The sequence below is a fragment of the Pseudopedobacter beijingensis genome (genome assembly GCF_042678145.1).
GTDB classification, from domain to species: domain Bacteria; phylum Bacteroidota; class Bacteroidia; order Sphingobacteriales; family Sphingobacteriaceae; genus Pseudopedobacter; species Pseudopedobacter beijingensis.
Window position 1 is genome coordinate 171517 of record NZ_JBHUDG010000012.1, and the last position, 57671, is coordinate 229187.

At 36.5% G+C, this 57671-nt stretch carries 52 protein-coding genes (2 of these 52 only partly in view); 37 read left to right on the plus strand and 15 right to left on the minus strand.

Annotated features, from left to right (window positions below; genetic code table 11):
- Nucleotides 1–71, plus strand: partial view of a calcineurin-like phosphoesterase C-terminal domain-containing protein gene (locus tag ACFSAH_RS08520; protein WP_379662297.1) — the 3' end only. 1342 nt of this gene lie to the left of the window's left edge; the window shows 71 of its 1413 coding nt (coding positions 1343–1413); its start codon lies off the left edge, out of view; the stop codon is at nt 69–71.
- A 98-nt stretch (nt 72–169) separates the two neighbouring features.
- Here the strand turns inward: ACFSAH_RS08520 and glpT are convergent, their stop codons facing one another.
- From glpT to mqnB, 4 genes are all read right to left on the minus strand, one after another.
- Nucleotides 170–1513, minus strand: coding sequence for a glycerol-3-phosphate transporter (glpT, locus tag ACFSAH_RS08525; protein WP_379662298.1), 1344 nt, complete (start codon nt 1511–1513; stop codon nt 170–172).
- Nucleotides 1514–1545: 32 nt separating this feature from the next.
- Nucleotides 1546–2415 carry a glycerophosphodiester phosphodiesterase gene (locus tag ACFSAH_RS08530; RefSeq protein ID WP_379662299.1) on the minus strand — a complete coding sequence of 290 codons (870 nt, stop codon included), beginning with the start codon at nt 2413–2415 and terminating at the stop codon, nt 1546–1548.
- 370 nt (nt 2416–2785) lie between these two features.
- Nucleotides 2786–3637, minus strand: coding sequence for a menaquinone biosynthesis family protein (locus ACFSAH_RS08535; RefSeq protein WP_379662300.1), 852 nt, complete (start codon nt 3635–3637; stop codon nt 2786–2788).
- A 46-nt stretch (nt 3638–3683) separates the two neighbouring features.
- Nucleotides 3684–4325 (minus strand): futalosine hydrolase, encoded by a 642-nt coding sequence (gene mqnB / locus ACFSAH_RS08540; RefSeq protein ID WP_379662301.1) that lies wholly within the window; start codon nt 4323–4325, stop codon nt 3684–3686.
- A gap of 81 nt (nt 4326–4406) precedes the next feature.
- On the opposite strand from mqnB, the gene ACFSAH_RS08545 reads away from it, so the two are divergent.
- The 5 genes from ACFSAH_RS08545 (at nt 4407) to ACFSAH_RS08565 (ending at nt 13917) form a co-directional block, all read left to right on the plus strand.
- Nucleotides 4407–4820, plus strand: a complete 414-nt coding sequence (locus ACFSAH_RS08545) for a 6-pyruvoyl trahydropterin synthase family protein (RefSeq protein WP_379662302.1) — start codon at nt 4407–4409, stop codon at nt 4818–4820.
- 11 nt (nt 4821–4831) lie between these two features.
- The gene (gene folE / locus ACFSAH_RS08550) at nt 4832–5467 is read left to right on the plus strand and encodes a GTP cyclohydrolase I FolE (protein WP_379662364.1); all 636 of its coding nucleotides are present in this window, start codon (nt 4832–4834) and stop codon (nt 5465–5467) included.
- Between the two features lie 150 nt (nt 5468–5617).
- On the plus strand, nt 5618–6502 hold the full coding sequence (fabD, locus tag ACFSAH_RS08555; protein ID WP_379662303.1) for an ACP S-malonyltransferase: 885 nt from the start codon (nt 5618–5620) through the stop codon (nt 6500–6502).
- 245 nt (nt 6503–6747) lie between these two features.
- A complete protein-coding gene (locus ACFSAH_RS08560; protein WP_379662304.1) occupies nt 6748–10452 on the plus strand; it encodes an ATP-binding protein in 3705 nt (1234 codons plus the stop codon).
- Nucleotides 10453–13917, plus strand: coding sequence for a hypothetical protein (locus tag ACFSAH_RS08565; protein ID WP_379662305.1), 3465 nt, complete (start codon nt 10453–10455; stop codon nt 13915–13917).
- A gap of 361 nt (nt 13918–14278) precedes the next feature.
- Here ACFSAH_RS08565 and ACFSAH_RS08570 read toward each other — a convergent pair whose 3' ends face one another.
- The 7 genes from ACFSAH_RS08570 to ACFSAH_RS08600 all read right to left on the minus strand — a co-directional run bounded on the left by ACFSAH_RS08570 (nt 14279) and on the right by ACFSAH_RS08600 (nt 20783).
- Complete coding sequence (locus ACFSAH_RS08570) at nt 14279–14848, minus strand: 5-formyltetrahydrofolate cyclo-ligase (RefSeq protein ID WP_379662306.1); 570 nt, start codon at nt 14846–14848, stop codon at nt 14279–14281.
- Between the two features lie 115 nt (nt 14849–14963).
- Entirely contained in the window at nt 14964–15527 is a 564-nt protein-coding gene (gene efp, locus ACFSAH_RS08575; RefSeq protein WP_379662307.1) for an elongation factor P, read from the minus strand.
- 98 nt (nt 15528–15625) lie between these two features.
- Nucleotides 15626–16249 (minus strand): ABC transporter ATP-binding protein, encoded by a 624-nt coding sequence (locus tag ACFSAH_RS08580; RefSeq protein ID WP_379662308.1) that lies wholly within the window; start codon nt 16247–16249, stop codon nt 15626–15628.
- A gap of 3 nt (nt 16250–16252) precedes the next feature.
- Nucleotides 16253–17035, minus strand: coding sequence for an acyl-ACP--UDP-N-acetylglucosamine O-acyltransferase (gene lpxA / locus ACFSAH_RS08585; protein ID WP_379662309.1), 783 nt, complete (start codon nt 17033–17035; stop codon nt 16253–16255).
- 7 nt (nt 17036–17042) lie between these two features.
- Nucleotides 17043–18446: a bifunctional UDP-3-O-[3-hydroxymyristoyl] N-acetylglucosamine deacetylase/3-hydroxyacyl-ACP dehydratase gene (locus tag ACFSAH_RS08590; protein ID WP_379662310.1), complete on the minus strand. Its 1404-nt coding sequence runs from the start codon at nt 18444–18446 to the stop codon at nt 17043–17045.
- Nucleotides 18447–18459: 13 nt separating this feature from the next.
- Nucleotides 18460–19500 (minus strand): UDP-3-O-(3-hydroxymyristoyl)glucosamine N-acyltransferase, encoded by a 1041-nt coding sequence (lpxD, locus tag ACFSAH_RS08595; RefSeq protein WP_379662311.1) that lies wholly within the window; start codon nt 19498–19500, stop codon nt 18460–18462.
- Nucleotides 19501–19562: 62 nt separating this feature from the next.
- Nucleotides 19563–20783, minus strand: coding sequence for an HD domain-containing protein (locus ACFSAH_RS08600; protein WP_379662312.1), 1221 nt, complete (start codon nt 20781–20783; stop codon nt 19563–19565).
- A gap of 94 nt (nt 20784–20877) precedes the next feature.
- Here ACFSAH_RS08600 and porX point away from each other — a divergent pair, with 94 nt between their 5' ends.
- The 5 genes from porX to ACFSAH_RS08625 all read left to right on the plus strand — a co-directional run bounded on the left by porX (nt 20878) and on the right by ACFSAH_RS08625 (nt 26008).
- A complete protein-coding gene (porX, locus tag ACFSAH_RS08605; protein WP_379662313.1) occupies nt 20878–22437 on the plus strand; it encodes a T9SS response regulator signal transducer PorX in 1560 nt (519 codons plus the stop codon).
- A gap of 23 nt (nt 22438–22460) precedes the next feature.
- Nucleotides 22461–22880: a tRNA (adenosine(37)-N6)-threonylcarbamoyltransferase complex ATPase subunit type 1 TsaE gene (gene tsaE / locus ACFSAH_RS08610; protein ID WP_379662314.1), complete on the plus strand. Its 420-nt coding sequence runs from the start codon at nt 22461–22463 to the stop codon at nt 22878–22880.
- Nucleotides 22881–23004: 124 nt separating this feature from the next.
- Nucleotides 23005–24231, plus strand: a complete 1227-nt coding sequence (locus tag ACFSAH_RS08615) for an alanine dehydrogenase (RefSeq protein WP_379662315.1) — start codon at nt 23005–23007, stop codon at nt 24229–24231.
- Nucleotides 24232–24235: 4 nt separating this feature from the next.
- The gene (locus ACFSAH_RS08620) at nt 24236–25159 is read left to right on the plus strand and encodes a YihY/virulence factor BrkB family protein (RefSeq protein ID WP_379662316.1); all 924 of its coding nucleotides are present in this window, start codon (nt 24236–24238) and stop codon (nt 25157–25159) included.
- Nucleotides 25160–25630: 471 nt separating this feature from the next.
- Nucleotides 25631–26008 (plus strand): DoxX family protein, encoded by a 378-nt coding sequence (locus tag ACFSAH_RS08625; protein ID WP_379662317.1) that lies wholly within the window; start codon nt 25631–25633, stop codon nt 26006–26008.
- On the opposite strand, the gene ACFSAH_RS08630 is transcribed toward ACFSAH_RS08625, so the two are convergent.
- Nucleotides 25992–27266: a D-alanyl-D-alanine carboxypeptidase gene (locus ACFSAH_RS08630; RefSeq protein ID WP_379662318.1), complete on the minus strand. Its 1275-nt coding sequence runs from the start codon at nt 27264–27266 to the stop codon at nt 25992–25994. The two genes, ACFSAH_RS08625 and ACFSAH_RS08630, sit on opposite strands and share 17 nt — an antisense overlap.
- A 166-nt stretch (nt 27267–27432) precedes the next feature.
- Here ACFSAH_RS08630 and ACFSAH_RS08635 point away from each other — a divergent pair, with 166 nt between their 5' ends.
- The 5 genes from ACFSAH_RS08635 to ACFSAH_RS08655 all read left to right on the plus strand — a co-directional run bounded on the left by ACFSAH_RS08635 (nt 27433) and on the right by ACFSAH_RS08655 (nt 35370).
- Nucleotides 27433–29913, plus strand: coding sequence for a zinc-dependent metalloprotease (locus ACFSAH_RS08635; RefSeq protein WP_379662319.1), 2481 nt, complete (start codon nt 27433–27435; stop codon nt 29911–29913).
- 1355 nt (nt 29914–31268) lie between these two features.
- Complete coding sequence (locus ACFSAH_RS08640; protein ID WP_379662320.1) at nt 31269–32822, plus strand: tetratricopeptide repeat protein; 1554 nt, start codon at nt 31269–31271, stop codon at nt 32820–32822.
- A gap of 2 nt (nt 32823–32824) precedes the next feature.
- On the plus strand, nt 32825–33511 hold the full coding sequence (locus ACFSAH_RS08645; RefSeq protein ID WP_379662321.1) for a TlpA disulfide reductase family protein: 687 nt from the start codon (nt 32825–32827) through the stop codon (nt 33509–33511).
- 96 nt (nt 33512–33607) lie between these two features.
- Nucleotides 33608–34447, plus strand: coding sequence for a hypothetical protein (locus ACFSAH_RS08650; RefSeq protein WP_379662322.1), 840 nt, complete (start codon nt 33608–33610; stop codon nt 34445–34447).
- Nucleotides 34448–34815: 368 nt separating this feature from the next.
- Nucleotides 34816–35370 carry a hypothetical protein gene (locus ACFSAH_RS08655; protein WP_379662323.1) on the plus strand — a complete coding sequence of 185 codons (555 nt, stop codon included), beginning with the start codon at nt 34816–34818 and terminating at the stop codon, nt 35368–35370.
- A gap of 389 nt (nt 35371–35759) precedes the next feature.
- Here ACFSAH_RS08655 and gltS read toward each other — a convergent pair whose 3' ends face one another.
- On the minus strand, nt 35760–36965 hold the full coding sequence (gene gltS, locus ACFSAH_RS08660) for a sodium/glutamate symporter (RefSeq protein ID WP_379662324.1): 1206 nt from the start codon (nt 36963–36965) through the stop codon (nt 35760–35762).
- Between the two features lie 238 nt (nt 36966–37203).
- On the opposite strand from gltS, the gene ACFSAH_RS08665 reads away from it, so the two are divergent.
- Nucleotides 37204–37635, plus strand: coding sequence for a nuclear transport factor 2 family protein (locus tag ACFSAH_RS08665; protein ID WP_379662325.1), 432 nt, complete (start codon nt 37204–37206; stop codon nt 37633–37635).
- A 109-nt stretch (nt 37636–37744) separates the two neighbouring features.
- On the opposite strand, the gene ACFSAH_RS08670 is transcribed toward ACFSAH_RS08665, so the two are convergent.
- On the minus strand, nt 37745–38296 hold the full coding sequence (locus tag ACFSAH_RS08670; RefSeq protein WP_379662326.1) for an NUDIX domain-containing protein: 552 nt from the start codon (nt 38294–38296) through the stop codon (nt 37745–37747).
- A gap of 113 nt (nt 38297–38409) precedes the next feature.
- Here ACFSAH_RS08670 and ACFSAH_RS08675 point away from each other — a divergent pair, with 113 nt between their 5' ends.
- From ACFSAH_RS08675 to trmD, 15 genes are all read left to right on the plus strand, one after another.
- Nucleotides 38410–38829 carry a cytochrome B gene (locus ACFSAH_RS08675; RefSeq protein ID WP_379662327.1) on the plus strand — a complete coding sequence of 140 codons (420 nt, stop codon included), beginning with the start codon at nt 38410–38412 and terminating at the stop codon, nt 38827–38829.
- Between the two features lie 247 nt (nt 38830–39076).
- On the plus strand, nt 39077–40489 hold the full coding sequence (locus ACFSAH_RS08680; RefSeq protein WP_379662328.1) for an anthranilate synthase component I family protein: 1413 nt from the start codon (nt 39077–39079) through the stop codon (nt 40487–40489).
- Nucleotides 40489–40782 (plus strand): chorismate mutase, encoded by a 294-nt coding sequence (locus ACFSAH_RS08685; protein ID WP_379662329.1) that lies wholly within the window; start codon nt 40489–40491, stop codon nt 40780–40782. Before ACFSAH_RS08680 ends, ACFSAH_RS08685 begins: the two co-directional genes overlap by 1 nt.
- Nucleotides 40779–41351, plus strand: a complete 573-nt coding sequence (locus tag ACFSAH_RS08690) for an anthranilate synthase component II (protein ID WP_379662330.1) — start codon at nt 40779–40781, stop codon at nt 41349–41351. Before ACFSAH_RS08685 ends, ACFSAH_RS08690 begins: the two co-directional genes overlap by 4 nt.
- Nucleotides 41352–41354: 3 nt before the next feature.
- Nucleotides 41355–42137: an indole-3-glycerol phosphate synthase TrpC gene (gene trpC / locus ACFSAH_RS08695; protein ID WP_379662331.1), complete on the plus strand. Its 783-nt coding sequence runs from the start codon at nt 41355–41357 to the stop codon at nt 42135–42137.
- A gap of 6 nt (nt 42138–42143) precedes the next feature.
- Nucleotides 42144–42830 carry a hypothetical protein gene (locus ACFSAH_RS08700; protein WP_379662332.1) on the plus strand — a complete coding sequence of 229 codons (687 nt, stop codon included), beginning with the start codon at nt 42144–42146 and terminating at the stop codon, nt 42828–42830.
- A gap of 125 nt (nt 42831–42955) precedes the next feature.
- Complete coding sequence (locus ACFSAH_RS08705; RefSeq protein WP_379662333.1) at nt 42956–43699, plus strand: ROK family protein; 744 nt, start codon at nt 42956–42958, stop codon at nt 43697–43699.
- Between the two features lie 33 nt (nt 43700–43732).
- A complete protein-coding gene (gene zwf / locus ACFSAH_RS08710) occupies nt 43733–45262 on the plus strand; it encodes a glucose-6-phosphate dehydrogenase (protein ID WP_379662334.1) in 1530 nt (509 codons plus the stop codon).
- A gap of 150 nt (nt 45263–45412) precedes the next feature.
- Entirely contained in the window at nt 45413–46129 is a 717-nt protein-coding gene (pgl, locus tag ACFSAH_RS08715) for a 6-phosphogluconolactonase (RefSeq protein ID WP_379662335.1), read from the plus strand.
- A 358-nt stretch (nt 46130–46487) separates the two neighbouring features.
- Nucleotides 46488–47783 carry a UDP-N-acetylmuramoyl-tripeptide--D-alanyl-D-alanine ligase gene (locus ACFSAH_RS08720; RefSeq protein ID WP_379662336.1) on the plus strand — a complete coding sequence of 432 codons (1296 nt, stop codon included), beginning with the start codon at nt 46488–46490 and terminating at the stop codon, nt 47781–47783.
- A gap of 49 nt (nt 47784–47832) precedes the next feature.
- Nucleotides 47833–49374, plus strand: a complete 1542-nt coding sequence (locus ACFSAH_RS08725; RefSeq protein WP_379662337.1) for a YifB family Mg chelatase-like AAA ATPase — start codon at nt 47833–47835, stop codon at nt 49372–49374.
- Nucleotides 49375–49432: 58 nt separating this feature from the next.
- Entirely contained in the window at nt 49433–49984 is a 552-nt protein-coding gene (locus tag ACFSAH_RS08730; RefSeq protein ID WP_379662338.1) for an ORF6N domain-containing protein, read from the plus strand.
- 62 nt (nt 49985–50046) lie between these two features.
- Complete coding sequence (gene msrA / locus ACFSAH_RS08735; RefSeq protein ID WP_379662339.1) at nt 50047–50700, plus strand: peptide-methionine (S)-S-oxide reductase MsrA; 654 nt, start codon at nt 50047–50049, stop codon at nt 50698–50700.
- A 19-nt stretch (nt 50701–50719) separates the two neighbouring features.
- Nucleotides 50720–51253: a ribosome maturation factor RimM gene (gene rimM / locus ACFSAH_RS08740; protein WP_379662340.1), complete on the plus strand. Its 534-nt coding sequence runs from the start codon at nt 50720–50722 to the stop codon at nt 51251–51253.
- Between the two features lie 6 nt (nt 51254–51259).
- Nucleotides 51260–51934, plus strand: coding sequence for a tRNA (guanosine(37)-N1)-methyltransferase TrmD (trmD, locus tag ACFSAH_RS08745; protein ID WP_379662341.1), 675 nt, complete (start codon nt 51260–51262; stop codon nt 51932–51934).
- On the opposite strand, the gene ACFSAH_RS08750 is transcribed toward trmD, so the two are convergent.
- Nucleotides 51935–52303, minus strand: coding sequence for a hypothetical protein (locus ACFSAH_RS08750; RefSeq protein WP_379662342.1), 369 nt, complete (start codon nt 52301–52303; stop codon nt 51935–51937).
- Nucleotides 52304–52440: 137 nt separating this feature from the next.
- Here ACFSAH_RS08750 and ACFSAH_RS08755 point away from each other — a divergent pair, with 137 nt between their 5' ends.
- From ACFSAH_RS08755 to ACFSAH_RS08775, 5 genes are all read left to right on the plus strand, one after another.
- Nucleotides 52441–52707: a hypothetical protein gene (locus tag ACFSAH_RS08755; protein ID WP_379662343.1), complete on the plus strand. Its 267-nt coding sequence runs from the start codon at nt 52441–52443 to the stop codon at nt 52705–52707.
- 22 nt (nt 52708–52729) lie between these two features.
- Nucleotides 52730–53377 (plus strand): hypothetical protein, encoded by a 648-nt coding sequence (locus tag ACFSAH_RS08760; RefSeq protein ID WP_379662344.1) that lies wholly within the window; start codon nt 52730–52732, stop codon nt 53375–53377.
- Nucleotides 53378–53548: 171 nt separating this feature from the next.
- The gene (gene rplS / locus ACFSAH_RS08765) at nt 53549–53893 is read left to right on the plus strand and encodes a 50S ribosomal protein L19 (protein WP_379662345.1); all 345 of its coding nucleotides are present in this window, start codon (nt 53549–53551) and stop codon (nt 53891–53893) included.
- 139 nt (nt 53894–54032) lie between these two features.
- Complete coding sequence (locus ACFSAH_RS08770) at nt 54033–54854, plus strand: tRNA threonylcarbamoyladenosine dehydratase (protein WP_379662346.1); 822 nt, start codon at nt 54033–54035, stop codon at nt 54852–54854.
- A gap of 279 nt (nt 54855–55133) precedes the next feature.
- A protein-coding gene (locus tag ACFSAH_RS08775) for a UvrD-helicase domain-containing protein (protein WP_379662347.1) crosses the window boundary here: on the plus strand, nt 55134–57671 show its 5' portion. The gene runs 678 nt beyond the window's last position; 2538 of the gene's 3216 nt are visible here — the first part of the coding sequence; it begins with the start codon at nt 55134–55136; its stop codon lies off the right edge, out of view.

Genomic DNA, 57671 nt, shown 5'->3' on the forward strand with positions numbered 1-57671 from the left:
AGATTTCAACCATAAAGATAAAGGTTACCGATAGGTTTGGTCAAATCTATGAAGGGGTACATACGGTATAAAATCTTATAGAGAATACCAATATTAAAATCTGTTGTTTGGATATGAAAAAGCTGGTTTCAATGCTCATGAAGCCAGCTTTTTTTATTGGTAAACTGTTTTATTTGTCCAGTTGAAGATTTCTGATTTCAGTTTTCCATGTCAATGCAGTGAAGAAAATAGAAAGGAAACACGCGGCTATCATTACAAGAAATCCGCCATCCCAACTAAAATGATCCACAACATATCCCATAGCAATATTAGCAAATAATGCGCCGCCCATATAGCCAAAAAGTCCCGTAAGGCCTGCTGCGGTACCTGCTGCCTTTTTGGGTGCAAGATCCAAAGCCTGAACGCCTATTAACATAACGGGGCCGTAAATTAAGAAACCAATAGCTACTAAAGCAGCGTTATCAATCCAAATGTTTCCAGCAGGGTTTTTCCAGTATACCATTACGGCTACAAGTACTAAAACCATATAAATGATGGTTGCAGGTGCTCTTCGGCCTTTAAATACTTTATCGCTTATCCAACCACAAACCAACGTTCCGGGAATTCCGGCATACTCGTATAAGAAATAAGCCCATCCGCTTTGTTTTACAGAAAAACCTTTAGCTTCTTCCAGGTAAGTAGGCGACCAATCCAGAATTCCATAACGAACCAGATACACAAAAGCATTTGCAAAAGCAATGTACCACAGCATTTTGTTATTGAATACGTATTTGAAAAAAATCTCTTTGGCGCTAAGCTCTTCCTCTTGCTTTTCGGAATAGTCTTTAGGATAGTCGTTTTTATACTTTTCTATGGGTGGTAATCCGCATGATTGAGGTGTGTCTCTTACCAGAATGTAGGCAATTAAAGCAAAAAATAGAGCCACCATGCCCGGGAAATAAAATTTACTATGCCAGTCGGCGAAAACCTCTACCCCAAAAATAGCAAGAGGACCTATAAGGCCACCCCCAACATTATGAGCTACATTCCATATGGACATTTTTGTTCCCCGCTCTTTTACCGAAAACCAGTGTACTACTACTCTGCCGCAAGGAGGCCATCCCATTCCCTGAAACCATCCATTGATAAATAATAAGATAAACATGGTTAGTATAGACGATGTTGCAAAAGGAACAAGTCCCATGAAAATCATTGTCAATGCAGAAAGAACAAGACCTATGGTTAGAAATTTGCGGGCATCGCTTCTGTCGGACAGGTTGCCCATTAAAAACTTGCTTAAACCATAAGCAATAGAAACACCTGAAAGTGCCCAGCCCAGATCTGCTTTGGAATAACCTTGCTCCAAAAGATCTGGCATAGCCAGAGTAAAGTTTTTACGAACAAGGTAGTAGCCTGCATATCCCAGGAAAATCCCCAGGAAAACCTGAAACCGTAGTTTTTTATAGGTACTATCTATTTTTTGTTCTTCAATCAGAGGTTTGTGCTCTGGTGGGGCTAAAAATTTAAGCGACATTGTAGTTCGTCTTTTTCAGTTTAGTTAAAGTGTTAAAATAAGTTAGGGTAATCAGATATGATTCCATCTACACCCATTTTTTTCAAGTCGTCAATTTCTTGCTTGGTATTTACAGTCCACGGAAGCACTTTAATATTTTGTTTGTGACATTCTTCAACGAGTTGTTTTGTTACTAATTTGTAATTAGGGCTGTAAATATCGGGTTTGAAGCTTAAGTTTTTTAGGTTATCTGCTAGATTACCTTTAGATACCAGATATGCGGTTTTTACATTTTTATGCTTTTTGTTGATGATCTCAAGCGTTCTGGTGTCAAAAGATTGTATGATTACCCTGTCGGCTATTTTCTTGGAATTGATAACCTTCATTAATCTTTTTACAAATTCTTCTGGTCCTGGGTGGTTGATGTTGTCCCCTTTTGCGGATATTTTAGTCTCTATATTATAATGAGGTGCAGGGTAGTTTTTTTGTTTGGCATACAATTCAACAGAATCTATCAGTTCAGATAGCAGTGGAATGTAAGCATGCATTTTTTTCTGGTCAGGAAATGCAGGATAAAGTTTAGATCCTACATCGTATTTTTTTATTTCGCTATACTTATGGTTATATAGTTTGTTGTCTCTTTGATTTTTTGCAGGTAGTGGCTGACCATTTGGGTCTAGTACAAAAGCAGCATTAAGCCAGTTGTCATGAGAAACGATTACTTTTTTGTCCTTACTAAACTGTACATCCATTTCCAGTGTTACACCTAAATCTAAAGCTTTTTTCATTGCGGGAATGGTGTTTTCAGGCATTAAGCCTCTGGCGCCTCTATGTCCTTGTAAATCTATTTTGTCTTGTGCAAAGCTATTGGTGGATAATAATGCCATGGCTGCAGCTACTGCAAATGTGAGTTTTCTTTTCATAAATTAATTTTGATTTAGGAAGTAACAAAACTTTTGTTAACACAATATTAAAAAATAAAAAGAAATAAAAAGAAACAAATGGCAATAATTTGATTGTGTGTTTGGCTTTCGATGAAAATATTGGTCATGAATGACCCTGTTTAAGAGGGAGATAAAAGGAGTTGTCGATTCGTAATAGGAGAAAAGACAATGTTATCGTGTGAAAGTATGGAATATTATTAAATCAGCAGTTAGGGGATACATCCAAGATGTAGGAAATCAAAATAGGTTTCTATTATTCAAAGCGTTGATTGGTTTGAAAATAAGCTCAGAGAGACAACGTCAAGCGGTCTTCCTGAACTTATTTGAGGATTAAAATGTTTTGTAAGCTTTAAGATTTGTTTGTTAAGTATATTTCTTGTTGAATTGGAGGGATAATACCTTTAGATTGAGCTATATCAAATAGCATATTGATTGCGTTTCTACCCTCTACACCTAGTTCTAAAGAATACTTATTCACATATAAATTAATGTGTTTGTACATAACCTCTTCTTCCATAGCTTGTGCATGTTCTTTAATAAAGCTTAAAGCCGATTTTGGGTTTTCAAACGCGTATGCCACAGACTTTGCAATAAGACGGTTGACTTTTTGTTTAATTGCCAAAGGAAGGTCTCTTTGAATAACTATACCGCCTAAAGGTATGGCACAGGTAGTTGTTTTCTCCCAGAAATCTCCCAAATCAATAACTTTAACTAAGCCTTTATCGCTGTACGTAAATCTGTTTTCGTGAATAATAAGTCCCAGATCTATTTGTTTGTTTAATAAGCCCTGCTCAATTTCAGAAAAAAGCATTTCCTGTTTATTGGTCAAATCCGGATAGGCGATACCTAATAAAAAATTAGCCGTGGTGTATTTTCCGGGTATACCTACTATAAGGTTTTCGGGATCTTTTTTTATACGCTCAATATCAAAATCTTTATGGGTAATCAGCAATGGGCCTACACCAAAACCTAAGGCACTGCCGGCATCCAGTAATTCGTATTTGTCCAGCGCATAGGCAAATGCATGGTAGCTTAACTTTGTGATATCAAGCTCGCCGTTAAAAGCTTTCTGGTTCAGGGTCTCAACATCATCAAAAAAAACTTCAAATTCCAGACCTTCCGTATCTATTTTATGATGGATAAGAGCGTCAAATATAAAAGTATCATTAGGGCAAGGCGAGAATCCAAGAGTAAGTTTCATATTCAATTTCTTTATTTTTTTAATATGGACACAGGTTGTGTTCGTTTTAAACCAATGATTTTAAAAAAACAGGTAACCAATCGTTCAGGTTTTTTACTGCCAAAGGGATGTTCCAGTTGTTCTTATTTCTTTTTTCCACATAATTAGATACAGACCTGATTTGTAAGGCAGACACTTGGGCTTCTTCACAAGCATAAAAGAAAGCTGCGCCTTCCATGCTTTCGAGTTTTGGAGTAAACATTTCAATGGTTTCTTCTATAGTTTCCTCGTTACCATGAACTTTGTTTACTGTAATAGCGCGTACCCGGGTAAGTTTGTTCTCTGTTAATTTAAAAGAACTGTTGTATCTGATCTCGCCCAATTGCATTTCTTCAAGAGTTAAGAAATCCTCATCGTCCTCGGCTCCCAGTTCAGAGAAAATGTCCTCATCAATTTCAACCAATTGACCAATCTGTAATTTTCTGGAAAAACTTCCGGCTATGCCTATATTTATCGCCAGGTCGTATTGGTTTTTGGAAAGTTCAGTACCTAACGCATAGGCCGTAGCAACCATTCCTACACCTGTTATCAGAAAACGAAGTTGATGTTTTTCAAAATCAATTGTGTCATCTGGAATTCCTTTTACAGATAATTTATTCAGAAAAGGGGCTATTTCTGAGTATGTAGCCGCCACAATAAGTATTTTCATAGAACAAATTTACATACAATGATTTAAACAGTCTATTCTCTTGTAAATGCTTTGCTTATATTTGCGCTTTATTTCATAAAAATGATTTACATAACCAGAAAAGAGCATTTTAATGCGGCACATAAGCTTTATCGTGAAGACTGGAGTAAAGAGAAAAACGAAGAAGTTTTTGGCATTTGCTCTAATGCAAATTGGCATGGGCATAATTATGACCTTTATGTAACTATTAAGGGCGAAATTAATGAAGAGACGGGATTTGTGATAGACCTAAAAGTACTGAAAGATATTATTATTGAAAATGTGGTGGATAAGTTGGACCATAAAAACATCAATTTAGATGTAGATTTTATGAAAGGGAAAATGGCCTCTACAGAAATACTTGCTGTAGAGATATGGAAACAACTGGAGCCTCATATTGTTGTAAGAGGAGCACAATTACATTGTATTAAATTATATGAAACCGTCAATAATTACGTAGAGTATTTTGGCGAATAAAACGAATAATGATGATATATTCTGATAACGATGAACATTTTGAAGTAAACGGATACGCAAAGATTGACAGGTATAACGATAGTAAAACTTCAGAAATTGCTTCGAACTATAAAGAGATCCTGCGTCAGATAGGAGAAGATCCTGAGAGAGAAGGATTGTTAAAAACTCCTGAGCGTTACGCAAAAGCATTGCAGTTTCTAACACATGGTTATGATTTGGATGCGGCGGAAATATTGAGGTCGGCAATGTTCAAAGAAGAATATAGCCAAATGGTTATCGTTAAAGATATAGAGGTATATTCGTTATGCGAACATCATGTTATACCTTTTTTTGGAAAGGCTCATATAGCTTATATTCCGGATGGACACATTGTTGGTTTGAGTAAAATTCCAAGAATAGTAGATGTATTTGCCAGAAGACTTCAGGTACAGGAACGTTTGACTAACGAGATAAGAGACTGTATACAAGCCACGTTAAAACCAGCTGGTGTTGCTGTGGTAATGGAGTGTAAGCACATGTGTATGAGTATGAGAGGGATACAGAAACAAAACTCGGTAACTACAACTTCTGCTTTTACCGGAGAATTTGTTAATGAACCAACCAGATCGGAATTTTTGAGATTAATTTCTGCCGATTTGTATAAGTAAGATAATAGATTGTAATTATAGTGTATAACCGTAGAAACAATAGGTTATATATTGATAAAACATACCCAATAAAATACTGAATCAATAGCCTGATTGGTATGCATAGGTTAAATCTGGCATATTTTAGGGCAGGCTTAAATCAAACAAGAAATGAAAGCATACATTTTTCCCGGTCAAGGGGCTCAATTCGTAGGAATGGGTAAAGATTTATATGAAACTTCTGAAGAAGCTAAATCTTTATTTGAAAAAGCTAATGAAATATTAGGTTTTAGAATTACAGGCATTATGTTCTCTGGAACAGATGAAGACCTTAAACAAACAAAAGTTACCCAACCTGCTATATTTTTACATTCTGTAATACTGGCGAAGGTATTGGGTGGAGATTTTAAACCGGATATGGTTGCAGGGCACTCGTTAGGAGAGTTTTCTGCATTGGTAGCGGCAGGTGCTTTATCTTTTGAAGATGGTTTAAAACTGGTAGCCAAAAGAGCCAATGCTATGCAAAAAGCTTGTGAGATACAGCCATCAACCATGGCGGCGGTTCTGGGACTGGATGATTTTACCGTTGAAGATATTTGTCAGCGGGTAAGTGACGTTGTAGTGCCGGCTAATTATAATTGCCCGGGACAGTTGGTTATATCCGGAACTATAGAAGGAGTAGATAAAGCATGTGCTTTATTAACAGAAGCGGGTGCAAAAAGAGCGATTAAATTAAATGTAGGCGGTGCTTTCCACTCTCCTCTGATGGAAAGTGCAAGGGTAGAACTGGAAGCAGCTATTGTAGATACAGAGTTTAAATCGCCAATATGTCCAATCTATCAGAATATAGATGCAAAACCTTATACAGACGTAGCAGCTATTAAAGATAACCTGATAGCACAGTTAACCGGTTCTGTAAAGTGGACACAAACTGTACAAAAGATGATTGAGAACGGAGCAACTTCTTTTGTTGAGGTTGGGCCAGGAAATGTTTTACAGGGTCTGGTGAAAAAGGTAAATAGGGCTATGGAGACATCAGCAGCCTCTATTGCATAGCTAAAATGTAAATAAAAGGTATCGGGATGTTTATTCAAAAGCATCCCGATATTTTTTTGGCTTGAATTTTAACTACATTTAGCAATTATCAATACCTTAGTAGATAATACATATTTTAAGGTAGTGTGAAATACAACTATAAGATTATCAGTTATTTGCTATTTTTTTGATATTCCTGTCAAATGATGCGAAGATTATTTTTTGTGATATAGAACTTTATAAAGGCTATAAAACCGAGCTTGCAGTTGAAAACAACCACTAAAATACGATGGCTTTTATTACTGGTAACGATAGGGCTTTTTGCAACAGCCTTAACGGCCAGATGGGCATCAACAAGAGCCTTAAGGTTGGAAACATACGCTGAGAGCGTAACAACGGCGCTGAATAAAAAAGAAGCTTTTATTTACGATTATCTTAGAGATTCAGCGAAGTTTGAAAAATTAAAATCGTTAACCCTGGATGCTGATTATGCACTAAATACTATTGATTATTTCTCGTCACGGAATATCTACTTTCAAACTTTTACCAATAATAAGCTCACCTTTTGGTCTGATGAATGCGTTAGTGATAAATATGCGGTAAACCTGAAAGATGGCACCGGGTTTATAGGTTATAATAATGGGTGGTACCAGGTAGTGAAAAAGGGGAAAGGCTCCTTTTTTGTGGTTTTCTATGTGCTGGTAAAAGCTAATTACCCCTTCCAAAATCAATTTCTTAACCGGGAAACTGGAAATGATATTTTTGAAGATAGGGCTATCGATATAGCAGATGTTTCGGATAGTGATGTGGCCAATGTCAAAACAGTCGATGGAAAATATCTTTTTTCGATTAAAAAAGCAGATGAAGTAGACGAAAAAACAAGCTCAGAGGTAGAGGCCGTGTTTTGGTTTCTTGGCTTTTTATTCCTGATTACACTGATAAATAGTGTTTGTAAATACTATGCAGATAGTGGATATCCGTTAGCAGCATCCATGGTTCTGGTCGGGTGCTTTACTGCTATAAGATACTTTTGCCTGATTTCTAATTTTCCGGAAGCATTCTATAATCTAAAATTATTTAGCCCTTTGGTGTATGCCTCTAGCTATCTTTCTCCTTCTTTGGGCGATCTGGGAATTAATTTCTTTTTAGCATTATGGTGTGTGATTTTTATTTATAGCTATAAAAAAAACATATATAAACCTATTGGTAATAAATTATACGGTTATGTGGTAATGACCATATTTGCATTATTTATTATCTATATCTCTTATCAGCTATCGGATATATTTTGGGGACTTATCTATAACTCAAATATCAATTTTAAGGTTGCTAATATTATCAACTTAGATGTTTGGAGCCTGGTGTGGATTGTTATTTTATTAATGGCCCTGCTCTTTTATTATATTATAATTGAGTTTATTGTAGGCTATACTGTATATATACCACTGAGCTTTAAGAAGAAAATGGTGTTTTTGGCACTTGTCTTAATTGCTTTGAGTATTTATCAGATTGTATTTGGGGTTTATACTATTTATCCTTTATTGGTCTGTTTGCTTATTGCGGTGGTGGCTTTGGTTGTTTACCAGTATAAAGGTTTTGTTATATTTCCGGCTTTGGTTTTAATGACGCTTATTTTATCAACTATAGTATCGTTAAAACTCAATAACTATAAAGGGATTAAAGAAAGGGAATACCGTAAACTACTAGCCTTGAAACTAGAGTCGGCAGATGATCCTAAAAATATATTCCTCTTTAAGCATATCGAACAAAAAGCAGCAGATGATCATGTGTTACGAAATTACTTCGAAACACATAAAGAGGCTAAAGACATCAGGCGTTATATACAGGAAGAATACCTTAAAAATTACCTGAATAACTATGACGTAAAAGTATTACCCTTTGGTAGTGACGGAGAAGTTTTTGACCGTAAGGTTAAAGAAAGACTGGCAGACTATAGAGATCTGGTGGAGTCGGGGTCATTAAAAGTCTCAGAAAACTTTTATCGTGTATCAAACACCTTTGGTATCCAAAATTACTTTGCTATTATTCCTGTAAAGTCTTCTAATAAATTTACAGGTTATCTTATACTCGAGCTTAAGTACAGGCAGATAAAAGATTTTGGGAATTTCCCCCACCTCTTAAAAGATGGGAAGTATATAACTACGGATGATTATTCAGGTTATTCGTATGCCTATTATTATAATAATAAGCTGGTTTATCAGTCCGGGAGCTATATTTATAGCATATTATACAGCGAAACAAGTGTGTCTGATAAAAAAGAGTTTTCTGCGTTTAAAAAAGATGGGTATAGCCATTTAATTTATAAACCATCGTTGAGTAAGATTATTGTTGTAAGTAAAGAAATAGATACCTTTTGGAAAGAACTAGCTGCTTTATCGTTTTTCTTTATTATCATTCTTGTTTTTGGGATAATCCTGTTATCGTATAAGTGGGCGTGGCATTTAATTTCATCCTATCAATTTAGCTTAATCAACTTTAAGTTAAGACTACAGCTTTCCAGTAATAAAATACTTTATAAAACACGTATACAAATAGCGTTGGTGCTGGCCGTGGTTACATCCCTTATTATTGTGGGGTTAATTACATTCTCTTATGTTTCTATTCAGTATAAAGAACATCAGGAAGCTCTAATAAGAGAGAGGGTTAGAGCCATAACCAAGGCTTTTGAAAATCAGTTGGAAGAAAATGATATCAATCGCTTAGATCATGAAGATAAAATAGCAGGATTTAAAGAGTTGGTAAAACTTTACAATACTGATTTAACCTTGTACCATAATAACGGTGAGGTGCTGTATACTACACAACCCAAAATATACGAGTTAGGTATTATAGCTAACCGTATGAATCCTGTTGCGTTGATTAATATGAGCATGCGCCAAAAATCAGAATTTTTGCAGAACGAAAATATTGGCGGACTCAATTACGTATCGGCATATATGCCTATTGTAAATTCTTTTAATAATGTGGTTGGTTATTTGCAGCTGCCTTATTTTGCCAATGAAAACGAGTTTAACCAAAAAATAAGTAATTTCCTTAATCTGTTAATCAACATTTATGTGTTGGTATTTGTTGCCATTGGTTTCTTCGCATTTGTGGTGGCTAACCAGATTACCAGTCCATTAACCTTAATTCAGGACAGTATGTCCAGAACAAAAATAGGTCAAAAGAATAAACCTATCTATTGGCGGCGGAATGATGAAATAGGTAATTTAATTAGTGAGTATAATAAGATGATACTGGCTCTGGAAGATAGTGCAAATAAATTAGCAAGGTCTGAAAGGGAGATGGCCTGGAGAGAAATGGCAAAACAAGTGGCGCATGAGATTAAAAATCCATTGACACCTCTCCGTCTGGGAATACAGATGTTGGAAAGGTCCTGGAAAGAACAAGACCCGAATTTTGATTCCAAGTTTAAGAAATTTAGCCAGTCTTTTTTAGAACAGATAGACAGTTTAAGCCGTATAGCTTCTGAATTTTCCGATTTTGCAAAGATGCCCGATCTTAAGCTTGAAAAAATTGAGTTGGCAGAAGTATTGAATCAAGCAATACAGGTTTATAAGAATATGGATCATATTCAGATTTTTAGTAACGAAGAAAAAATAAAAGGCATTTATATAAAAGCAGACCGTGATCAGTTGTTAAGATCGTTTAATAACCTGTTAAAAAATGCTATAGAAGCTATTCCCGAAAATAAAGATGGAATAGTTACTATTCATTGCAGTGTAGAAGGCAATCATGTGGAAATAAAATTTGAAGACAATGGAATGGGGATACCAGAAGACTTGCAGATTAAGATTTTTACACCCAACTTTACTACAAAAAGCTCGGGAACAGGATTAGGTTTGGCCTTCGTAAAACAGGCAGTCGTAAATATTGGAGGAAATATCTATTTTACAACTACATTTAATGAAGGAACAACGTTCCATATTTCGTTGCCTGTAGCCAATTAGATGAAGCATAGAATCTTTGTTGCAAGTGTCATAATTGTATTGGGACTGTTTAGTTTAGCAGCTTTGGCCCAAATAAAAGGTAATTATCACCAGAAGACAATTGCTGTGAAAGACTCTTTGGTTATAGATACCCTTAGTATTATTCCCCAAACTTTCGGGATTTATGAAGGAGATGTATTGTTAGATACGTCCCGGTATCGTTTAGATCTGGTTCGGGCTTTATTGACTTGGAGAAATAAACCCAAAGCAGATTCATTAACCATTAGATACCGGACTTTTCCTGCGCTCCTTTCCCAGCAATCTTTTCATAAAAGTAAATCTATTATCGGCTTTGAGGTTATAGGAAATAAAGGCATGCCTTCTACAGAGCTTCCTATGAAAGAAAGTACGCTTTTTAATTTTCAGGGGATAGATAAAAGCGGGAGTATTTCCAGAAGTATAGGGTTTGGTAATAATCAGGATTTATCTGTAAACTCCAATATGGTATTGCAGCTGTCGGGAAAATTGAGCGAAGAAATAGATCTTCTGGCTGTTATATCCGATGATAATATACCCATACAGCCCGATGGTAATACTCAACAAATCAATGATTTTGATAAGGTGTTTATCCAGTTGAAAAGAAAAGATGCAACTTTAATTGTGGGTGATTATGAGTTGAAAAGACCCGATAGCTATTTTATGAATTACTTTAAACGCACACAAGGAGTTTATGTGGGCAATGAGTTTAAAGATAAAAATAACTATAAGTATACTACAAAGGTTGCTGCTGCGGTATCAAAAGGGCGGTCGGCAAGAAACCAGTTTATTGGAGAGGAAGGAAATCAGGGGCCTTATCGTTTAACAGGAAATAGTGGCGAGCAGTATATTATTGTACTCTCCGGGACCGAACGTGTATTTATTGACGGTGAATTACTGCTAAGAGGCCAGGATAATGACTATGTGATAGATTATAATAGTGCAGAAATTACTTTTACCGCCAAAAGGATGATTACGCGAAACTCGCGGATTTCTATAGAGTTTGAATACTCTGATAAAATGTACGGAAGAAGTCTCTATTCTGTAGAGCAGCGTTTTCAAAGCAAACGTTTAGAGTTAGGATTTAACTTTTATTCGGAGCAGGATAACCCTAATAGGCCTATTTTACAAACTATATCAGATGAACAAAAAGAAATTCTTAAGCAGATTGGAAATAATATAGACCAGGCTTTGGTACCCAATGTAGATTCCGTTGCATTTAATGACAATGAGGTACTTTACAAAAAAGTAGATACGCTAGGGCTTTCGGCAGTGTATGTTCATTCAAACAGCCCGCAAGAAGCAAAATATAGAGTAGGATTTAGCTATGTAGGTAAAAACAAAGGAAACTACATAACGGACGCAAATAATGTGACCAACGGTAGGGTTTACAAGTTTGTTGCTCCAATAGGAGGAGAACCACAAGGAGATTACGAACCTTTAACTCTATTAATAACACCTAAAAAGCAACAATTAGCCACTTTGAACGCCAATTATCAGGTAGCAAAAAATGCAAATCTTTTTACAGAATTTGCCATAAGCAATAACGATCCTAATCTTTTTTCAGAAATAGGGAATAAAGAAAATCAAGGTATGGCCTATAAGTTAGGCTATCAGCAAAAAAATATTCTGTCTAAAAACAAATCGGGTACATTGCAGTTAAATACCCAGGTCAATTATGAGTATGCGGATAGTAAATTTGTGGCGATAGAAAGATATAGACCTGTAGAATTTGATCGTGATTTTAATTATAGAGGAACTACTATAAGAAAGAGTGATGAACATTGGGTTTCTATGTTTCTACAGCTTAAAAAAGACGATGATAAGCAGGTGGATTATAAGCTGAGTACTTTTATCCGTACGTTAGATTATACAGGTTGGCAACATGCTTTTAACGGTAAATACACTTTTAAAGGATTCCGTTTAGTTTATCAGGGAAGCTTTTTGAATTCGGATCAGGACTCCTTGAAAGGGCAATTTTCTCGTCAACGTGTAGATCTGAGCAAAAAATGGAGACAATTTGTGTTGGGAACCGAAGTACAGGAAGAAAATAATAAGACCCGAAATGTGCAGGATAATAAGCTCAGTTTACAATCTTTTTATTTCCGACAGTTTGACTATTACCTCAAAACAGAGGGAGAGTCTAAGAATACATCTTTTCAGCTAAATTATATTTCTCGCTTAGATCAGTCGCCTCAGGAGTTTTTTCTTACAGACTATACGCATTCATCAACCTACTCCGGCAAGCTGGATATGAATAAAAGAGGGAAGTCGCCACTTTCCGTTACAGCCAGCTACAGAACAGTAAGTTATTTACAACAGGATACTATTTCTCGAGATGAAGAGACACTTTTATCCAGAATAGACTATAACCTTAATCTGTTTAAAGGTTTTCTGAATTTACAGTCTTTTTACGAACTGGGGACAGGTCAGGAGCCCAGAAGAGAATACATTTACCTTGAAGTACCTGCAGGGCAGGGAGCGTATGCATGGAAAGATTATAATAATAACGGAATAAAGGAACTTAACGAATTTGAAATTGCAAAATTCCCGGATGAGGCAAGGTACATTCGGGTGTATAGGTCAACCAATGACTTTATACGGTCAAACTTTTCCAATATTAATCAAACCCTGCGCTTGGATCCGGCTATTTATCTAAAAGGTAAGCAAGGTTTTTACGGTTTTCTTTCAAAGTTCTCTTCTGTATCGGTATTAAGGATTAATAAAAAAGTTTTGGCAGGAGAATCTGGTTTAATCCTTAATCCTTATCAAACCAATATAGATGCTGATAATCTTGTTTCTCTAAATTCTTTTCTGAGAAATACTTTGTTTTTTAACAGAATGAATCCCAGATGGGGTTTGGAATTAAATATGCAGAGTAATTCGGCGAAATCTATGCTGACGAATGGTTTCGATTCCAGAAATACAACAGAACAGGGTTTTAGATTCAGATGGAGTTTTGTACAAAAGAGTAATTTCTCTATGGAGCTAAAGACGGGAGATAAAAATTTACGTTCTGAGTTGTTTTCTAATAAAAATTACCAGATCCATTTTATTGAAATGAGACCTGAGTTTGGTTACCAGTTTAATCAAAACTGTAAACTTACATTGAATGGAGGGCTTAAGTCTCAAAAAAACAGTGCGATTTATGGAGGCGAAAATGTTACTAATTTAAATATAGGATCAGAAATTCGCTATAATTTGTTAGGTAAGGGTACATTGGTCTCTCAGCTCAACTTTATAAATAACAATTTTAAGGGGTCTAATAATACCGCTATATCCTACGAACTTTTAGATGGTTTACAGCCCGGAAGTAATATGACCTGGACAGCAAGTTTCCAGAGGGTAATATCTAACGGTATACAACTTAATTTTAATTATGAGGGGCGTAAATCTAATGAGATTAAAATGATCCATACAGGAGGTATACAGGTTAGGGCATTTTTCTAGAAAAACAAAAGGCCTTCAAACGGGGAGAATGAAGGCCTTTTTACTAACCAATTATAAACCTATCACAAATATAGCTCAAAATGCTAGTTCATTAAAGTGTCTTAACATTTTTTAACATTTTTAAGAAGTTTTGTGATTTTAGCTTTTTTAAAAAAAAGCCCTGAGACATAATACCTAAGGGCTTTAAGTATTATAATTGGTTAGTTTAATAACTAAAGATACAACAATTTCTTAACACGTCAATAGTAAAAATGAAAAAATATTGACAATACAGGGTTGATATTCAGTGTTTTCGCACACAACGTAATAAATAATAAACAACTGTTTAGCAGTGATTTAAAAAAGACTGTTACCCTAAGGCTTAAAACTTGAAAACATTATTAGGGGTAATGCACATATTTAATCTGATGTCGAATTTATCGCAAATAATATCTTCTTCCAGTGGGCCAAATAAAGATAAGCCTACTTTTAAAGCCTCTTTTTTACATTGTGTCAGAAAACGATCGTAAAACCCTCCTCCGTAACCAATTCGATGGCCTTTAAGATCAAAAGCTAATAAAGGAACAAAAATAACATCAATGCTTTCTGGCTTTATTTTTTTGCCAAAAACAGGTTCAGGAATTCCGTACTTGTTTTTTTGGAGTATAGAATGTTCATAATCAAACAGGATATGCTGCATAGAACACTGTTTAAAGTTGGTTCTAGGTACTACAATTTCTATGTTAGGATATTGTTCCCTAAAGAAAGAGATGATTTCAAAAGTATCTACTTCGTTGTTTTCTGTGATAGGTAAAAATAAATGAACGTAATGGTATCTGCTCCAATCTATTTCTTTAATCTTGTCCAGAATGGAATCATTAAAGGCCCAATAATCTTTTTTCGGAAGGTTTTTTCTTTCGGTAAGTTTCTGTAAACGTATATCTTGTTTCACAATCAGCTCTGTGTGCGGGTCTAATATAAAAAAAATCGATTAAAAAAAAACGGTTTCAGCTTCAGACGAAGCGAAACCGTTTATCAACCTAAACCTAAAACTTAAATATGAAAAATTAACTTTTTACTCGTTCAATATAAGCTCCTGTAGCAGTATCAACCTTTACTTTATCGCCTTGGTTGATAAATAAAGGAACTCTTATTTCAACTCCTGTTTCTACAGTAGCCATTTTTTGTGCATTTGTAGAAGTATCTCCTTTTACCGCTGGTTCGGTATAGGTAATTTCCAGTTCTACAGAGTGCGGCGCTTGTGCCATTATTGGCTCTTCACTTTCAAAGGCAACAATAACATTCATTCCTTCCTTTAAGAAACGGGCAGACGCACCAAACAAGTGTTTTGGTATGTTATATTGCTCGAAAGTATTGTTGTCCATGACTACGAAGAAATCTCCGTCATCATATAAATATTGATAATCGTTGGTTTCAACACGACAAATTTCTACCTCCTCATCAGTTCTGAAACGATACTCCACCAGTTTTCCGGTTTTTACATTTCTCATTCTAGCCTGATAGAAAGCTCTTAAGTTGCCAGGTGTACGGTGAATGAACTCTTCTACAGAGACTAATTCTCCATTGAATCTTAGTACGTTACCATTTTTTATTTCCGATGCCTTTGCCATAAAATTTCTTTTATTTGGGAGCGCAAAGTTAATGTTTTTTTGCCAAAAGACCAAACAGGTCTTTAAAGTTTAAAGACAAGAAAAAGCAGGACTAACCTTTATTTGTAATCGGCTATTTTTAGTTGATTTTCGCAGAAGTTATATTCTACTTCCTGATTAGAGCACACAATAAGTAAACGCCCTCTGGTATAATCCGTTATAAGTTGCTGATACCATTCTATTCCCTGTTGGTCTAAGTTAGAACAGGGCTCGTCTAGAAATAATACCGTTGTTTCAGATAAAACAGCAAGAGCCAGTTTTACTCGCTGTTTCATTCCGGAAGAATAGTACTTTATTTGTTTGTTTTTGTTGTTCTGCATTCCCAGTAACTTAATAACGTCGTCCTGGCAAATGTTATTCAAAGGTTTTTTGAATTTAAAATGAAAATCGATAGCTTCTGTAAGGGTGAAATCCTCTATCAATTCCAGATAAGGTGCTGCAATAGCAATATGGGCGAAAACTTTTTCGATATCTATCGAGGTCGATTTTTCGGCATCAATAAAAGATATTTTTCCGGAAGAAGGAGCTAAAGAACCACTTAGAATATGTAATAAGGTAGATTTACCAGAACCATTTATCCCTAAGATGGCATAAGATTTACCGGTATGGAAATGATAATTGATATCTTTAAAAATCCATTCCCTGTTAAATCTTCTGCCAACATTTTCTAGGATAATGTCCATGTTTTAAGAATTACCAAAGCCTTTCATAACACCTCTGTTAGAGTTTCTGATGAAATTAATAATCTCATCACGTTCCTCAGTAGGTTTAAATTCAGCTTCAATAATATCAAGAGCTTTGGTAACGTTGTTATGATTTACAAAAAGTACTCTGTATATATCCTGTATTTCGTTTATTTTTTCAGACGTATAGCCCCTTCTTCTCAGCCCAACAGAGTTTATCCCTGCGTAAGAAAGAGGTTCTCTTGCTGCTTTTACGTAAGGAGGTATATCTTTTCTTACCAATGAACCGCCAGTAACAAAAGCATGCGATCCAACTTTAACAAATTGATGTATAGCTACCATTCCGGCCAGTACAACATGGTCACCAATGGTAATATGGCCAGCAAGTGTAGTTCCGTTAGAGAAAATACAATAGTCGCCCACTTCACAATCATGTGCCACGTGACAATAGGCCATGATTAGGCAATTGCGGCCTACTTTGGTTTCCCATCGATCGTTGGTGCCTCTGTTTATGGTTACATACTCTCTAATGGTTGTATTATCCCCAATAATGGCGTAAGTTTCTTCTCCAGCATATTTTAAATCCTGTGGAATGGCAGAAATTACAGCACCCGGAAATATCTTACAGTTTTTTCCGATTCTGGCACCGTCCATGATGGTTACGTTTGAACCAATCCATGTTCCTTCCCCAATTTCCACATCTTTATGGATTACCGCAAAAGGATCAATAATCACACTGTCGGCAATTTTTGCCTGCGGGTGTATGTATGCTAAGGGTTGTATCATTTAATTTTTAGCTTTCTTTTACTTTAGTTATTTGTGCCATCATTTCTGCTTCAACTACGATGGTTTCTCCAATCATTCCAACACCTTTCATTTGTGCAATACCTCTTCTCATGGGCTCTATCAGATCACATCTGAATACCAGGCTATCTCCCGGATTTACCTGTGCTCTGAAACGAACTTTGTCTATTTTTAGAAAATAAGTCAGGTAATTTTCTGGATCAGGGACAGTGCTTAAAACCAATATTCCACCTGTTTGTGCCATAGCTTCTATCTGGATAACACCAGGGAAAACCGGAGCTCCGGGAAAATGACCTTCAAAAAAATATTCGTTCATCGTAACGTTCTTTACACCCACTACGTAAGTTTTTGTCAATTCGATAATCTTATCGATAAATAAAAACGGAGGTCTATGAGGGAGGATGCTCATAATCTTCGTTACGTCGTAAAGAGGCTTGGTTGCCGGGTCGTAAACGTTGATTGATTTCTTTCTTTTATCTTTTTTAATTGCCGCTTTTATTTTCTTGGCAAAAGCAACGTTTGCCGCATGTCCTGGTCTGGCAGCCATAATGTGTCCTTTTAATGGAACACCGATTAGGGCTAAGTCCCCAATCATATCCAGTAGTTTATGACGGGCAGGCTCGTTTTGATAACGAAGCTCTATATTGTTAAGTACGCCTTCTTTAGCAACCTTTATTTCTTCTCTTTTAAATGCCTTGGCAAGTTCTCTTAATTCTGCTTCTTCCACCTCGTGGTCAACAATAACGATAGCATTGTTAATGTCACCACCTTTAATAAGATTGTGCTTTAACAGCATTTCCAGCTCGTGTAAGAAAACAAAAGTTCTGCTGGAGGCAATGTGTTCTTTAAAGTCGCCTATAGAAGTTATGGTTGCATGTTGACTTCCTAAAACAGGAGAGTTGTAATCTACCATACAGGTAAAACGATAATCGTCCTGATGCGGCATGGCTACCATCTCTACGTTTCTGTCTTCTTCAGAATAATTGATGTTATGCGGAATATAATAATATTCTCTTTCAGCCTGTTGTTCTTTGCAGCCTACAGATTCCAGTGCTTTAACAAATTCAATAGCACTTCCGTCCAGTATAGGTACCTCTATGCCGTTTAGTTCTATGAGTACGTTGTCTATCTCACATCCTACTAAAGCAGCTAAAACGTGTTCTGTGGTACTTACGCTGGCGCCATTTTGTGAAATGGTGGTGCTTCTGGAAGTATCAGTAACATTATCAACGTCTGCTTCAATAATCGGTTCTCCCGGTAAATCAGTCCTTTTAAATTTATAGCCGTAGTTTTCAGGGGCCGGTTTAAAAGTTAAAGTAACCTGCGCTCCGGTATGTAAACCAACACCCGACACACTAACTTCTGATTTAATCGTTCTCTGTTTTGGATTCATAAGATTTTGTTTTTTAGTCGAGCCCCTTCAATTGCTGTATGGCTTTTTGTAATTCATCAAGTTTTCTTTCCATTTCTGGTAGACGTTGAATTACAACCTGTGCTCTCATATAATTATGGTAGGTGGTAGCTGGTGCTCCGCCCCATTTTTTATCTTCTTCTTCAATAGATTTATTGATTCCTGATTTTGCCTGTACCTGAGTGCCTTTGGCCAGGGATATGTGTCCAACTATACCAACTTGTCCGCCAATAATGCAGTTCTCTCCAATTTTAGAACTACCAGAAACTCCCGTTTGTGAGGCAATTACTGTGTTTGCGCCAACTTCAGCATTATGGGCAATCTGAATAAGGTTGTCCAATTTTACACCCTTTCTGATGATAGTAGAACCCATAGTGGCCCGGTCTATACAAGTATTGGCCCCTACTTCCACATTTTGTTCAATAATCACATTTCCAATCTGGCTTATTTTGTTGTAAGAACCATCAGCTTGTGGTGCAAAACCAAAGCCATCGCTACCAATTACAGCATTGGAATGTATAATTGTATTGTCGCCAATAATACAGTCATGATAAACCTTTACACCAGAGAAAAAAGTGCAGGAAGTCCCCACCTGAGCATTGTCGCCAATATAAACATTAGGGTATATTTTAGAACCCTTGCCTATAGTGGCACCAGCGCCTATATAGGAAAAGGCTCCTATATAAACATCGTCAGCAACTTTTGCATCGGGGTGTATAAAAGAAGGCTGTTCAATCCCTGTTTTATTAAGCTTAATGGTGTTGTACATCTCCAAAAGCACAGAAAAGCTGGAATAAGCATTTTCTACCCGTATAAGGGTAGGCTTTACCGGCTCGGTAATTTCTAAATCTCCATTTACAATAACTACAGACGCATTTGTAGTATATAAAAAAGATTCATATTTAGGATTGGCCAAAAAGGATAGACATCCTTGTTCGGCTTCTTCAATCTTTGCTAACTTGAAGACTACAACATCTGGGTCACCTTCTATGGTTCCCTGAAGTAGTGTACTAACCTCTTTTGCGGTAAATTGCATCTGGCAAAATTAACTGATAATATTAAATGAACAAATTGTTGGATTAAAATAGCAATAAGAAGCTATATTTTTAGATAACATAAGAAGTTTTTAGTTACCTCAATTGATAAAGCTTCGAGACTGGAAGTGTCCGAAACCACCGTTATATCCTCTATATTGCCGTTTTTTCTTAAAATATCGATACTTCCACTACCTGCACTGTAAGCACGGTTGTTAATAGTGTCCGTAAAAATAAAATAAGAAGATTCGTGCTCGCTAATACCTAATTTATTGATGATGTTATGTTTTATAAGGTTAATTCGCTCCACATCCGGCACCTCATTGCTTATTTCCACCTTAAAAAGTTTACGGGTTACCAGTAACTGACACAATGTGCTTAATATCTTGTCGGGATGGTGTTGCCAAACCTTAATAGCTCCCATAATATCGTGATCGTCCAGTTCAGCAAAAAAAGCCAGATGTTGACTGTCTGCTGTGAATTCATCACCATTAATGTCTTGATACAGAAAATGTTTAAGCGCTGGAGAAGCAAATAAATCTGTGCCCTGTTTAGCTAATTCGCCTGCTCTTTTCAGTATTTTTACCAAAAGCTGTTCGCCTGCAATAACTGTTTTATGCAAATATACCTGCCAGTACATTAACCTTCTGGCAATCAGGAATTTTTCTACAGAATAAATACCCTTTTCTTCTACGACCAGATTGCCATCCTTTACATTTAAAAGTTTAATAATCCTGTCAGAGCTAACCGTACCTTCAGAAACCCCGCTGAAAAAACTATCTCGGTTAAGGTAATCTAGTCGGTCAAGATCTAACTGACCAGAAATAAGCTGAGACAAATATTTTTTATGATACTGATTGTTGAATATTTTTAGTGCCAGATCTAACTTTCCGTTAAACTCCTTGTTAAGGTTGCTCATAAATAGACGACTTATCTTTTCATGAGCAATACCTTTCACCAAACTATGCTCCAGAGAATGCGAAAAAGGACCGTGTCCAATGTCATGTAATAAAATAGCAATACAGGCAGCTTCTGCTTCTTCTGCCGAAATTTCATGACCTTTGTCCTGTAAATGTTCTATAGCTAGTTGCATCAGGTGCATAGCACCCAGAGCGTGATGAAATCTGGTATGCAAAGATCCGGGGTATACCAGGTGTGTCATGCCCACCTGTTTAATGTATCTAAGTCGTTGAAAATAGGGATGTTCTATTAAATCAAAAATTAATGTGGTCTTGATACTAATAAAACCATATACCGGATCGTTAATTATTTTGTGCTTATTCAATACAAAAAGTTTATAAGGCACAAATTTTGTTATTTTTATTGACGCAGTAAAATCTGCTGAAGTTTATTGTTAATTATTACAAATTTTTGAACGTATGCAAAGAGCCAACATATTATGGGCCGATGATGAGATAGATCTGCTGAAACCACACCTTATTTTTTTGAACGAAAAAGGATACAACGTAGAAACGGCAACCAATGGCAACGATGCACTGGATATATTTAACGCAAAAGACTTTGACCTGGTGTTTCTGGATGAAAATATGCCCGGATTGACAGGACTGGAAACATTAACCGCAATTAAAAACTCAAATCCGGATATTCCTGTGGTAATGATTACCAAAAGCGAAGAAGAATACCTGATGGAAGATGCTATTGGTGCTACTATAGATGATTACCTGATTAAACCGGTAAATCCGAAACAAATTTTGCTCACGATAAAAAAACTGATAGACAACAAAAGGTTAATCAGCGAGAAAACCTCTATGGCCTATCAGCAGGATTTCAGAAGTCTGGGAATGATATTGAACGACAATCTGGATTATAAAGAATGGGTAGATGTTTACAAAAAGCTGGTCTTTTGGGAGCTTAAGCTGGAGAAGCTGGAAGATGAAGGCATGCATGAAATTTTGACCATGCAAAAGGCAGAAGCTAATGCTCAGTTTTCTAAATTTATAGAGAAAAATTATACCTCGTGGATTGCTAATCAGGATAAAGAAGATACACCCGTTTTTTCACATCAGCTATTCAAGAAAAAGGTATTCCCTACCTTAACAGATAATATTCCTACTTTCTTTATTTTGATAGATAACCTTCGGTACGATCAATGGAAGATTATTAATCCTATCATTAGTGAATACTTTAGGTTAGAAAATGAAGAAATTTACATGAGCATTTTGCCAACGGCAACCCAGTATGCCAGAAATGCTATTTTCTCTGGACTAATGCCTTTAGATATGGAAAGCAGATTTCCTACACTTTGGCAAAACGATGAGGATGAAGGAGGCAAAAACCTTTATGAAGAAGAATTTCTTACAGATCAGGTTAAGAGGTTACTCAGAAAAGATATCAAATTCTCCTATCATAAAATACTAAGTCAAGATCAGGGGAAAGACCTCAACGATATGCTTCCAAATCTGATAGATAACGATCTGAATGTAATTGTATACAACTTTGTAGACATGTTGTCACATGCCAGAACAGATATGCAAATGATTAAAGAGCTGGCTAATGATGACGCAGCCTACAGGTCGATAACATTGAGTTGGTTTGAGCATTCGCCCCTACTGGATTTAATTAAGAAACTTTCGCAAAAGAAAGTAAGAATTATGGTGACTACAGACCATGGAACCATTAGGGTGAAAAAACCAAGCAAAGTAATCGGGGATAGAAACACCAATACTAACTTGAGGTATAAGCAGGGGAAAAACCTTGCATTTACGGCAAAAGAAGTGTTTCATGTTAAAAACCCACACGATATTAAATTGCCGAAACTGCATGTAAGCTCCAGTTTTATATTTGCCAAAGAAGATAGCTATTTCGTTTACCAAAACAATTACAATCAGTTTGTTAATTATTATAACGAAACCTTTCAGCATGGTGGTATTTCCATGGAAGAGATGATAATTCCTTTTGTAACCTATAAGAACAAATAAACAGAAACTTTTATTTTTACAGTATGCAAATAGAAGTCGTCAATACAGGAGAGTTAGCGCAAGCGGCACAAAAAATTCTTTCTTTCGCCAGCGGAGAAAGAATTTTTGTTTTTTATGGTGATATGGGCGCAGGGAAAACCACATTAATCAATGCGTTATGCAAACAATTAGCAGTAGAAGATCAAACATCAAGTCCAACATTTTCTATTGTTAACGAATATAAAACTCCGCAACATACCATTTATCATTTTGATTTTTACCGTATAAGAAATCAGGTAGAGGCTTATGATCTGGGTTACGAAGATTATTTTTATTCTGGCGATTATTGCTTTATCGAATGGCCAGAAAGAATACCAGACCTGTTGCCAGATAATTACATAGAAGTGTTTATAGATGTTATAGACGGTGAAAAAAGGAGTATACGTTTAAAAAAAATAGCCTGATAATATTCAGCCTCCAAAGATCAGAAGATACTTTTAAAAGTATACCCCTGTGAAATCTGAAAATTAGCTTTTATTTACACGTTAATTATTATCTTTATTAGCATAGATGTAAAGGTGTTTGATAATGAGTCGAATATTAATAAGTGGCTTTGCCGAAATAGCTAAACAGGCCATGTACCAGCCGCAGGAAGCACTCGAAAAAATAAAAAAGTCAAGTAAGAATTTGTTTATAGGTCTCCCTAAAGAAACTTCTTTTCAGGAAAAACGGATTGCCCTTACCCCGTTATCCGTAGCCCTGTTGGTAAATAATGGTCATCAGGTAGTCATAGAAGCTGGTGCCGGTGCGGCTGCAAACTTTACAGATAACGACTACTCTGAACAGGGAGCACAGATTATCCACGATAAAAAGGAAATTTATAAAGCCGATATAATCCTAAAAGTAGCCCCTCCGGTCAAAGAAGATATAGAAATGATGAAACCTCATCAGATCATATTTTCTGCCCTGCATACCGCCACCCTTAAAGAAGAAGATATCAAATCAATGATGGAAAAAAGAATTACCGCCATTGCTTTTGAATACCTGAGAGATGACGGAAATGTGCTGAGTGTAGTAAGGGCAATGAGCGAGATTGTAGGAGCCACATCTGTATTGATAGCAGCCGAATATCTGAGCAATGTATTTGGAGGGAAAGGGTTAATGCTGGGAGGAGTAACAGGCGTACCACCAACAGAAATTGTAATTATTGGAGCAGGTACAGTGGGCGAGTATGCGGTAAGAACAGCGCTTAGTTTAGGAGCAATTGTAAAAGTATTTGATTCATCACTATACCGATTAAGAAGACTACAGAACAATATAGGAACACATATTTATACTTCCGTATTGCAGCCTATTGTGTTAGAAAAAGCATTGCGAAACTGTGATGTGGCTATTGGAGCCCTGCGTTCAGTAGAAGGCAGAAGCCCTTGTGTAGTTAGTGAAGAAATGGTGTCCCGGATGAAGCCACATTCTGTAGTTATAGATGTAAGTATAGATCAGGGCGGTTGTTTTGAAACATCAGAAGTTACCAATCATAACAATCCCGTATTCAGGAAATACGATGTACTGCATTATTGTGTGCCTAATATTGCATCCAGGGTAAGCCGTACGGCAACTTATGCCCTTACCAATATTTTTACACCTATATTAATAGATATCGGAGAGCTGGGAGGCTTAAATAATCTGATCTGGCAAAAACAAGGAATTAGAAATGCTGTTTATATTTATCAGGGAGCAATAACCAATAAATATCTGGCAGAAAGATTTAGTCTCAACTATAAAGATCTTAACTTGCTGGCCATAGCAAACAGATAGAAATATGAAAAACAAGATAGTTGTTAGGTTAAAAGAGATACTCAATATACTTATCAATAGTTTTAATGCCTTTATGGATGATAAAGGGTTAAAACTTAGTGCAGCACTGTCTTACTATACCATTTTTTCTTTAGGGCCTATGCTCTTGGTGCTGTTATCATTAGCCGGTATTTTTTATCAGGAAGAAGCTATAGAAGGTAAAGTGTTTACAGAGATCATAGGGTTTGTTGGCCCCGAAGCTGCCGGTCTTATACAGTCTGTATTGTCTAATCTGGCCCTGTCCGGAAAAAGTAATATCGCTATTATAACAGGTATAGTAACGTTGGTTTTAGGAGCTACAGGGGTTTTTATAGAAATACAGGATTCCATAAATATGATCTGGAAAGTTAAAGCTACTCCAGAAAAAGGGTGGCTTAAATTAATTATCAATAGAGTTCTTTCTCTGTCGATGATTGCTACACTGGGGTTTTTATTGATAGTATCTTTAATAGTAAACAGCATGGTAACCATGTTCAGTTCATTCCTGAGTAATTTTGTACCAGAAGAAACACTATTCCTTTTTGATTATGCCAATGTAGGTGTAACCTTCCTGGTTCTGGTAATTTTATTTGGTATTGTTTATAAAGTGCTTCCAGACGCCACTATAAAATGGCGTAATGTTGTTTCAGGAGCTATATTTACTTCATTGCTATTTATGTTAGGTAAATACCTTATCGGTTTGTATATAGGTTATGCTTCTGTAGGGTCAGTATACGGTGCGGCCGGAACAATTGTAGTTATTGCGGTATGGGTGTACTATTCAGCAGCCATTCTGTTTTTTGGGGCAGAGTTTACAAAAGCCTATGCAGAAGCTAAAGGAGAGAATATACAACCCTCAAAACATGCTGTGGCTATAGATATAGAAGTTTTCCCCGTAAAGAAAGAATAAACTTGAAAAAGTTGCTACTTTAAAGTGTTTTCTATTTCAGATATCTTTTTATTCCAATACAACTCCATTTCTTCCCTTTAGGCATTATCCTGGAGTTTTTTCTGATGAAAACGGATAGTTGCTCTATCCTGATTACCTATAACCCGAATCTGAAGAGTGGATGAGTTTTTCTATTCCTCTTTTTTCCAGCTCATCCGTATAAGAGAATAGGGATTTAAAGTGTTGATTAACCATTCAACCCCCTCCTGGTTTTTATTTATGCCGCTTGATGTTATATTTTCAGGAAATAAGCCCCGTAGAGAACAATCTGTTGTAATAGCAGAGCTAACAAGAATACCATTAGAGTAATTATGTCGAATATTTTTCAGGATAAGCAGTTGCAAAAAATAGAAAAATAAAAAATTACATCATTTTATTCAAAAAATAATTCAGGTTTTTCTTAAATTTATTAGACAATATAAACCAGATACAATGAGCAGTTCATCACAAAAAACAGCAAAAATAATCTATTGGGTAACCACTATTTTATTGGCATTATTTATTTTACCGGGTATTTTCTTTCTTAATAGCCCAATGGCATTAGAAGGAGTCAGGCATCTGGGAATACCAGAATGGCTAAGGTACGAAGTAGGGATAGGGTCTTTTATCGGAGGATTAATTATCCTTCTTCCGGTTTGGTCACGTTTAAAAGAATGGGCCTATGTAGCCCTTGGTATTGTTTACATATCTGCCTTTATAGGACATTTATCTATAGATGGTTTGCAGGCAGTAACATTTCAGGCATTATTAATGCTGGTTATTCTGTTACTATCCTATTGCTATTGGCATAAGCTTAATACCCCTCGTTAATTAAGTTCAGTACAGGTAATATTTTACTCTTTAACCGTTCCATATCAGTTACGTTATTGTTTAAAAAAGAGAAAGCATACTTCTTTCCAGATTTAGCTATAATATAACCACTTAGGTTAAATGTATTGAGTAAATGACTTTCCTGAACATATATAGATGGTGTTTTTTTAGTAAAAAAGCTCAATAAAGTCTGTTCCTCTTTTGTGACAGACTTTAACTGACTTAAACAGGAAACTATTGTTAATGGACTGGCCAGATTTAAAGGAGATAAACCACTTCCGTCTTTCCATTGCAGTTTATCAGTAGAAAAATTAAAATGCTTGGTGGCCAGGCTAATTCCTGTTTCCGTATCCATTTTCTGTCCCAGAACAGTAGAAAAGTTTAGTAAAAGATGTTCGCCAATCAGGCTGTCATCATCTTTAAGCAGACTCTTAAAGGCGGTATTGCAAGACGTGTTAAAAGCTGTTTTTACATCCTCACCCATCTTTCTGTCAGAAATACTATATACTGAGGTAGTTGCATAACCACTAGCCAGAATAGTATCGGTTAACAAACCCTCCTTAATAGAGTTTGAAAAAACAATAGGTATTTTCTGCTTAAACCCTCCAGGTAAGTTGGTAGGTATTTCAAGATTATTATTATCTATAGCCCTTAATATGTGTTTGCCATTATATTTTTGGTTTTCTGCATAATAAAGAGCCTCCAGATCAGGAAAGGCATTAGCTTTTCCGTTAATAAGGCTATAACTCACAACATTGCCATATATAGGAAAATCCGTTATCTCTGTCTGAAAACCTGCATTATAATTATCCCAGGACCAACCCTTTCCGTATTTATTGCCAGAATAACCTCCGGATACCAGATAAATATTCTTTCCAGAGTTTTTTAGTTTATCAAAAGCAGGTTGTTTTTTGAAATTTGGATGTAAGAAAGTAGGGTCGGCCATTGGCCAGATAATCAAAGAATCACCACTAATGGTATACTTAAAAGAAGCAATAGAATCTTTTAATATTTGTAAGCCACCCAACAAGGTGAAAAGTTTGGTGTTAGAGCCCGCAACAAAAGACTTATCACCGTTAAATTCATAAACGATCGTATTATTATCAAGATCTTTTAGCGCAAAACCAGCTAAAAACTCTTTATCTATTTCACCTAATTCAGTTTCCAGTCGATTATTCGGGGTGTTTTTTTTCTTTTTCTGTGCAAAGCAGGGCGTTAACAAAAACAATAAACACGATAAGCTTAAAACTTTAATCATAACAGGTAGTATGTGGTAAAGAATAAAAATTCATTTGTGGCAAAAAACAAAATTAGTAACAATAGTTTTAATATAACTTATTTGTTATAATTATAACATCGTCCAAATAAAAACAAGCAGAGGCAATAAAAATATTAAATTAGGGCGCCAACAAAATATTATCAATATGAATGTATCTTGTCGAAGACTAATTTCTTATTCCCTGGTAACCGTTTTAGCGTTTAGCTTGTTCTCATGCAAGGCAAAAAAGAAAAAAGCAGAAGCACAAAAAAAGCAGCAAGCCCAGGCTATTGTTATTCCTCCTTCTCCAAAGCCCAAAAGTGGTGCCATAAAATCTTTTACAGAAGTTATTACCGCAAAGGCAAAAAAAGATCAGGGTTTATTTGATGTATACTCTTTAGACGATAAGTATTATTACGATATCCCCGATAGTTTGCTGGGGAGAGAAATGCTGTCTGTAACAAGATACGCCAAAGTACCCACCAAAGAAGGAACTTATGGCGGCGAAGCCGTAAATACACAGGTATGGGTTTGGGAAAAAATGGGTAAAAAAATACTGTTGAAAGTACCTTCCTATGTAAACGTGGCTGATAAAGATTCGGATATGTACGAATCCGTGAAAAACTCCAATCTTTCGCCCATATTAGCATCTTTTGATATTAAATCTTATGGAAAAGACTCAACATCATGGGTAATAGATGTAACCGATTTTTTTGGGAAAGATGTTGCTGCTTTAGGTTTACCACAATCCGAAAAAACAAGTTATAAAGTGCAAAGATTAGACGAATCCCGGTCATATATAGATACCGTAAAATCTTTTCCAATCAATATAGAAGTCAGAACATCCAAAACATATTTTGCAAGCGCCCCTCCGGGCGATGCGTCGCTGGGTTCGGTAACCATAGAATTTAATACTTCTATGCTTTTATTGCCTAAAGAGCCTATGAAACCACGTCTTTACGATGCCCGTGTAGGCTTTTTCTCTCAGGGACAAACAGATTATGGGTTAGATGCACAAAAAGCCACTACCACACGCTATGTGAGAAGATGGCGCTTAGAGCCTAAAGATCCGGAGGCCTATAAACGAGGTGAATTGGTAGAGCCCAAAAAACAGATTATTTTCTATATAGACCCGGCTACACCAAAAAAATGGAGACCCTATCTTATACAAGGAGTAAAAGATTGGAATATAGCCTTTGAAGCTGCAGGATTTAAAAATGCCATTACCTGTTTAGAAGCGCCGGCAGACGACCCGAATTGGTCTGCCGAAGATGCCAGGTATTCGGTAATCAGGTATTTTGCCTCCAGAATCCCCAATGCATACGGGCCTCATGTGGCCGACCCCCGCTCCGGGGAAATAGTAGAATCGCATATTGGTTGGTATCATAATGTGATGAATCTGTTGCGTAATTGGTTTTTAGTGCAAACAGCAGCCGTAAATCCCGATGCAAGAGCTACAAAATTTAAAGATGAAGTGATGGGCGAGTTAATCCGTTTTGTCTCTTCGCATGAAGTAGGACATACTTTAGGCTTAGCCCATAATTTTGGGTCAAGTTATGCCTATCCTGTCGATTCGTTGCGGTCTGCATCCTTTACCCATAAAATGGGTGGAACAGCACCTTCAATTATGGATTATGCCCGATTTAACTATATTGCCCAGCCAGAAGATAAAGGTGTTTTATTGTTTCCGGGAATAGGACCATACGATAAATGGGCTATAAAATGGGCATATACCTGGTTTGATGAAAAAGAGTCGGTAAATGATATTGCGCTAAAGCTTAATGAATGGACGAAAGAAAAGGTTAAAGACCCCATTTATTTTTACGGAAAACAAACCCGGACATTTATAGATCCCCGTTCACAGTCAGAAGACTTAGGAGACGATGCCGTAAAAGCATCTACTTACGGTATAGCTAATCTGAAACGCATATTGCCCAATATAGAAAAATGGACTTACGAAGAAGCGCAACCTTATGATAACCTATCTGAAGTATATCAGGAAGTTATTACCCAGTTTAGCAGGTATATGGGACATGTGAGGGCAAGTGTAGGCGGGATATATGAGACTCCCAAAACCTATGATCAACCAGGGAAGACCTTCGAATATGTAGAACGCGAGAAGCAAAAACGCTCCTTGCAATTTATAAATGAACAAGCATTTAAAACACCACTTTGGCTTATTGATAACCAACAAGCAGGGAAAATAGGATATGCAGAAATTAGCGATGCACTAAAAACGGCACAGGCAAATGTGCTTTCAGGATTGCTTGAAGCAGGTCGTTTAGCCCGAATATTAGATAATACCACCAATAACGCCAATAGAGCCTACCGTATTGATGAATATTTCAACGATTTGAGGACCGGGGTGTGGACAGAATTATCTGCAGGAGGAAATATGGATACTTATCGGAGAAGTCTGCAAAGAGTTTATATCAACAGGTTAGAGCAGCTTTTAAAAATGGTACCAGCAGCTGCAAGTACCCGGGTAGATGTCTATACTTCCGATGTCAGGCCGCTTGCCCGAGAAGAACTTAAACTTTTACAAACTAAAATAAAAGCTGCGGTACCAAGATACAGTGACCAGGTTGTAAAAGCACACTTAAATGATGCTTTAGCCCGTATAGATTTAATCCTGAATCCAAGATAATTGAAGTAGTATACTATTCAAGAAAAATACAGATAATGATTGAAAACAAAGGACTTTGCCGGGTAAGTGATAACACTTTATGCTGATTGTATTGTCGCTATTATGGCTAAAGTCCTTTCTTTTTTAGAATATTAGAATAAGCCATAAAAAGGATTAACAGCCTCTATGTGATGTTGTGTTAATCAAAATATTCCTGTGTTTTTCTTGTAAAGGAGAATGTTTTTTCATTTTTATTTTAATGGAATTATGGTTAAATTGACTTTTTAATAAATAGAGAGATCCTTTCTCTGAGAAGTGCCTTCCAAAAGTCTATCAAAGTTTGCTAAAGTCTGTAAAAGTCCGCAGAACTCCGTTTATGCTATACTATCGCTCCATCTATGCTCCACTCACGCCCCTATATTTCTTCGGAAAAGAGGCTGTTTTTCTGAAGAAGCCTCGAAGAGATCTACAAGACTCCGTAAAACTTTACAACTCCTATGTATGACTTGAGTTTAAATGTTTATCTGGTAATTTTTTGACTATGACTTCGTTCTGTTTTCTTGAGGTATAGGTACTACTAATTCTTCAATAATATGCCTTTTCTCGTTCAAAACCGTCTGTACCGTCCCGAAAAAATCACAGTCTATTTGATAATCTTCATCGATTTAGAGGCGCTGTGTTAAGTAAACGGCAATGGCATTGAGTCAAGAGTAATACAAATATTTCGGACTGAGTCCTTGGTTTTTAAAGGGTATTTCAGTCATCCTTTGGAAAACTTAAACAAAGGGGATTGATGGTCTATCGCTTGTTAATTTTTTGCTTATAGTTCATCATTCAACAATTCTTTGTTTCTGGTTCATAGTTTAAATGTTTATCCTTTATTATTTACCGTTGATTCTTTTACGTTTTTTGCTCATTTTTTCTTCAGTTCTCCTATACTCCTTTGTACCATCTCCCTTGCAGCACCTACGATTCTCTTACGTTCCGCTTACGATTCTCTTACGTTTTTCCTACGCTGGTCTTACGATTCTCTTACGTCGCTCTTACGCAATGCAAGATAAACGCAGGAAAAGTGCAGGCAAATCGAAGAATGAGTTCAGGTTTTGGAGATTGCTTGTTCTTGTAGTTTGTTATAAAACTGTTGATTTAACGAAGGGGGGCCTAAAACTATATGGTTGTAAGGTATAGTGTCTTGGTTTTTGATATAAATTATTTTATTGATTAATATTTGTTGCTTTAAAGTTTTGTTTTATATTTACGGTATCGCTACCGTTTTTTGTTGAAAGGAATATAAGCAAATATTTTGATCGAAATCTAAACCTGGTTTTTTAGTAAAATAGCGATAAAAATAAATTAGACTAACCAATCCCTAAAATATGAAATTGAAAGTAATACTTTTTTTGGGTGTTTTATTGCCAGCTTTAGTTTTTGGACAAGGTTCTCTGCAGAATATAGTAATTATTAAGCGACTTATTGAAAATAAGGACTATAATCAGGCGATTAGCCGAGTAACCGAAATGCTGACCTATGAAGAAAACAAAGAACTCTATCTTTTAAGAGCAAAGGCTTATCATGGAATTAGAGACTATAAACATGAGATAGAGGATTTGAAAAAAGCACTGGATTTTGAAGAAAAAGCCACTACCAGATTGTCTCTTGCGCTTGCTTATCAGGCTGTTAAAGATACTGTTGAGGCAAATCGAATGATGAAGCTTAATCTAGAACTTTATCCCGATCATGTTCCAACCATTATTTCCACTGCGGCACTCGCGAGTTATAAACGACAACATGAACAGGCTTTAAAAATACTGACAGATGCCTACCGAACTTATGATTCTCCATTGTTATTGCAGGCCCGGGCAGTAGAATATAATAAACAAGGTAAATACGATAAGGCACTTGCTGATTACGAAACATTAATCTACTCAAAAAAATCATCAAGCTATTATATGTCGGCGGCGCACTGTGCGGCCAAAGCTGGAAACTCAAAAAAAGCGATAGAGTATTATACGGAATATCTTCAACTTAATCCTAATTCTTCTACTGCATTAAACAATGTAGGAAATCAGTTGAGGAAAATGGGAAAGTTTAAAGATGCAGAAGTTTATTATAAAAAGGCTATAGATGTAAGTCCCAGAAATATTTATCCATTAGCAGGGCAAACCCTTATAGCCTACATGCAAGGTGATGTGGATAAGGCCTTTAGTATAGCAGAATCCGCTTTACTTTTTAATACCAAATCAAAGCTAGCTGATCTGGCAAGAGGGACTTTAAATTTTTTCGAGGGAGATTTGATAGGTGCAGAGTCCGATTTTAAACAGGTACTGCAAGATCCGCAACAAGTTGAAAATGTATATACTGCGTTAGCTAACGTTTATATTTATAAAGGAGAATATGCCCGGGCAATAGATTTTGCCTCTACTTATATGGAGAAACAAAAGGTGCCTTCGCCTGCTGCTTATAATGCCAGAGGATTTGCATTTTATAAAATGGGGAAAAAAGAAGAAGCTATAAAGGATTTTTTATATTCAATGGAGCTGGAAGAAGACTATCAACCCGTTTTTAGATACTTTAATCAGGACAATAAGCAGCTTGCAGAAAACTATATTCATGTCCAGTTTTTTTCGCCTTTTAATAATGTGAATGATTGTCAATCTGGCTTTTTTATGGATGGGAAAAAAGATCTCGATTTTAAGGTTCGTATAATCTCTAATGGCGAGATAGATGCCAGTAAAATAAATCTCTATGAAAGTGGTAATCTGGTAAACCCTAAGTCCTGGTCGTTAAAAACTGTGGAGAAACGAGATTTTAAATTTATGGGTATGGTGGTTACAGATGTTTTATTAGGGTATACACCCAACGTTAAAAAAAGCTATTTAAAGTTGTCTTATGACGGATGGGATACCCAAACTCTAACTCTAATACGGTAAAAATGAAAAGACTGAAATTTTTTTTAATAGCGGTATATATATTTCTGGGTAGCGCTGGATTTAGCCAAACCACCAGAATCCCCTTGTCAGAAAAATCATTGGTAAAAGATTCTGCAGGGCTTGTTTATACATACGAAAACTGGTCTTCCTTAGTGAAAACCGGAGAATATAAGCTGGTGAAAAGTAAAACAGGTACTGATGAATATCTGATAATAGGAAGAGAGAGTGCAACTGATAATGATAATCAAAAAATTTATGGTAATAGCTCTGGAAACTTTGTAGGTAAAAAAATAAAGTTTCCATATATGACGGATTTACAGGGAAGAGATTATTGGAATGATATCTTAAAGAATAAAATTGTAGTACTTAATTTTTGGTTTGTAAAATGTCCTCCATGTAAAGCTGAAATTCCTCTTTTGAATGAACTTTATTGGAAATACAAGGAAGAAGATAAGGTTGTGTTTATTGCTGTATGTTTGGATAATGTGGGAACAATAAGTGAATTTATGAAAACAACTCCTTTTATTTATCCCCAAATTCCTTCTGGTAGAGATATAGCAATGAAGTTTAATGTTGTTGCTTATCCAACCAATTTAATTATAGATAAAGGGGTGGTGAAATATGGTACTACAGGATTTTCTAAAAAAAATATAGAGAAGGCAGAAACCGTATTGAAAGAGTGTCTGTAGGGGATTTATTTGCTGAAAAGATCCCCGGTATATCGTTATTAACTAAAATAAACTATGAATCTAACTTTGATTGAAAGAACCCTAATCCTATTTTTATTGAGCATTTCAATTTTTGCCTGTAAAAAAGAAGGTAATGCGCCTGCTATTGAAAATATTAGTCCGAGTACTGAAAAAATTGCGGTAGGGCAATATATTGTTCTTAAGTCTGCTATTGCAGGCGAAGCAGCACAACTAACTTACAAATGGACAAGTTCTGATGGCTTACAAAGTGCTAATAAAGAGCCAGGATGGATTCCTAAAAAAGCAGGCTATCAGACTATTTCGTTGGAGATAGCTCAAGGAAATAAATCTACCACTAAAAATGCGGTATTTAACGTGTTGGAGCCCGATTTTAGGCTAGGTTTATGGGGGAATACCCGAGCCGAAATTCAACTTTATGAATCTAAGGCGGGTAGAAAGCTGTTGAATACAGATCCTGCTGTTTTAATATACGGAGGGGATGAAGGTAATGCTTTTGATGGTTATGTGACAGCAGATAATATCTTGATAAATGCCGCAACATTATACTCTGTAGATTATAGTTCAAATCCATCTTTGTACGTACGTGATTATTCCCTTCAACTTCAAAAGTTACAATCTAAATATGGAGATCCTAAAGAAAACCGGGTTTATTATAAGAATCAAACGGTGAAAGATGAGTTAGATGCAAATCCGGGGCTAGTTGGTAGTGCTATTCTTGCTGGTGATGTGCAATTTAAAGCAACCTGGGAGAAACAGGGAAATAGTATCAATTTAATGCTATATAAAAATACAGACTCCAATGCAATCGTGTTTGGGATTAGCTATGCACCGTTATCAACAGGGGTTGCCAGCGTTAAAAATGAGTATAGGTCTGTGGTTTTGGAACGATTACATCGGTCATTATTGCTGCTGTAATTCGGTTTATGGAGTGTGAAATAAGATATGACAAGTAATGGTATGAAAAACTTAGTTATAATACGATGCTGGTTGAGTTGTTCTTGCAAATGCAACCTGAACTTAAAAATAATTGAGGATTTGTAATCTGGAAGCACCGTAGAATCTCATCAATGAAAACAGAGGTCTTTGTTCGGCAAATGGAAGAACCATTAGATAAACGGTATTGTAGTTGTTACGAATAGAGCCATTGATTTTAAAACGCATTTAAGTGATCTTTCTGAATACTTAAACGAGGTGCGAAGTGCAGCAGGTGTTTGTTTTGATGAATTAGATATTGCTGGAGATATATTTGAATTTTGTTTAAATTATAGCTAATAATTATTGTTATGAAAAAATACTTAAAACTTTTTTTTCTCATAGCTGCTGTGTTACATGGTTGTGGAAGTGAAACTGTCAGTGAGGATAAGTCTAAAATTAATACAATAACTGTTAAATCTGAGTCATTGCTGAACGAAGAACAGCGAAATGAGTTATATAAAAAGGTTAAAGCAAAGAATATGAATGAACTATCCAGGACTGAAAAGCAAAAAACAGTAGAGGACTGGGTAACCCTTTTAAAAAGCGATCCCGATTATATAAACGCAGAAAGTTCGCTTAAACAGTATACATCCGAAATTGTTAATAGGGACCATAGTAAGGACTCTAAAAATGAAGGAAATAGACCAGACCCAAAAAAAGATCCAGTTAAGTACTATGAATCTCGAGGTATTCAAAATCCAAATAAAGCTGCTACCTCACAATTAAATCTTGTCAAAAGCTATTTGATAATTTTACAAAAATACCCTGAGCTTAGAAATATCGAGAAGTCGACCCGGAAAGAAATATTAACAAAGGCAGCTGGTCAAACCAATTATTCTGATATTAAAAAAAATAGAAAATAGGTTAAGAGATTCATGCTTAAGCTCGCCTTTTAGCTGCCTCTTAAATTATTCATGAAAAATCTATGCTATTCGGGTTGTTCTTACAAAGGCAACCCGAACTTAAAATAATTGAGGATTTGTAATCCGGAAGAACCGGAGAATCTCATCAATGCAAACAGAGAATTGCGTCCAGTATAGTACAAATATTTCGGACAGAGTCCTTGGTTTTTAAAGGGTATTTAAGTCTTTTGTAGGGAGACTTAAACAAGGAAGGGGCATGAGATGCTTCGACTCCGCTTAGCATGACAACGTTTATGCTTAAACTATGACTATTAATCGAACTCCAGGTTATACGTTTTTTGAAAGTAATACCCTTGTGTTAATCCTGAACAGCTTTGTACATATGCAGGTTACATCGTTAAAAAACTAACGAATGCCTTAATAAATACATTATTAATAATATCTACAAAGAAGGCTCCCACCATAGGGACAATTAAAAAGGCTTTATGTGACGGACCATAACGATCTGTTATGGCTTGCATGTTAGCAATAGCCGTAGGGGTAGCTCCCAGGCCAAACCCACAATGTCCTGCACTGAGTACAATGGCATCGTAATCTTTTCCCATTACCCGATAGGTTACAAAAATCACAAATAAAACCATCATTGCTGTTTGCAGGATCAGAACAATAACTATTTGAGTGGCCAGGCCGGCAAGGTGCCATAATTGTAGCGACATTAAAGCGATAGTTAAGAACAGGTATAAACCTGTGTTGCCTAATACATCAACAGCATGATCGTTTACAATATAACTACTTGCGTGTGCCAGTATATTTCGGATAATAACCCCAACGAGTAAACTCCATACAAAGTTTGGTAGCTCAAACGCAGATCCTTTCATGTTTTCATATAGGAACTGACCTACGGTTACGCATATAGCAAGCATCGTTAGTGTTTCTATTACATTGCGTACATTCATGCGGCGTTTAGAAAAAGGATTCTCAAATGTTTCGCTGGGAGTCCCTTTATTAGATTTAGCGGCTTCGGGCGATGTTATATTGTTTTTTTTTAGCAGAAACTTGGCTACAGGGCCTCCTATTAATCCGCCCATTACCAGGCCGTATGTTGCACATGCCAGAGCAAGTTCCATGGCCCCGTCAATTTTAAAGGTGTTGGTCAAATCTTCTGCCCAGGCAGCTCCTGTGCCGTGTCCGCCTGTAAGGGTTATAGACCCTGCAATAAGACCGTAACTAGGATCCAGGCCAACCAATTTGGCTATGGATATTCCGAAAGCGTTTTGAACAAAAATAAAAGTGCCCGTTACACCAATAAATACAAGTAATGGTTTGCCTCCTTTTTTAAGCTTTGCAAAATCAGCACTCAAACCTATCGAAGAAAAAAAGATTAACATCATGGAGGTTTGAAGCGTGGTTTCGAACTCGAAACTTACGCCATAGAAATGGTAGGCCAGAAAAAGTAATATAGCAACTACAAAGCCACCTACGACTGGTTCGGGAATATTAAATTCTTGAAAGAATTTAACCTTTTTTACTATATAAAATCCTAGAAGTAATACTAAACAAGCAAATGTGAGCGTCTCAAATAATCCAAAAACCATAAAAAATTAATTTCTATCAACTTTGATGAAAAAAAGAAGCTAAAAATAGCAAATAATTTCAGGTATTAACTTTCTGTAAGGGTTCTTCAGGGATTAAGAGGTGGTGTTGGGACCTTAAACGAGGAATTTATTGTTATAAAGCTACCGTTAGTTAAGAATTTGAAAAAAAATAAAGTTTTTGTGTAACTAAACAATCTGTTGCAGCATCTTATAGTTGTAACAATTAAAAAAACCGGATATGAAAACTTTAAAAAACACTTTCTTTTTGGCATGTTTACTTACTGTAAACTTTGCATTTTCCGCTTTGGCAAAAGACAAAAACAATGTACAACAAACGCTTACATTTAGCATAGATAATTATGCCGAAGCGCTAAAATCAGGGCAAAGCCAATACCTATCGGATATATTGGCTAATAATGTAAAGTTTAATATTAACAGAGGCGGTAAGATTATTACTTATGGCAAAGCAGAAGCTTTAAAAGAAAACAAACAGAATGGTAAAATTATCCAAAACTGCGAAATATCTCATCAGGTTATTGCCCAAAGCGATACTTATGCGTTGGCAAACATTAGCATGAAATATGAAAATTTTACACGTGAAAATATTGTTTCTTTTACAAAACAGGATGGTATCTGGAAAATTACTGAGGTAAATTCGGTTTTTAAATAAAGTTAAAAGCCAGATAACGATATACCTTTTACACCCCAAATGATTTAAACAGAAACACCAGGATTATGTTATAAAAAGCTTTCCTGGTGTTTTTTTAAGTATACCGTGGTTATTTACCTTCTCTCATTAGTTTAATTCTTAAAATCGCCGCTACAGAAATAGAGTCTGTTATTTCTCCGTTAATAACCATCTGATAAGCGTCTTCAAAAGCTATTTTTCTGATTTCCAGTTGTTCTGTCTCTTCGGGTTGAGGTTCTTCTTGTGTAAATCCCTTAGCCAGAAAAACGATAGCTTCTTCATCGCTGACAGAATTGGAAAGATGCATCCTTAAAATTTCTGTCCATTCACGCGCAACCAATCCGGTTTCTTCCAGCAATTCTCTTTTGGCCGATTCCAGGGGTGCAATGTGTAAAGGGCCGCCACCTTCTGGTAATTCCCAGCTATAACGGTTAATAGGAAAACGGAACTGTCCAACCAAAAAAATGCAGTCATCGTTGTCAATGGCCACAATGCCAATAGCATAGTTTTTAAAATGTACCTGTCCGTAAATACCTTTATTGCCGGCCGGATTTATGATATCGTGTTCTATCACTTTTATCCAAGGGTTTTCGTAAATGTCTTTGCTATTGAGCTTTATCCAAGGGTTTCTCTCTATATCCATAACAATCAAATTGAAAAAATATGAAAATAGTCTATTTTATAATAATTCTAAAAAAAGCGATATATTTTTAATAGCAAAGCTTTTTAGCTTATATTCGAAATAAAAACACAATTATGTACACAGCATTATTGCACACCCACTCAACATTAAGATATGTAGTCTTAGTTTTATTGTTATTGTCCATCTTCAAAGCACTTACTGCAGGATCCAGAGTGTATACAGAGGGCGACAAAAAACTGAACCTTTTTACCCTGATATCTTCCCATATACAATTACTGGTAGGATTGGTCCTGTATTTTGTAAGCCCAATGGTAGATTTTGCACAAATGAGCAATAAATTTATCCGTTATTGGAATGTAGAGCATATTGCTATTATGATTATAGCCCTGGTTTTGATAACAGTAGGTTACTCAAAATCTAAAAAAGCAAAAGATTCTCACGCTAAGCATAAAGCCATTGCATTGTTCTATTCTTTGGGTTTATTGCTAATTATGGTGGGTATTTTTATGATAAAAGATCGTAATCCGTGGTAGTGATATAACAGAAATTTTAAGAAAAAATTTTGAAATTCAATTTTCTTTATAATTTTGCTATTGTAATGAACAGAAAAACAAATACATGTATGAAGTGGTGGTGGCGTGAAATAATCTCGCCGCGGTAATTTGTATTTGTATGTTTAAGTAAAATATTGTTCAACCCAGACCTAAAACAAATATAACCCGACGGCTAAACTGTCGGGTTTTTTTGTTCATTACACTTTTATTAATTTGAAATATTGTTATGAGAAAATATAAGATTAACGTTCTGCATACTAAATTATTGGCAGACACAACCACACCGGTAAGTATTTATTTGAGGTTAAGAGATGTTTTTGCCAATACTGTTTTGATGGAGGGATCTGATTATCACAGTAGAGAAAACAGTATGAGTTATGTTTGCTGCGAACCTATTGCAGGTATCAAGTTGGAAGATGGGCATTTGATTAAAAGCTACCCGGATGGGATTAAACAGCGTCAGGAAAAAGGGAGTTTTAACCTCATTGATGAAATCAGTGAGTTTAAAAAAATGTTCGAAAGTAATGCAGATCCTAAACATAAATTTGTGACCGATGGGTTGTTTGGGTATTTTACACACGAAGCAGTAGAACATTTTGAAGATATCAAACTGAAAACAGATGATCAGGATGAGCGTAGAATTCCTACTATGCAATATCATGTTTACAGGTATATTATTGCGATAGACCATTTCAAAAACGAAATGTATATTGTGAAGAACGAGAGCGAGTTTGATAAGGAAAGCAATAACCTGGATAAGATACAGTACCTTATTCAGAACAAGAATTTTCCTGAATACAGCTTTAAAATACAGGGAGAAGAAACTTCTAATCTGAGCGACGATGAGTTTAAGGCGCTTGTGGTAAAGATGAAAGAACATATTTACAGAGGTGACGTTTTCCAGATAGTGCCATCTCGCGCATTTGCCACACAGTTTTCAGGAGACGAGTTTAATGTTTACCGGGCATTGCGCTCTATAAATCCGTCGCCTTACCTGTTCTATTTTGATTATGGAAGTTTTAAGATTTTTGGATCTTCGCCGGAAGCACAGCTTACCATAAAAAATAATGTAGCCAGTATATTTCCTATAGCCGGAACATTTAAACGTTCTGGAAATGATTTAGAGGATAAACTGATTGCAGAGAAACTGGAAAACGACCCGAAGGAATCTGCCGAACATGTGATGCTGGTAGACTTGGCCAGAAATGATTTAAGCAGACATTGTGAAAACGTAGAAGTAAAAGCCTATAAAGAAGTGCAGTTTTACTCGCATCTGATTCACCTGGTTTCTAAGGTAAGTGGTAATTTAAAAGAAGGAATTAATTCGTTTAAAGTTGTGGCGGATACTTTTCCGGCGGGGACACTGAGTGGTGCGCCTAAATATAGGGCTATGGAAATTATAGACGAAAACGAAAATATTAAACGTAGCTTTTATAGTGGCGCTATTGGTTTTCTGGGATTCAATGGCGATTTTAACCACGCTATCATGATCAGGTCGTTTTTAAGTAAAAAGAGTGTATTGCATTATCAGGCGGGGGCAGGAATAGTAGCTGATTCTGACCCTGAGAGCGAGCTGAACGAAGTCAATAATAAAATTGCTGCATTAAGAAATGCATTAATTATGGCCGAAAAAATCTGATGAATCCACAAGATTGTAATACTTTGGCAGAAATTAGGGGCAATATTGACCAAATAGACCGGGAAATTATTGGGATGCTGGCCAAAAGGTATGGGTTTGTTCAAAAAGCGGCCGAATTTAAAAAGGATGAGGCTGGCGTGAAAGCGGCTGACAGGGTAAAGGACATGTTGAAGACCAGAAGAATATGGGCCGAAGAAGAGAATATAAGTCCGGATCTGATAGAAAAGATATATGCTAATCTGGTAAGTTGCTTTATACAAGAAGAGTTAAATAACTGGAAAACTAAACAATGAAAAAAAATATATTGGTAATCGATAATTACGATTCATTTACCTATAATCTGGTGCACCTCCTTAACGAATTGGGAGAGGAGCCGGTTGTTTTAAGAAATGACAAGTTTACATTGGAAGATGTAGCGCAATACGATAAAATATTGCTGTCTCCCGGTCCTGGTATCCCTTCAGAAGCGGGCTTACTCCTGGATGTTATCAGACAATATGCATCAACAAAAAGTATCTTGGGGGTTTGTCTGGGGCAACAGGCTATTGCCGAAGTTTTTGGCGGTAAACTATATAACCTGGAAAAACCAGTGCATGGTACTGCTACGGCAATAACGGTTTTAGGAGATAGTGATATTACCTTTAATGGTTTGCCTAAAAGCTTTGAAGTAGGGCGTTACCATTCCTGGGCGGTAGATAAAGCGGGTTTACCGGAAGAGCTTGAAGTTACAGCTGTAGATGAAAAAGGCGTAATTATGGCCATCAGGCATAAACAGTTTGATGTAAGAGGGGTGCAGTTTCATCCGGAATCTGTATTAACCCAACATGGGAAAGAAATGGTTGCAAATTGGTTAAAAGCATAACAAATGAATATTTTAGATACAATTGTTGCCCGAAAGAAAGAGGAAGTAGCAGAAGCAAAGAAACTAAAAAGTATTGCTGATTTAGAGCAAAGTGTTGCATTTGGAAGACAAACCTATAGTTTGAGGGACTTTTTGGTTGATCCAACAAAAACAGGAATTATAGCGGAGTTTAAAAGAAAATCGCCATCAAAAGGGATTATCAATGATAAAGTTTCTGTAGAAGAAGTTACTACTGGTTATGCTGCGGCCGGTGCTTCGGCATTATCAGTACTTACCGATAAGGATTTCTTTATGGGGCATGAAGACGATCTGATTGCTGCCAGAAAAGTAAACCAGATTCCTGTTTTGCGTAAAGATTTTATGGTAGACGAATACCAGATTATAGAAGCAAAATCAATTGGCGCAGATATTATTTTGCTTATAGCTGCCTGTTTAACCCAACAGGAAATTAAAGACTTTGCAAAACTGGCAAAGAGTATGGGCTTGAGTACACTTTTAGAGGTTCATGGACAGGAAGAACTGGATTATTCTATTAACGAATATATAGATGTGGTGGGGGTTAACAATAGAAACCTGAAAGATTTTACTGTTTCTATAGATACTTCGTTAAAATTGGCAGAAACCATTCCTGCAGAATTTTTAAAGATATCAGAAAGTGCTATCAGTAATCCGGAAACTATTAAGGTTTTGAAAAAGGCTGGTTTTAACGGTTTTCTGATAGGAGAGAACTTTATGAAGACCGAAAATCCGGGAAAAGCTATGGCTGAGTTTATTAGTCAGTTATAAAAACAGATGAGCTATCAACTGAGTGGAGTAGTGCCATGGGGAAGAACATTTGAAGAATACAGGCAAATGTTCCTTCTCTCAGAAAAAGATCTTAACAAGCAAATAGTCAGTTTTGGTGATGGTCCTGCAAGTTTTAATGCGCAGCTTACAAAACAAGGGAAGAAAGTAATATCTCTGGATCCTATTTATCAGTTTACCAGAGATGAGATAGAAAAAAGAATAGAGGAAACCAGTACAGAGATTGTGGAGCAGATGCGTTTAAATGCATCCAATTTCAATTGGCAATCTATTAAAAATATAGAAGAGCTGAAACAACTGCGTTTAGGAGCTATGTCAATATTTCTTCAGGACTTTGAGCAAGGAAAAACCGAAAAACGTTACATCAATCATGGTTTACCCACAGTAACAGCTTTTGAAAATCAATTTTTTGATTTAGGATTGAGTTCTCATTTTCTGTTACTGTACGATCATTTAGGACTTGATTTCCATATTAGTGCTATTGTAGAAATGTTGCGTATTAGCAAAGAGGTTCGGATATTTCCTATTCTTAATTTGAATGCCCAAAAAACACCATTACTTCAGGACTTGTTTCTTTTCTTTGAAGAGAAATTTGATATGGAAATCCGAAAAACGGATTACGAATTTCAAAAAAATGGCAATGAGATGTTGATAATCAAAGCAAAAACCGTATAAGATTTGTTTCTTTGTGAACGTATTTAGGGTAAGTAATAATAAAAATATAATTAGATAAGGTTTGCATCAGCAAAGAGTTGGTCGGTTAATTGTGTTTTTTTATTTTTAAACTTCATATATAATCCATGAAAGAGCAAAACATCCTAAGCATAGATATTGGCGGATCGAGTATAAAGACTACCGTTTTGAATGAAAAAGGAGAAATGTTGTCCGAATACCGGAAGGCACCTACTCCTAAAAAAGTTCAACCAGAAGAAGTACTCGCCATTATTAAGCAGTTAACAGCAGGTTTTCCCGAATACGATAAAATTTCTATTGGTTTCCCCGGATACACAAAAGATGGAATTATATATACCGCTCCTAATTTGGGAACAAAAGTATGGGCAGGATGTGCGTTTGCCAAAATGGTTGCTAATGCATTAAAGAAACCGGTTCGGTTATTAAACGATGCCGATTTGCAAGGTTTTGGCTTTATAAGTGGCAATGGTTTGGAGTTAACCTTAACTTTAGGAACAGGTTTAGGCACAGCCCTGTTTATGGATGGAATACTTTTACCACATTTAGAATTGAGTCATTTTTATGCCCGTACCGATAAAGATTTTGATGCCTTTATAGGGGATGCAGCGCTTGAAAAAGATGGCGATGAGAAGTGGAATAAGAAATTAAAGGAAGTAATTACGCTGTTTAAGCTAGTAGTTAATTACAATAAACTTTATCTTAGCGGCGGAAATTCGAAACGAGTAGACTTTAAGCTTGATAAGGATGCCCAAATTTGCGGAAATAGAGAGGGAATAAAGGGTGGTGCATTTTTATGGCAGAGACCCGATAGTTTCTCGCTAAAGACAGTAAAACCAGACAACAACATATAAAAAGTAGTTCACAAATAAAACTGTGAGATTCAAATGAAAAAAAAAGCCCACGAGCAAAAACCAACGATTTTCACCATTTTCGGTGGAACTGGTGACCTAGCTGCAAGAAAACTGATTCCTGCATTGTATAATCTATATTTAGATAATTACATGCCTGCAGAGTTTACAATTGTTGGTTTAGGAAGAACAGATTACAATGATGAGAGCTATAGAGCGGTACTTTTGGATGGATTAAACAAATACTCCAGAAGTGGTGTGGCTGACCCTGCAAAATGGGTAGAGTTTTCGTCAAATATTCTTTACTTACAATCAGATGCCAGTAAAGAAAAGACCTATAAAGATTTAGAAAAAATCATCGAAGAAAAGGATGCACAATGGTCAGAGCCGGCGACAGTAATTCATTACCTGTCTGTTGCTCCTCAGTTTTTCCCTGTCATCTCAGAAAATCTTTCTAAGATAAAGATGGCTGGCGGAAAAGAAAAGTGCAGGATAGTTATAGAGAAACCTTTTGGTCGCGATCTGGAAACAGCAAAAGAACTTAATACTTTGCTGCAATCGTTATTTGACGAGAGCCAGATTTACCGTATAGACCATTATTTGGGGAAAGAGACAGTACAAAACATGATGGCGTTCAGATTTGCGAATGCATTATTTGAGCCTATCTGGAACCGTAACTTTATAGATCACGTACAAATTTCTGTAACAGAAGATATTGGAATAGAAGACCGTGGAGGTTATTACGATGGTTCGGGCGCTTTGAGAGACATGGTGCAAAATCATATTTTGCAGGTATTGTGTCTGGTAGCCATGGAACCACCAGTAAGCTTTAACGCAGACGAAGTTCGTAACAGACGTGTGGACGTTCTGAAAGCTGCCAGAAGATTTGGCCCCGAAGAAGTAAAAAACAATGCTGTAAGAGGTCAGTATGCCGGAGGCTGGGTTGCAGGTAAAGAAGTTAACGGTTATAGAGAAGAAAAAGGAGTAGATCCTAATTCAAATACCGAAACATTCTGTGCTTTCAAATTCTTTATAGATAACTGGAGATGGCAAAATGTACCTTTCTATGTAAGAACGGGCAAACGTATGCACCAGAAATCTTCAGTAATCAGCATCCAGTTTAAAGATGTTCCACATCCTATTTTTCCGGCACAGGCATCAGAAAACTGGCAGCAAAACAGATTGATAATCAGTTTGCAACCGGAAATGAGTATCCGTTTGCAGGTTCAGGCTAAACGTCCGGGGTTAGATATGGTACTTAATCCGGTAGATATGATGTTTGATTACGATGGCGTTTATCCAAAAGAATCACCAGAAGCATACGAAACCTTGTTGTTAGATGCTATGGAAGGAGATCAGACATTGTTTATGCGTGGCGACCAGGTAGAAGCAGCATGGGAATTATTAATGCCGGTAATAGAAAATTGGGAATCGAGAAAAAGTTTGAATTTCCCTAACTATGCAACAGATAGCTGGGGGCCAGAAATAGCAGAAGCGTTAATTGCTAAAGATGGTTTTCATTGGTTTACCATGCCTCTGAAATCAAAAAAAGATAAGAAAAAGTAGATTTAGTTATCTATAAAGCTTAATATTAAAATCGCCGTCATTTTAATCTGGAACTTGTTAAAGCAGGCCAGGTTGAAATGGCGGAATTTTTTAAACACGACTTTAGGTAAAGGGATGTTCCGGAAGCTCAAAAGTCAGTAAAATAAAGAGATGAAACTAAATATTTATAAAGATTCGGATGCGGCGATACAGTCTATCGCTACATACCTCGTTGACCTTGCTAAAAAGTCGATTGCAGAAAAAGGTAGGTTTGATATTTCTCTGTCAGGAGGAAGTTCGCCCAAGAAACTTTATGAGCTTTTGGCAAAGAACTTTGCCAGTGATATTGATTGGACAAAAGTGTTCTTTTTCTTTGGTGATGAAAGGTATGTGGCTCACGATCATCCGGATAGTAATTACCTGATGGCTACAACAGCTATGGCTCCTCTAAATTTAGGAGAAGCACAGATTTTTAAAGTAGATACCAGTTTAGATCCAGAAAGTGCTGCGCTAGATTACGAAAAATGTATTAAAAAGCATTTTGGAGAAAACGTAGCCTTTGATCTGATTCTTTTAGGCTTGGGAGACGATGCACATACTGCTTCATTGTTCCCGGGTACAGATATCTTGTTTAACGATGAAAATCTGGTAAAAGACGTTTATTTAAAAGATAAAGAAGTTTATAGAATAAGCATGACTGCTCCTTTGATTAATCAAGCGAAAAATGTAGCTTTTTTAACTTTTGGAGAAGGAAAAGCGAATGCTTTACAAGCTATTTTAGAAGCGGAAAAAGATATTACTAAATATCCTGCTCAACTGATAAAGCCTTTGAACGGAGAAGTTCAGTGGTTTATTGATGAGGCGGCAGCTTCTAAACTTTCTAATTAGAAGTTTTTAGGAAAGACATCTCTTGTATCTGTGTAAAGATGCGGGAGATGTCTTTTGTTTTTTAAAAGATTTGCTGCAGAAACAAGTAGATTTATGGGATAAGTTAGCCCTCGAGGTTAAGGATGAAGCTGAAATATCGCTGAAAGAGTTATAGCAGGGTATAGGGATCTCTCATTCAGGTGTAATGCAAAAATATGATAAATGATTTTCGGAATAATCTGTTCGCCAATGGCAGAATAGAAACGTTCGGATATGGTTAATTATTTGTTGGCTCGTTGGACTGAAAAAGAAATTCTTTTGATTGATTTCGTGAAAATATACTTCTTCGCCCTATATTTACTTTAAAAAATTGTATCACGTGAGTATAGCAGAACTCTATAATATCTTTAAAGAATACCCTTTAGTATCTACCGATACCCGGAAAATAAGTCAGGATTGTTTGTTTTTTGCCCTAAAGGGAGAAAACTTTGATGCCAATACCTTTGCGGGGGAAGCCATAAAACAAGGTGCTGCCTATGCTGTTGTAGATTGTCTGGATTTGCCTAAAAATCCACAATTTATATTTGTGGATAATGTTTTAAAGACTTTACAGGATTTAGCTCATTATCACCGTAAACAACTTGGATTACCTGTTGTGGGGTTAACCGGAACAAATGGGAAAACAACCACTAAAGAGCTGATTAATGCAGTGCTAAGCCAAAAGTTTAAAACCTCTGCTACATTGGGTAATCTGAATAATCATATTGGGGTACCGTTAACGCTTTTGGCTATTACACCAGAAACAGAAGTGGCTATTGTAGAAATGGGCGCCAATCATCAAAAAGAAATTGAGTTTTTGTGCGCTATTGCCGAACCTGATTTTGGATTGATTACCAATGTAGGGAAAGCACATTTAGAGGGATTTGGCGGTTTTGAAGGAGTTAAAAAAGGGAAAGGCGAACTTTATGATTTTCTGTCAAAGAGTAATGAGACTGTTTTTGTCAATCATGATAACAACTATCTTCTGGAGATGTCTAACGATAAGGTTTTTAAAGAGGTGGTTTATTATGGAACGTCTTCTTTGTGTTATGTGTCGGGAGAACTACTGGCTAACGATCCGTATCTGAAGATAGCATGGAGACAGGGGGGGCATCAAGAAACTGTACAGTCTCAACTGACTGGTATTTATAACTTTGAGAATATTTTAGCTGCAATTGCAATAGGCAAGAAGCTAGGTTTAACCAACGAAGAGGTAAATAAAGGAATAGAAATATACCAACCCACTAATAACCGTTCGCAAATTATAAAAACAGCAAAAAACACGGTTATTGGCGATTTCTATAATGCCAATCCAAGCAGCATGGCTGTGGCTATAGAAAATATAGCTAAACTGGATGCCGGGAAAAAAATCCTGATTTTGGGAGATATGTTTGAGTTGGGAGATGAGTCTCAAGCAGAGCATCAAACCATAGTTAAACAGGTAGGGAAACACTCTTTTGATGAAGTGATTTTTATAGGGAAAGAATTTAGCAAACAGCAGCAAGCCCCATTCTCTTTTTATACAGATGTAGAAGTATTGAAAAAGCATCTGGAGAATAATCCTATAGAAGGAGCCCTGATTTTATTAAAAGGTTCCAGAGGGATGAAATTGGAGCAGCTGATGGAACAGCTTTAATGGTTTATTGTTTTTAAAGGAAAATTTAGTAACTTCCTTTAAAAAACCAATGCCTGTAAAAATATTTGGAAGTGCTGTTCATGGTGTAGAAGCCCAAACTATTACCGTAGAAGTAAATATTTCATCCGGTAAACCGGGATATTTTATAGTCGGTCTTCCGGATAATGCAGTTAAAGAAAGTCTGCTTCGGATAGAAAGTGCGCTTTCTACCAATTCGCTGCGGATGCCACGACAAAAAATTGTAGTTAACATGGCGCCGGCAGATATCCGCAAAGAAGGTTCTGCTTATGACTTAAGTATAGCCACAGGGATTCTGGCAGCATCAGGCCAAATTCCCGAAGAAGATATCCTTAATTATGTTATTATGGGTGAGCTATCTCTGGATGGTGAAGTGAAACCCATAAAAGGAGCTTTGCCTATAGCTATACAAGCTCGCAAAGAAAATATCAAAGGGTTTATACTACCTTTTGATAATGCCCGGGAAGCGGCCATAGTAAATGATGTTGAAGTGTATGGCATCAAGCATATCAATGAATTGGTTTCGTTTTTTAATGGAGATGAGAAGCCTGAACCTGTAGAATTAGACACCCGAGAGGTGTTCTTTAATTCGGTAAATAGCTATGATAGCGATTTTGCAGAAGTCAGAGGACAGGAAAATATTAAACGGTCTTTAGAAATTGCCGCTGCCGGAGGCCATAATGCTATTCTTATAGGTCCGCCTGGAGCAGGAAAAACCATGTTGGCAAAACGCTTGCCAACCATATTACCTCCACTTAATTTGTATGAGGCTTTAGAAACCACCAAAATACATTCCGTTGCCGGAAAGCTTTCTACTGCAGAAGCATTGGTAACCGTAAGACCTTTCCGTTCGCCTCATCATACCGTTTCGGATGTGGCATTGGTGGGAGGAGGAGGAAACCCGCAACCCGGAGAAATTTCTCTGGCACATAATGGCGTCTTGTTTCTGGATGAGCTTCCCGAATTTAAAAGAACGGTGCTGGAAGTTATGCGCCAGCCCTTAGAAGAAAGAAGAGTAACGATCTCCAGAGCAAAAATAGCAGTTGACTATCCCTCCAGTTTTATGCTGATAGCAGCGATGAATCCCTGCCCGTGTGGATTTTACAATCATCCTGAAAAAGAATGTGTTTGTGCTCCCGGAGTGGTGCAAAAATACCTCAGCAGGGTAAGTGGCCCTTTGTTAGACCGGATAGATTTACATGTAGAAGTAACACCGGTTAATTTTGATGAACTGGCATCTGAACGGAAATCAGAAGGGAGTGCCGTTATCAGGGAAAGAGTAGTAAAAGCGAGGCAAATTCAGGAAGAACGATTTAAGCCCTACGAACATATTAATTGCAATGCACAAATGAGCCCGCAAATGGTTCGTGATATTTGTCGTATCCAGAATGATGGGCAAGAGCTGTTAAAGAATGCTATGGAAAAGCTGGGTCTTTCTGCCCGGGCATACGACAGAATTTTAAAGGTGTCCAGAACTATTGCCGATTTAGATGCAAGTGAACATATAAAAACCGAACATTTAGCAGAAGCCATCAATTTTAGGAGTTTAGATAGAGAAAAGTGGGCGGGGTAAATTGAATTATACCGAGGTGGTCGCAAAATGCGACCACCTTAAAAACAACAAAATAGGTATGACAAAAGACAAAATAGCTGTAAGCATTCCTGATGAATTGGTTATAAATAAAATTATTGTGATTAGAGGCAATAGAGTGATGATAGATCGGGATTTGGCTGAACTTTATGGCGTAACTACCAAACGTTTAAATGAACAGGTGAAAAGAAATCAAAAGCGTTTTCCAGAAGACTTCATGTTTCAGATTACAAAAGACGAAAAAGAAGAAATTATCAGGCAGTTTAAGCATCTCTCTTCGTTAAAATATTCTTCGGTATTGCCTTATGTATTTACCGAACATGGAGCAGTAATGTTGGCAAGTATTCTGAATAGTGACAGGGCAATAGAGGTAAATATTCAGATAGTTAGGGTATTTACTAAAATTCAGAAAATGTTAACAGATAATACGGAGTTAAGGCTAGAACTTGAACAAATTAGAAAGAAAGTGGATAATCAGGATAAGAATATTGAATTGGTTTTTAAATACCTTGATGAGCTATTGGAGGAGAAGAATGTTCCTGCATCTCCTAGAAAAAGCATAGGATATAAAACATGGTCCGAAAAGGAATAGCAAGTTTTTATTGAATAACTTTATCGTTGGAACTATCTTGTTGATTTTTACGTTTAGAAGAAATGAAGTCCTATAAAAATTCATATTTATTGTTTCTCCTGATTTTTACTTTGCAATCCTGCAATGGACAAAGTAAAAGCCAAAAAATAAAGTCAACAGCAATAAATCTGACCCCTCCAAAAGGAAAGGCAATGGCGGCATTTGCGTCGGGATGTTTTTGGTGTACAGAGCATGTTTTTGAATCTGTGTTTGGCGTAGATTCTGCTGTTTCGGGATATGCCGGTGGGCATACTAAAAATCCAACCTATCAGCAAGTCTGTACAGAAACTACCGGACATGCCGAAACAATAATGGTTTACTACGATCCACAAAAAGTAACTTACAAAGAGCTTGTTCAGGTGTTTTTTGATTCACACGACCCTACTACAAAAAATAAACAAGGACCAGATGTAGGCTCTTCTTACCGTTCTGTTTTATTTTATACAAATGATGCGGAGAAAGAAACAGCACAAGAAATTATAGCATCTTTAACCAAAAACAAAATTTATAAAAAACCTATTGTAACCGAGATGAAGCCCTTGAAAGTATTTTACAGGGCAGAGGACGAACATCAGAATTTTGTGAAAAGAAATCCTTTACAGCCCTATGTACAGGGAGTTTCTAATCCAAGGTTTGAGAAGTTTAAGCGACAAACGTCTCAACGATTGAAAGAGTAATTTTCTTACATTTGCGCCAATGAAGTCAGAAGAATTTGTTGAGATAGGTTTTATTACCAAAACCCACGGTCTAAAAGGCGATATACAAATAGCCTTCACTTATCACGAACCGGAAAAATTGAAAATGAACTCAGTTTTTTTAGAAATCAACGGAAAAAAGGTTCCTTATTTTGTAGATAGCTTTAAACTGTCGCAACAGACAACAGGTTATCTGAAATTTGAGGATATAGACCATATAGACAAAGCACAGATATTGGTGAAGAGAAAGGTTTTTCTTCCCTTGAAGATGATGCCCAAAAAGAAGAAAGAAGAGTTTACTTTTAAAGATCTGGAAGGGTTTTCTGTTTTGGATAAGATAAACGGAGATTTAGGAAAGATACTTTCTGTGAGGGAATACCCTCAGCAATTCCTGGCTACAGTTAATTATCAGGAGAAGGAAGTGCTTTTTCCGTTGTCAGATGCTTTTATAGAAGATATTGATATTGAAAATAGAAAGCTGAGTGTAAATTTGCCCGAAGGTTTATTGGAAGTTTATCTGGACCAGAATAATTAAGAAACTATGCGCTTTGATATCATTACTGTTTTACCAGGTCTGTTAGAAAGTCCTTTTGCACATTCCATTTTGCAAAGGGCGCAAAATAAAGGCCTGTCAGAGATTTATGTTCACAATCTGAGGGATTACTCTAGCAATAAACATAAAAGCGTAGACGACTATCCTTACGGCGGTGGTAGCGGAATGGTTATGCAGATAGAACCATTTGCTGCCTGTATAGAAAAACTAAAGGCAGAACGTGACTATGACGAAATTATTTTCATGACTCCGGACGGTGAAACCTTTAATCAGGAAATAGCAAACGGTTTATCACTTAAAAAGAATGTGATTATTCTTTGCGGGCATTATAAAGGAATAGATCAACGAATAAGGGACGTGTATGTGACACGTGAAATTTCTATAGGCGATTATGTGCTTTCTGGCGGAGAGCTTCCGGCAGCCATTATAGTAGACGCTGTAGTGAGACTGCTTCCGGGAGTGCTTTCAGATGAAACATCAGCGCTTTCAGACTCCTTTCAGGGCGATTTATTAGATGCACCTGTTTATTCACGTCCGGCAGATTGGCGTGGGCATAAAGTGCCGGAAGTACTTTTAAGCGGTAACCAGGCTAAAATAGAACAATGGCGTTACGAGCAGTCTTTAGAAAGAACCCAAAAAAGACGCCCTGATTTATTAGAATAATTAGTCCTGGCTTCGGCTGTTCAGCAGTTCAATAATCTTTTCTTTATCCTTTAGCTGGCCTTTGAGTGTTTCGGTCAGTTGTTTATATACATTCAGTTCAGAAGCAACTGTCCTATATTCAGGAACAGACTCTGTAAGAGATTTGCTTTCTGGCAAATCCGGGTAGTTGTCCGGTGTGCTTTCCTGGAAAAATACAGATGGAGAAACTTCCAGTATTTCAGCCATCTTTTTAAGATCAGTATATTTAATAGATTCCTTGATAAGGCTTAGCCTAAAACCGTCGAAAGTCTTGCCAATTTGTACTGCTAACCAACTTAAAGAACGGCCCCTTTCTTTTAAAAGATTATCAACGATTGGTTTTAATTGCATAAAAAATTATGTAACTATTTTGAATATAATTTATATTACTTATTTTTATTTGTAATTTTTGCTAAATAAAATTTGATTAACGCAAATCTTTAGTCAAAGTACACAAAATTTTGGATGTTTTAACAAAAAAATTAATCATGTATAAGTACAAGATAAACGAGGTGCTCAATAATTTACCCATGAAAGATTATAGGAAAGCAATTAAAATGATTCCAAAAATATTAGGTGTTTCGACGAATACTTTCTTAAATTACAGGAACATTCGTGTTGACGAGGAAAAGGATATTCCATATCAGAAAGTGATCATTATGGAGAAAATATTTGCATTAGAAGAAGGATCGTTAAGCAATATAGAGATAAATTACAAAACCATTTATGAACTAATTAGAGAAAAGGAGGTTTAATATGCTTGCCACCCAAATTAATATGGAGAGTCATCTCACAGATCATCTTGTGAATCTGCTAGACCACGATGTAAGAGCGCCTATGAAAAACTTTGTGTATTTTCTTTCTCTTTCAGAAAGCGATGCGCTGGATTATGGAAAGTTTAGCATGAAACCTTTTTTGGAGCCCTTCTTTGCTTCTTCATCATTTTTTGTGGAAAACTTTATCATCTGGAACAAAATAATTAAGGAAGGTGCCTGTCTGGCAAAACCTTACTATGTCTCAGAAATCATTAAAGAGATTAAAGAATCTTTCAGTTATCAGCTTGCTGCAAAAAATATTCATATCATTTTTGATGGCGAACAAACACAGTTTTTAGCCATAGACCGCCTTACGTTTAGTTTTGTACTGAAGAACATCTTTTTTACAACTATTAATTATAGTAACAAAGGAAATGTTATTTGTGTGAAATTATCAGGCGATCATCGGGTCTTAGAAATTAGCTCCATAGATATGTTTATGCCATCTAATAAAATTGAACGTATTTTTAATATGGAAGAATATAAAAACGTATCGGGCAGAGATATCGGTGTTTTGCTTAGTCAATATGTTTTACGTAGCTTTGACAGCAGTTTCTCTTATGTTCAAAATGATAGCGGAGAGGGTGTTTTTAAATGGTATTTGTCTTAAAACAACTCAATAAAAAACCTAAGTAGCTCTTCTACAAAAAAATAAAAGAGAAAGAATTATAGGAATTTTTCAGAATAGTTTTTGTTTCTGAAAAAAAAAGCCTAATATTGCACTCCGAAAAATTCGGTACGATTAGGCAATAAATGAATCGTATTTAATCAGCATAAGATCATGGATTTAGTAAAATTTGTAGAAGAGCAGGTTATCGAAAAGAAACAATTACCTGCATTTAAATCTGGAGACACCATCAGTGTTCACTATAAAATTCGTGAAGGAAATAAAGAGCGTGTTCAGGTTTATCAAGGTGTAGTTATCCAGAGAAATAGTGCTGGTTCTACAGAAACTTTCACTGTTCGTAAAATTTCTAACGGAATAGGTGTAGAGCGTATCTTCCCTGTAAACTCTCCAAACATAGAAAAAGTAGAAGTACATAGCATTGGTAAAGTGCGTAGAGCTAAATTGTTCTACCTGCGTAACCTTACAGGTAAAGCAGCTCGTATCAAAACAAAAAGATAATTTACCGCTGTACAGCAATAAAATATTTATAAGACCCTTTTGTGAAAACCAAAAGGGTTTTTTTTATTTGAATATAAAACCCTGAACCCATTGTTGAGGGCTATGTTTTTTTGATTCCAATTTTTGAATTGATAAGAATATGTCTGATTTAGCTTGGCTGTCCCGTTCGGCATTATTGGTTGGTGACGAAGGAATAAACACTTTACAGCAAAAACATGTATTGGTTGTTGGATTAGGAGGTGTTGGATCTTTTGCTGCGGAGTTTATCTGTAGGGCAGGAGTAGGAGAGATGACCATTGTAGATGGTGATGTTGTAGATCCGTCAAATAGAAATAGGCAATTGCCAGCTTTAGCTACTAACCACGGGGTTAGTAAAGCCGAAATTATGGAAGAACGCTTATTGGCTATTAATCCGGAATTGAAATTACATGTTATTAAAGAGTTTTTGTCGCCACAGAAATGTAAGGAGCTTTTGAGTACTCAAAAGTTTGATTATGTTGCCGAGTGTATAGATAGTATTACGCCTAAATTATTGCTGCTTACCACGGCACTGGAATGCGGTTTACCTATTGCAAGTTCTATGGGAGCAGGGGGAAAAGTGGATCCGACAAAATTAAGAACCACTTATCTGACAGAAACCTGGGAATGTGTTTTTGCGCAATATGTTCGTAAGCGCTTGAAAAAAATGGTAAATGCTTCTACTATAAAAGCAGTGTTTTCTGTTGAGAAAGTAATGAAAGAGTCTTTGGTGATGACGGATGGCAGTAACTTTAAGCTTTCTGCTTATGGTACTATTTCTTACTTGCCTGCGGCATTTGGAGGAGGTATAGCGTCTATTGTTATCAGAGATTTGTTAGGGTTACCGATTGATATAGAAAAACGTCCGGATTTTATTTCTAAGGATAAAGCTAAAAAGAAGAAAAAGAAAAAAGATAAGAAGAAGGAAAATATTAAGGAATAATTTCAGAAAGCAGTTTTAAAGAACTGCTTTTTTATTTAATAACGATATGGTTTTTTATCTGAAAATCACTTGAGGTCGCAAATTGCGACTTCAGGTTTTGAACCTCATATTCGGTAAGTTGAAACATTGAAATCCTCGGAAAACTGGTCTACCTGTTCATTAATTCTTTCTGTATCTATACCAATACAATAAAGCCAAATCATTATCTAACATAACTTTACCCTGGGGCTTAGAAAGAGTCTTTTTAATTTTTAATTTTGATTTTATACCTTGTACAACATGCAAAAACCGCTTAAAAGACTTCAGGCTTCCGCAGGTTCGGGAAAGACATTTAGTTTGGCCGTTCATTACCTTACCTTGTTGTTTAGCAATGAGAATAAATACAGGGAAATACTGGCCGTAACTTTTACCAATAAAGCTACCGAAGAGATGAAGACCCGGATTTTAGAGGTCTTAAAAGGTTTAGCTGTTGATAGTAATGCTGCCGCAATAGAGAGTTACAGAAAATTATTGTTGCAAGAACATACCAATTTAGACAGACATAGTCTGGCCGAAAAAGCAGATCGGATTTATAGAAGAATATTACATGATTATAGCCGTTTTTCGGTAAATACCATAGACGGATTTGTCCAGAAAGTAATTAGGGGTTTTGCTTTTGAATTGGGATTAGATGCTTCGTACACCTTAGAAATGAATATAGATAGGGTTAAGGAAAATCTGGTGGAGCGTTTGGATAAAGAACTGGACAGAAAACCAGAATTGGTACAATGGATTATTAACCTGGCAAAAGAAAGGATAGAAGATAACAAAAGTTGGAACTATAAAGCAGAGTTGTTGAACCTAACGGGCGAAATATTTAAAGAACGTTTTGCTGTGTTTGAACAAGCCTTACAACAAATAGGACTTGAAAATACCGATAAGATCTTTTTAGAATATGCACAAGCATCTAAAAAAGATGTGGTGTTGTTTGAGCAGCAAATAGTTTCTTTGGCGCAAAAAGGTTTGGAAACCATAACCAGGTTTGGTTTAACTCCCGATCATTTAAAAGGAAAAAGCAGAAGTCCTTTGTTAAGATTGCAAAAAGTTGCGGTTAAAGACTTTAAAGATATAGAGAAGCTGTTTGTGCTGATAGATGCTCCGGAAGATTGGTTCCAGAAAAATGTATCGGACGAATCTTACCCCGAACTTAACTCTGTTTTAAAAGAGTTAGAACAGTATTTTTATCATAGCTATCCGGATTATATTCTTCACCAGCAGTTTAATAAGAATGTTTATTTTCTGCGGCTTATGGTTGAACTGGTTAGCTTGTTGAAAAACTACAGAGAAGAAAGTGGAAACCTCTTGATTAGCGATGCGCAAAATCTGTTAACAGGTATTACGGATGATGCAGGTGACAACCCATCTTTTATTTGGGAAAAAATTGGCAATAAGTACCGGAATTTTTTATTTGACGAATTTCAGGATACATCAGTGAGTCAATGGGGAAGTTTCCGTTCTCTGGTACAAAATGCGATTGCAGAGCCCAGCGGTGCCTGGATAGATCATTTGATTGTGGGGGATACCAAACAGTCTATCTATAGATGGAGAAACGGGGATTGGAATATCCTGCATAGCGGGGTGAAAAGAGATTTGGGAGAACATAATGTTGTAGACAGTAATCTGGAAGAAAACTACAGAAGTTCTAAAGAAATTATCCAGTTTAATAATCACCTATACCATCGATTGCCGGTTTTGGTGCAAACAAAGATTAATACCGAAGTAGAAGAAACAGGTGATGAACAGCTGAAGGCATGGTGGATGGCTCAGGATTATCATCAGGTAATTAACCAGATTTACAGTCAGGCAGAGCAAAAATTAACATCAGGGACCGAAGAAGGTGGGGTAGTAAAAATCAGGAAGTTTACGAAAAAAGAAGAAGACGAACGTATTTTTTCGGATACTGTTTTCAGAGAATATGCTCTTGAATATCTTGTGGAAGAAATTACAAATCTGAGAGATGAGCATGCCTATTCTTATAAAGACATCAGTATTCTGGTGCGGTCTAACAGAGAAGCCGTAGAAGTAGTAGAAATGCTGATGCATGCGCAAATTCCGGTAGTATCGGGCGAAGCGCTTTTGGTGGGGAACAATACCGCCATCAAACTGATTGTAAATACGCTTTGTGCTTTGGTAGGTTATGAAGAAAATACATCATTATACAAAGCAAACTGTATAGCGCTTTATCATAAAATTAATGGTAATCCGGTACATCCGGATAGCTATCTGGGGTTAAGGTTTAAACCATTTGCACAACTGTCAGCATTACTTCCCGCAGAATTATGTGCCCATGCAAGCTTGTGGATACAGTTACCCTTACCAGAATTGGTAGAAAAAATTATCAGAAGCTATGGACTAGATCAGAAAACAGAATATTTACCTTATCTGCTATCTTTCAGAGATATTGTAGGTAACGCTACCCGACTGGGCGAGAAAGGTATCCATAGTTTTTTGAATTGGTGGGACGAGGAAGGAATGTCCCGTACATTGCCCTCTCCGGAAGAGGCCAATGCTGTACAGGTAATTACCATTCATAAATCAAAAGGTTTGGCATTTAGGGCAGTATTTGTGCCTTTTTGCGAATTGGGTTTAAGCGGGAAAACCAACAGTGTATTTTGGGTTCCGTCTGAGGAAACACCTTATAAACAATTGGGCAGCATCCCTTTAAAATACACTAGAGAACTAGCCAAATCATCCGTAGCCAAATATTATTTTGAAGAAGAATTGTACAGTCACATGGATAGTTTAAACATGATTTATGTGGCTACTACACGGGCAAAA

Bases quoted from the DNA above. Each gene is read 5' to 3' on its own strand.
- ACFSAH_RS08565 (WP_379662305.1), top strand. From the start codon at position 10,453: ATGAAGCATAGAATCTTTGTTGCAAGTGTCATAATTGTATTGGGACTG.
- efp (WP_379662307.1), bottom strand. From the start codon at position 15,527: ATGGCAAAGGCATCGGAAATAAAAAATGGTAACGTACTAAGATTCAAT.
- lpxA (WP_379662309.1), bottom strand. From the start codon at position 17,035: ATGATACAACCCTTAGCATACATACACCCGCAGGCAAAAATTGCCGAC.
- msrA (WP_379662339.1), top strand. From the start codon at position 50,047: ATGAAGTCCTATAAAAATTCATATTTATTGTTTCTCCTGATTTTTACT.
- ACFSAH_RS08760 (WP_379662344.1), top strand. From the start codon at position 52,730: ATGGAGAGTCATCTCACAGATCATCTTGTGAATCTGCTAGACCACGAT.
- trpC (WP_379662331.1), top strand. From the start codon at position 41,355: ATGAATATTTTAGATACAATTGTTGCCCGAAAGAAAGAGGAAGTAGCA.
- fabD (WP_379662303.1), top strand. From the start codon at position 5,618: ATGAAAGCATACATTTTTCCCGGTCAAGGGGCTCAATTCGTAGGAATG.
- ACFSAH_RS08635 (WP_379662319.1), top strand. From the start codon at position 27,433: ATGAATGTATCTTGTCGAAGACTAATTTCTTATTCCCTGGTAACCGTT.
- ACFSAH_RS08545 (WP_379662302.1), top strand. From the start codon at position 4,407: ATGATTTACATAACCAGAAAAGAGCATTTTAATGCGGCACATAAGCTT.
- ACFSAH_RS08675 (WP_379662327.1), top strand. From the start codon at position 38,410: ATGTACACAGCATTATTGCACACCCACTCAACATTAAGATATGTAGTC.
- ACFSAH_RS08700 (WP_379662332.1), top strand. From the start codon at position 42,144: ATGAGCTATCAACTGAGTGGAGTAGTGCCATGGGGAAGAACATTTGAA.
- ACFSAH_RS08725 (WP_379662337.1), top strand. From the start codon at position 47,833: ATGCCTGTAAAAATATTTGGAAGTGCTGTTCATGGTGTAGAAGCCCAA.
- ACFSAH_RS08655 (WP_379662323.1), top strand. From the start codon at position 34,816: ATGAAAAAATACTTAAAACTTTTTTTTCTCATAGCTGCTGTGTTACAT.
- ACFSAH_RS08680 (WP_379662328.1), top strand. From the start codon at position 39,077: ATGAGAAAATATAAGATTAACGTTCTGCATACTAAATTATTGGCAGAC.
- ACFSAH_RS08630 (WP_379662318.1), bottom strand. From the start codon at position 27,266: ATGATTAAAGTTTTAAGCTTATCGTGTTTATTGTTTTTGTTAACGCCC.
- ACFSAH_RS08755 (WP_379662343.1), top strand. From the start codon at position 52,441: ATGTATAAGTACAAGATAAACGAGGTGCTCAATAATTTACCCATGAAA.
- porX (WP_379662313.1), top strand. From the start codon at position 20,878: ATGCAAAGAGCCAACATATTATGGGCCGATGATGAGATAGATCTGCTG.
- lpxD (WP_379662311.1), bottom strand. From the start codon at position 19,500: ATGCAATTTACCGCAAAAGAGGTTAGTACACTACTTCAGGGAACCATA.
- ACFSAH_RS08645 (WP_379662321.1), top strand. From the start codon at position 32,825: ATGAAAAGACTGAAATTTTTTTTAATAGCGGTATATATATTTCTGGGT.
- rplS (WP_379662345.1), top strand. From the start codon at position 53,549: ATGGATTTAGTAAAATTTGTAGAAGAGCAGGTTATCGAAAAGAAACAA.
- ACFSAH_RS08590 (WP_379662310.1), bottom strand. From the start codon at position 18,446: ATGAATCCAAAACAGAGAACGATTAAATCAGAAGTTAGTGTGTCGGGT.
- ACFSAH_RS08670 (WP_379662326.1), bottom strand. From the start codon at position 38,296: ATGGATATAGAGAGAAACCCTTGGATAAAGCTCAATAGCAAAGACATT.
- ACFSAH_RS08665 (WP_379662325.1), top strand. From the start codon at position 37,204: ATGAAAACTTTAAAAAACACTTTCTTTTTGGCATGTTTACTTACTGTA.
- ACFSAH_RS08580 (WP_379662308.1), bottom strand. From the start codon at position 16,249: ATGGACATTATCCTAGAAAATGTTGGCAGAAGATTTAACAGGGAATGG.
- ACFSAH_RS08530 (WP_379662299.1), bottom strand. From the start codon at position 2,415: ATGAAAAGAAAACTCACATTTGCAGTAGCTGCAGCCATGGCATTATTA.
- tsaE (WP_379662314.1), top strand. From the start codon at position 22,461: ATGCAAATAGAAGTCGTCAATACAGGAGAGTTAGCGCAAGCGGCACAA.
- ACFSAH_RS08770 (WP_379662346.1), top strand. From the start codon at position 54,033: ATGTCTGATTTAGCTTGGCTGTCCCGTTCGGCATTATTGGTTGGTGAC.
- zwf (WP_379662334.1), top strand. From the start codon at position 43,733: ATGAAAAAAAAAGCCCACGAGCAAAAACCAACGATTTTCACCATTTTC.
- ACFSAH_RS08615 (WP_379662315.1), top strand. From the start codon at position 23,005: ATGAGTCGAATATTAATAAGTGGCTTTGCCGAAATAGCTAAACAGGCC.
- ACFSAH_RS08705 (WP_379662333.1), top strand. From the start codon at position 42,956: ATGAAAGAGCAAAACATCCTAAGCATAGATATTGGCGGATCGAGTATA.
- ACFSAH_RS08690 (WP_379662330.1), top strand. From the start codon at position 40,779: ATGAAAAAAAATATATTGGTAATCGATAATTACGATTCATTTACCTAT.
- gltS (WP_379662324.1), bottom strand. From the start codon at position 36,965: ATGGTTTTTGGATTATTTGAGACGCTCACATTTGCTTGTTTAGTATTA.
- folE (WP_379662364.1), top strand. From the start codon at position 4,832: ATGATATATTCTGATAACGATGAACATTTTGAAGTAAACGGATACGCA.
- ACFSAH_RS08730 (WP_379662338.1), top strand. From the start codon at position 49,433: ATGACAAAAGACAAAATAGCTGTAAGCATTCCTGATGAATTGGTTATA.
- rimM (WP_379662340.1), top strand. From the start codon at position 50,720: ATGAAGTCAGAAGAATTTGTTGAGATAGGTTTTATTACCAAAACCCAC.
- ACFSAH_RS08625 (WP_379662317.1), top strand. From the start codon at position 25,631: ATGAGCAGTTCATCACAAAAAACAGCAAAAATAATCTATTGGGTAACC.
- trmD (WP_379662341.1), top strand. From the start codon at position 51,260: ATGCGCTTTGATATCATTACTGTTTTACCAGGTCTGTTAGAAAGTCCT.
- ACFSAH_RS08620 (WP_379662316.1), top strand. From the start codon at position 24,236: ATGAAAAACAAGATAGTTGTTAGGTTAAAAGAGATACTCAATATACTT.
- ACFSAH_RS08535 (WP_379662300.1), bottom strand. From the start codon at position 3,637: ATGAAACTTACTCTTGGATTCTCGCCTTGCCCTAATGATACTTTTATA.
- pgl (WP_379662335.1), top strand. From the start codon at position 45,413: ATGAAACTAAATATTTATAAAGATTCGGATGCGGCGATACAGTCTATC.
- ACFSAH_RS08640 (WP_379662320.1), top strand. From the start codon at position 31,269: ATGAAATTGAAAGTAATACTTTTTTTGGGTGTTTTATTGCCAGCTTTA.
- ACFSAH_RS08685 (WP_379662329.1), top strand. From the start codon at position 40,489: ATGAATCCACAAGATTGTAATACTTTGGCAGAAATTAGGGGCAATATT.
- mqnB (WP_379662301.1), bottom strand. From the start codon at position 4,325: ATGAAAATACTTATTGTGGCGGCTACATACTCAGAAATAGCCCCTTTT.
- ACFSAH_RS08750 (WP_379662342.1), bottom strand. From the start codon at position 52,303: ATGCAATTAAAACCAATCGTTGATAATCTTTTAAAAGAAAGGGGCCGT.
- glpT (WP_379662298.1), bottom strand. From the start codon at position 1,513: ATGTCGCTTAAATTTTTAGCCCCACCAGAGCACAAACCTCTGATTGAA.